General features: G+C 65.2%; 50 protein-coding genes (1 of these 50 cut by a window edge). 29 read left to right on the forward strand and 21 right to left on the reverse strand.

All coding sequences use genetic code 11. The features are described from left to right. Positions 1-184: 184 nt before the first annotated feature. Entirely contained in the window at positions 185-1,132 is a 948-nt protein-coding gene (locus EYW47_RS35500) for a DUF6708 domain-containing protein (RefSeq protein ID WP_133199480.1), read from the forward strand. A gap of 15 nt (positions 1,133-1,147) precedes the next feature. Here the strand turns inward: EYW47_RS35500 and EYW47_RS41150 are convergent, their stop codons facing one another. Further along, complete coding sequence (locus EYW47_RS41150; protein WP_165976770.1) at positions 1,148-1,312, reverse strand: hypothetical protein; 165 nt, start codon at positions 1,310-1,312, stop codon at positions 1,148-1,150. A gap of 268 nt (positions 1,313-1,580) precedes the next feature. Between EYW47_RS41150 and EYW47_RS35505 the strand changes: the two genes are divergently transcribed. The 5 genes from EYW47_RS35505 to EYW47_RS35525 all read left to right on the forward strand — a co-directional run bounded on the left by EYW47_RS35505 (position 1,581) and on the right by EYW47_RS35525 (position 8,238). Further along, the gene (locus EYW47_RS35505) at positions 1,581-3,548 is read left to right on the forward strand and encodes an arylsulfatase (RefSeq protein WP_133199481.1); all 1,968 of its coding nucleotides are present in this window, start codon (positions 1,581-1,583) and stop codon (positions 3,546-3,548) included. A 10-nt stretch (positions 3,549-3,558) separates the two neighbouring features. Further along, entirely contained in the window at positions 3,559-4,611 is a 1,053-nt protein-coding gene (locus EYW47_RS35510) for a formylglycine-generating enzyme family protein (protein WP_133199482.1), read from the forward strand. Further along, on the forward strand, positions 4,608-5,417 hold the full coding sequence (locus EYW47_RS35515; protein WP_133199483.1) for a MetQ/NlpA family ABC transporter substrate-binding protein: 810 nt from the start codon (positions 4,608-4,610) through the stop codon (positions 5,415-5,417). The genes EYW47_RS35510 and EYW47_RS35515 overlap by 4 nt, the downstream gene beginning before the upstream one ends. 268 nt (positions 5,418-5,685) lie before the next feature. Further along, positions 5,686-6,888, forward strand: a complete 1,203-nt coding sequence (locus tag EYW47_RS35520; protein WP_133199484.1) for an FAD-binding oxidoreductase — start codon at positions 5,686-5,688, stop codon at positions 6,886-6,888. Between the two features lie 324 nt (positions 6,889-7,212). Further along, the gene (locus EYW47_RS35525; RefSeq protein ID WP_165976772.1) at positions 7,213-8,238 is read left to right on the forward strand and encodes a peptidoglycan DD-metalloendopeptidase family protein; all 1,026 of its coding nucleotides are present in this window, start codon (positions 7,213-7,215) and stop codon (positions 8,236-8,238) included. A gap of 45 nt (positions 8,239-8,283) precedes the next feature. Here the strand turns inward: EYW47_RS35525 and EYW47_RS35530 are convergent, their stop codons facing one another. Then, positions 8,284-9,216 (reverse strand): LysR family transcriptional regulator, encoded by a 933-nt coding sequence (locus tag EYW47_RS35530; protein WP_133199485.1) that lies wholly within the window; start codon positions 9,214-9,216, stop codon positions 8,284-8,286. Between the two features lie 96 nt (positions 9,217-9,312). On the opposite strand from EYW47_RS35530, the gene EYW47_RS35535 reads away from it, so the two are divergent. From EYW47_RS35535 to EYW47_RS35545, 3 genes are all read left to right on the forward strand, one after another. Continuing rightward, on the forward strand, positions 9,313-10,581 hold the full coding sequence (locus tag EYW47_RS35535; RefSeq protein ID WP_133199529.1) for an MFS transporter: 1,269 nt from the start codon (positions 9,313-9,315) through the stop codon (positions 10,579-10,581). Positions 10,582-11,057: 476 nt separating this feature from the next. Further along, on the forward strand, positions 11,058-12,227 hold the full coding sequence (locus EYW47_RS35540) for a hypothetical protein (RefSeq protein ID WP_133199486.1): 1,170 nt from the start codon (positions 11,058-11,060) through the stop codon (positions 12,225-12,227). Between the two features lie 251 nt (positions 12,228-12,478). Next, the gene (locus EYW47_RS35545; protein ID WP_133199487.1) at positions 12,479-12,883 is read left to right on the forward strand and encodes a DUF302 domain-containing protein; all 405 of its coding nucleotides are present in this window, start codon (positions 12,479-12,481) and stop codon (positions 12,881-12,883) included. Positions 12,884-13,024: 141 nt separating this feature from the next. Here the strand turns inward: EYW47_RS35545 and EYW47_RS35550 are convergent, their stop codons facing one another. Further along, positions 13,025-13,282, reverse strand: coding sequence for a hypothetical protein (locus tag EYW47_RS35550; RefSeq protein WP_133199488.1), 258 nt, complete (start codon positions 13,280-13,282; stop codon positions 13,025-13,027). 492 nt (positions 13,283-13,774) lie between these two features. Between EYW47_RS35550 and EYW47_RS35555 the strand changes: the two genes are divergently transcribed. Further along, positions 13,775-15,457 carry a phospholipase C gene (locus tag EYW47_RS35555; protein WP_133199530.1) on the forward strand — a complete coding sequence of 561 codons (1,683 nt, stop codon included), beginning with the start codon at positions 13,775-13,777 and terminating at the stop codon, positions 15,455-15,457. Between the two features lie 91 nt (positions 15,458-15,548). Continuing rightward, a complete protein-coding gene (locus EYW47_RS35560; protein WP_133199489.1) occupies positions 15,549-16,964 on the forward strand; it encodes a cytochrome-c peroxidase in 1,416 nt (471 codons plus the stop codon). Here the strand turns inward: EYW47_RS35560 and EYW47_RS35565 are convergent. The 7 genes from EYW47_RS35565 to EYW47_RS35595 form a co-directional block, all read right to left on the reverse strand. Beyond that, complete coding sequence (locus EYW47_RS35565; RefSeq protein ID WP_133199490.1) at positions 16,933-18,564, reverse strand: GGDEF domain-containing protein; 1,632 nt, start codon at positions 18,562-18,564, stop codon at positions 16,933-16,935. The genes EYW47_RS35560 and EYW47_RS35565 overlap by 32 nt on opposite strands. Before the next feature lie 141 nt (positions 18,565-18,705). Next, positions 18,706-19,491, reverse strand: a complete 786-nt coding sequence (locus tag EYW47_RS35570) for a c-type cytochrome (protein ID WP_133199491.1) — start codon at positions 19,489-19,491, stop codon at positions 18,706-18,708. Continuing rightward, positions 19,488-21,113, reverse strand: coding sequence for a cbb3-type cytochrome c oxidase subunit I (locus EYW47_RS35575; protein WP_133199492.1), 1,626 nt, complete (start codon positions 21,111-21,113; stop codon positions 19,488-19,490). The genes EYW47_RS35570 and EYW47_RS35575 overlap by 4 nt, the downstream gene beginning before the upstream one ends. Continuing rightward, positions 21,103-21,681: a cupredoxin domain-containing protein gene (locus EYW47_RS35580; RefSeq protein ID WP_133199493.1), complete on the reverse strand. Its 579-nt coding sequence runs from the start codon at positions 21,679-21,681 to the stop codon at positions 21,103-21,105. Before EYW47_RS35580 ends, EYW47_RS35575 begins: the two co-directional genes overlap by 11 nt. 48 nt (positions 21,682-21,729) lie before the next feature. Further along, positions 21,730-21,912: a hypothetical protein gene (locus tag EYW47_RS35585; RefSeq protein WP_133199494.1), complete on the reverse strand. Its 183-nt coding sequence runs from the start codon at positions 21,910-21,912 to the stop codon at positions 21,730-21,732. A 46-nt stretch (positions 21,913-21,958) separates the two neighbouring features. Next, a complete protein-coding gene (locus tag EYW47_RS35590; protein WP_133199531.1) occupies positions 21,959-23,320 on the reverse strand; it encodes a c-type cytochrome in 1,362 nt (453 codons plus the stop codon). A 43-nt stretch (positions 23,321-23,363) separates the two neighbouring features. Next, positions 23,364-23,969 carry a c-type cytochrome gene (locus EYW47_RS35595; protein WP_133199532.1) on the reverse strand — a complete coding sequence of 202 codons (606 nt, stop codon included), beginning with the start codon at positions 23,967-23,969 and terminating at the stop codon, positions 23,364-23,366. A gap of 622 nt (positions 23,970-24,591) precedes the next feature. Between EYW47_RS35595 and EYW47_RS35600 the strand changes: the two genes are divergently transcribed. Beyond that, entirely contained in the window at positions 24,592-25,329 is a 738-nt protein-coding gene (locus EYW47_RS35600; RefSeq protein WP_133199495.1) for a FadR/GntR family transcriptional regulator, read from the forward strand. A gap of 78 nt (positions 25,330-25,407) precedes the next feature. Here EYW47_RS35600 and EYW47_RS35605 read toward each other — a convergent pair whose 3' ends face one another. Then, positions 25,408-26,991, reverse strand: a complete 1,584-nt coding sequence (locus tag EYW47_RS35605; protein WP_133199496.1) for an aldehyde dehydrogenase (NADP(+)) — start codon at positions 26,989-26,991, stop codon at positions 25,408-25,410. Between the two features lie 254 nt (positions 26,992-27,245). On the opposite strand from EYW47_RS35605, the gene EYW47_RS35610 reads away from it, so the two are divergent. The 4 genes from EYW47_RS35610 (at position 27,246) to kdgD (ending at position 31,163) form a co-directional block, all read left to right on the forward strand. Then, on the forward strand, positions 27,246-28,577 hold the full coding sequence (locus EYW47_RS35610; RefSeq protein WP_133199497.1) for an MFS transporter: 1,332 nt from the start codon (positions 27,246-27,248) through the stop codon (positions 28,575-28,577). Continuing rightward, positions 28,574-28,756: a hypothetical protein gene (locus EYW47_RS35615; RefSeq protein WP_133199498.1), complete on the forward strand. Its 183-nt coding sequence runs from the start codon at positions 28,574-28,576 to the stop codon at positions 28,754-28,756. Before EYW47_RS35610 ends, EYW47_RS35615 begins: the two co-directional genes overlap by 4 nt. Before the next feature lie 51 nt (positions 28,757-28,807). Continuing rightward, positions 28,808-30,181 (forward strand): glucarate dehydratase, encoded by a 1,374-nt coding sequence (gudD, locus tag EYW47_RS35620; RefSeq protein WP_133199499.1) that lies wholly within the window; start codon positions 28,808-28,810, stop codon positions 30,179-30,181. A 64-nt stretch (positions 30,182-30,245) separates the two neighbouring features. Continuing rightward, positions 30,246-31,163, forward strand: a complete 918-nt coding sequence (gene kdgD / locus EYW47_RS35625; protein ID WP_133199500.1) for a 5-dehydro-4-deoxyglucarate dehydratase — start codon at positions 30,246-30,248, stop codon at positions 31,161-31,163. Positions 31,164-31,174: 11 nt separating this feature from the next. Here the strand turns inward: kdgD and EYW47_RS35630 are convergent, their stop codons facing one another. Together EYW47_RS35630 and EYW47_RS35635 are read right to left on the reverse strand one after the other, a co-directional pair. Further along, the gene (locus EYW47_RS35630; RefSeq protein WP_133199501.1) at positions 31,175-31,438 is read right to left on the reverse strand and encodes an H-NS family nucleoid-associated regulatory protein; all 264 of its coding nucleotides are present in this window, start codon (positions 31,436-31,438) and stop codon (positions 31,175-31,177) included. Positions 31,439-31,543: 105 nt separating this feature from the next. Next, the gene (locus EYW47_RS35635) at positions 31,544-32,239 is read right to left on the reverse strand and encodes a cytochrome b/b6 domain-containing protein (RefSeq protein ID WP_133199502.1); all 696 of its coding nucleotides are present in this window, start codon (positions 32,237-32,239) and stop codon (positions 31,544-31,546) included. Between the two features lie 166 nt (positions 32,240-32,405). Between EYW47_RS35635 and EYW47_RS35640 the strand changes: the two genes are divergently transcribed. Continuing rightward, positions 32,406-33,005: a TMEM175 family protein gene (locus EYW47_RS35640; protein ID WP_133199503.1), complete on the forward strand. Its 600-nt coding sequence runs from the start codon at positions 32,406-32,408 to the stop codon at positions 33,003-33,005. A 69-nt stretch (positions 33,006-33,074) separates the two neighbouring features. Here EYW47_RS35640 and EYW47_RS35645 read toward each other — a convergent pair whose 3' ends face one another. Then, complete coding sequence (locus EYW47_RS35645; RefSeq protein ID WP_133199504.1) at positions 33,075-33,683, reverse strand: DUF4142 domain-containing protein; 609 nt, start codon at positions 33,681-33,683, stop codon at positions 33,075-33,077. A gap of 495 nt (positions 33,684-34,178) precedes the next feature. Here EYW47_RS35645 and EYW47_RS35650 point away from each other — a divergent pair, with 495 nt between their 5' ends. Then, positions 34,179-35,240, forward strand: coding sequence for a diguanylate cyclase (locus EYW47_RS35650; RefSeq protein ID WP_240764059.1), 1,062 nt, complete (start codon positions 34,179-34,181; stop codon positions 35,238-35,240). 96 nt (positions 35,241-35,336) lie between these two features. Here EYW47_RS35650 and icmH read toward each other — a convergent pair whose 3' ends face one another. The 3 genes from icmH to tssJ form a co-directional block, all read right to left on the reverse strand. Beyond that, positions 35,337-36,128, reverse strand: coding sequence for a type IVB secretion system protein IcmH/DotU (gene icmH, locus EYW47_RS35655; protein WP_133199505.1), 792 nt, complete (start codon positions 36,126-36,128; stop codon positions 35,337-35,339). Then, positions 36,125-37,471, reverse strand: a complete 1,347-nt coding sequence (gene tssK / locus EYW47_RS35660) for a type VI secretion system baseplate subunit TssK (protein WP_133199506.1) — start codon at positions 37,469-37,471, stop codon at positions 36,125-36,127. The genes icmH and tssK overlap by 4 nt, the downstream gene beginning before the upstream one ends. A 151-nt stretch (positions 37,472-37,622) precedes the next feature. Then, the gene (tssJ, locus tag EYW47_RS35665) at positions 37,623-38,249 is read right to left on the reverse strand and encodes a type VI secretion system lipoprotein TssJ (RefSeq protein WP_133199507.1); all 627 of its coding nucleotides are present in this window, start codon (positions 38,247-38,249) and stop codon (positions 37,623-37,625) included. A gap of 116 nt (positions 38,250-38,365) precedes the next feature. Here tssJ and EYW47_RS35670 point away from each other — a divergent pair, with 116 nt between their 5' ends. From EYW47_RS35670 to tssA, 10 genes are all read left to right on the forward strand, one after another. After that, complete coding sequence (locus EYW47_RS35670) at positions 38,366-38,593, forward strand: hypothetical protein (protein WP_133199508.1); 228 nt, start codon at positions 38,366-38,368, stop codon at positions 38,591-38,593. A 25-nt stretch (positions 38,594-38,618) separates the two neighbouring features. Further along, positions 38,619-39,293, forward strand: a complete 675-nt coding sequence (locus EYW47_RS35675) for a tetratricopeptide repeat protein (protein ID WP_165976771.1) — start codon at positions 38,619-38,621, stop codon at positions 39,291-39,293. 90 nt (positions 39,294-39,383) lie between these two features. Further along, positions 39,384-39,914 (forward strand): type VI secretion system contractile sheath small subunit, encoded by a 531-nt coding sequence (gene tssB / locus EYW47_RS35680; RefSeq protein ID WP_133199509.1) that lies wholly within the window; start codon positions 39,384-39,386, stop codon positions 39,912-39,914. Between the two features lie 14 nt (positions 39,915-39,928). Further along, positions 39,929-41,425 (forward strand): type VI secretion system contractile sheath large subunit, encoded by a 1,497-nt coding sequence (gene tssC / locus EYW47_RS35685; RefSeq protein WP_133199510.1) that lies wholly within the window; start codon positions 39,929-39,931, stop codon positions 41,423-41,425. 174 nt (positions 41,426-41,599) lie between these two features. Next, positions 41,600-42,103, forward strand: coding sequence for an Hcp family type VI secretion system effector (locus tag EYW47_RS35690; protein WP_028220896.1), 504 nt, complete (start codon positions 41,600-41,602; stop codon positions 42,101-42,103). Between the two features lie 67 nt (positions 42,104-42,170). Continuing rightward, on the forward strand, positions 42,171-42,650 hold the full coding sequence (gene tssE, locus EYW47_RS35695; RefSeq protein ID WP_133199511.1) for a type VI secretion system baseplate subunit TssE: 480 nt from the start codon (positions 42,171-42,173) through the stop codon (positions 42,648-42,650). A gap of 81 nt (positions 42,651-42,731) precedes the next feature. Next, positions 42,732-44,570 carry a type VI secretion system baseplate subunit TssF gene (gene tssF, locus EYW47_RS35700; protein ID WP_133199512.1) on the forward strand — a complete coding sequence of 613 codons (1,839 nt, stop codon included), beginning with the start codon at positions 42,732-42,734 and terminating at the stop codon, positions 44,568-44,570. Continuing rightward, positions 44,534-45,619: a type VI secretion system baseplate subunit TssG gene (gene tssG, locus EYW47_RS35705; protein ID WP_133199513.1), complete on the forward strand. Its 1,086-nt coding sequence runs from the start codon at positions 44,534-44,536 to the stop codon at positions 45,617-45,619. Before tssF ends, tssG begins: the two co-directional genes overlap by 37 nt. Before the next feature lie 37 nt (positions 45,620-45,656). Beyond that, positions 45,657-48,368 (forward strand): type VI secretion system ATPase TssH, encoded by a 2,712-nt coding sequence (tssH, locus tag EYW47_RS35710; protein ID WP_133199514.1) that lies wholly within the window; start codon positions 45,657-45,659, stop codon positions 48,366-48,368. 14 nt (positions 48,369-48,382) lie between these two features. Beyond that, on the forward strand, positions 48,383-49,519 hold the full coding sequence (gene tssA, locus EYW47_RS35715; RefSeq protein WP_133199515.1) for a type VI secretion system protein TssA: 1,137 nt from the start codon (positions 48,383-48,385) through the stop codon (positions 49,517-49,519). Between the two features lie 706 nt (positions 49,520-50,225). Here the strand turns inward: tssA and EYW47_RS35720 are convergent. The 4 genes from EYW47_RS35720 to EYW47_RS35735 all read right to left on the reverse strand — a co-directional run bounded on the left by EYW47_RS35720 (position 50,226) and on the right by EYW47_RS35735 (position 57,083). Beyond that, positions 50,226-51,203 (reverse strand): OmpA family protein, encoded by a 978-nt coding sequence (locus EYW47_RS35720; protein WP_133199516.1) that lies wholly within the window; start codon positions 51,201-51,203, stop codon positions 50,226-50,228. Continuing rightward, positions 51,187-52,197: a type VI secretion system-associated protein TagF gene (gene tagF, locus EYW47_RS35725; RefSeq protein ID WP_133199517.1), complete on the reverse strand. Its 1,011-nt coding sequence runs from the start codon at positions 52,195-52,197 to the stop codon at positions 51,187-51,189. The genes EYW47_RS35720 and tagF overlap by 17 nt, the downstream gene beginning before the upstream one ends. Next, positions 52,194-56,105, reverse strand: a complete 3,912-nt coding sequence (gene tssM / locus EYW47_RS35730; RefSeq protein ID WP_133199518.1) for a type VI secretion system membrane subunit TssM — start codon at positions 56,103-56,105, stop codon at positions 52,194-52,196. The genes tagF and tssM overlap by 4 nt, the downstream gene beginning before the upstream one ends. A gap of 111 nt (positions 56,106-56,216) precedes the next feature. Beyond that, positions 56,217-57,083: a M15 family metallopeptidase gene (locus EYW47_RS35735; RefSeq protein ID WP_133199519.1), complete on the reverse strand. Its 867-nt coding sequence runs from the start codon at positions 57,081-57,083 to the stop codon at positions 56,217-56,219. Between the two features lie 137 nt (positions 57,084-57,220). Here EYW47_RS35735 and EYW47_RS35740 point away from each other — a divergent pair, with 137 nt between their 5' ends. Then, positions 57,221-57,325, forward strand: the 5' end (the start) of a protein-coding gene (locus EYW47_RS35740; protein ID WP_133199520.1) for a hypothetical protein. Its footprint extends 828 nt past the window's final position; only the first 105 of its 933 coding nucleotides appear in the window; its start codon is at positions 57,221-57,223; the stop codon falls past the right edge of the window.

The raw sequence follows: 57,325 nt of genomic DNA on the forward strand, positions 1-57,325 counted from the left end.
CGGTATGGCCGAAGCATATCGAAGAGGCTTGCGCAATCGATGCTGGCGATCCGTTTGCAAGGGACGCCAGTTCGAATCCTAAGAAACTCTGGAGGGTAATGTGAGATGCCGGGCGGTGGCCGGGGCATTCAGCTTCGGTTGTGGAGCAGGTCGGGCAGAACGGACTGACACCCAAGGCTGAACGATGGAATACACAGGTCTTGTCAACAAGTTCAAGGTCAATCGTCCACTTACGGACGAAGAGCGCCGGAACCGGCTCGATCCCGCCAAGCGGCTGGAGGTTTCACCGAATTACTTCAGTTCGACGATCAGAATGAATAGCCGTTACCTGGAAGTCGTGGACAAGTACTACGGCTGGAAAGGGGCACTGACGTTCGTGACAGGCGCTCTGCTGGTCGTTTGCCTGGGTATGGTGTGGATCGCCGCCAATATTTTCTTCGTTGATGGATTAATGGGCAACCCCGACGATCGAACGGCCAATATGCTTCTCGGAATCGGGCCGTTGTTGTTGAGCGTCACTGTGAGTTCCGCCCTCATCTGGCTCATCTTCAGGGAGTGCTTTCGCCTGACTCACTATCCGATTCGCCTGCAACGGGATCTGCGGATGGTGCATGTCTTCCGGCTGGACGGAACGGTATTTTCCGTCCCGTGGGATAAGGTCTTCTTCACGCTTGGCAGGGGCAATCGGGCCTTCGGTGTTCAAACGTGGGATGTGCGCGGACACGTGCTCGCCGACGATGGCGTAACCGTCGTCGAGACGTTCTGTTTTGCACTGGCCTGGCCGGAGATTAAAGGACTTCACGAGTATTGGGAATATGTCCGGCGGTATATGGAGGAAGGCCCGGAGGCGATCGCGCCTGATACGCTTGCGTATCTACCTATTGCCGATCGGCGTGAAACCTGGGGCTTCGGCCTGTTGCGGCTCGCGTTGAATCTGCCAGGTCTGACCTTTGCGCAATTGATTATGGCGCCGGCCTTTTTGCTGTTCTCGATCGGCCGATGGTTTGCGATGCGAACCTGCCGGATTCCGGTTTGGCCGAAGCATATCGAGGAGGCATGCGTAGTCGAAGCCGGCGATCCGTTTGCAAAAGATGCCAGCTCGAATCCCAAGAACCTCTGGAAGGTGATGTGAGACTCGGCTCGGCGATCAGCGATCGGAGTGAATCGTCGAGTTCGACTCGTACACGTTAGTGCAAAGCACGCCCGAAACGGGCTTGCCGGTGGCGTCGTCGATGCCGCTATAGTGCACGCCGGTTTTCTCATTCCATTGGCATACGCCGGGGGCGGGGCCGCCGAGTTTAACGTCATGCATGGGGTATCGGTTCATTGCGGCCTGCGCGCCATCGCGGGAGATACACGCGGACAACAATAAGGCACCGCAGGCAATCACGAGAGTCGATTTAAACAGCATAGCGTCCGTTAGGCGTTAATGACAGGACGACCGTGATTCAGAACCGGTCGATCATGTTAAATGCGAGTTGATTATAAGGCGGGCGAGTAAGCAAGTGACGAATTCGAATTTGGGCATGGGGCGCACGACGTTAAGATCGTCGCTCCCGTAGATCGAGCGACACACAACAATGAAAACATACGCTTTGCCCTTGCATGCCTTTCGTTTCCGGATCATCTGCGCGGCGACCGCCGGCGCGCTGTCGCTTGTCTCGTGCGGCGGCGCCAGCAGCGACGCGCCAGCGCAAGCCAGCGCCACGCCACAAGCCGATGCAACGCTGAGCGCGAAGCACCCGAACATCCTGTACATCATGGCCGACGATCTCGGCTATTCCGACATTCATGCGTTCGGCGGCGAGATCAGCACGCCTAACCTTGACGCGCTGGTCGCGTCGGGCCGCATCCTGTCGAACCACCATACGGGCACGGTTTGCGCGATTACCCGCGCGATGCTGATATCCGGCACCGATCACCATCTCGTCGGCGAGGGCACGATGGGCGTGCCGACCGACGAGCGGCGCGGACTGCCAGGCTACGAGGGCTATCTGAACGATCGCGCATTGTCGATCGCACAACTACTGAAGGACGCCGGCTACCACACCTATATCGCAGGTAAGTGGCACCTCGGTTCGGGCATCGTCGGCAGCGCGACGGGCAGTGGGCAGACGCCTGACCAATGGGGCTTCGAGCGCAGCTACGTCCTGCTCACCGGCGCGGCGACGAACCACTTCGCTCACGAGCCTGCGGGCTCGTCGAACTACACCGAGGACGGCCGCTATGTGCAGCCGGGTCAGCCCGGGCAGCCGGGCGGCACGGGCGGCAGCCCGGCCGTGTTCTATTCGACGAACTTCTATACGCAAAAGCTGATTGAATACATCGACTCGAACAAGAAGGACGGCAAGCCGTTCTTCGCCTATGCGGCATATACGTCGCCGCACTGGCCGCTGCAGGTCCCCGATCCTTGGCTGCATAAGTATGCGGGTGTCTACGACGCGGGTTATGACGCCATCCGCAACGCACGGATCGCGCGGCAAAAAGCGCTTGGGCTGATCCCCGCCGACTTCAAGCCGTTCGACGGTCTGCCCGAGACGCTCACTGCCTCGCCCGCGACGCCGAACAACGGCAACGCGAATGCGAAGTACGTGAGCGCCGTGCATTCGGCCGCCGACGGCTATGGCGACTACGGCCCCGGCAAGGTGGACAAGCTGTGGTCGAGCCTGTCGCCGGCCGAACGCAAGGCGCAGGCGCGCTACATGGAAATCTACGCGGGCATGGTCGAGAACCTCGACTACAACGTCGGCCTGCTGATCCAGCACCTGAAGGACATCGGCGAGTACGACAACACGTTCATCATGTTCCAGTCGGACAACGGCGCGGAAGGCTGGCCGATCGATTCGGGCGCGGACCCGACGGCGACCGACACCGCGAACGCGCAGGAGCCAACGTATTCTGCGCTTGGCAGCGACAACGGCCAGCAGAATGCGCAGCGTCTGCAGTATGGGCTGCGCTGGGCCGAGGTGAGCGCGACGCCGTTCCGGCTCACGAAGGGCTATTCGGCCGAAGGCGGCGTGTCTACGCCGACCATCGTTCATCTGCCAGGCCAGACGCAGTCTTTGCCGACGCTGCGCGCGTTCACGCACGTGACCGACAACACTGCGACGTTTCTTGCGGTCGCGGGCGTCACGCCGCCGTCGCAGCCCGCGCCGCCGCTCGTCAACACGCTGACTGGCGTCGATCAGAACAAGGACAAGGTCGTCTACAACAACCGCTACGTGTATCCGGTTACGGGCCAGTCGCTGTTGCCGGTGCTCACGGGATCCGCGACGGGCGAGGTCCATACGGTGCCGTTCGGCGACGAGGCGTACGGCCGCGCGTACCTGCGCAGCGCCGACGGCCGCTGGAAGGCGTTGTGGACGGAGCCGCCGCTCGGTCCGCTCGACGGTCACTGGCAGCTGTACGACCTGGCGTCGGATCGCGGCGAGACGACCGATGTGTCGGCGCAGAATCCTTCGGTGATCCAGACGCTCGTCGAGCAGTGGAAGCAATACATGGGCAACGTCGGCGGCGTCGAGCCGCTGCGTCCGCGCGGCTACTACTGAGGATGACGAAATGCGGATCTGGAAGACCGGCGCTGCAGTGGCCGCGGGCGCTGTCGCGTTGTTCGCCGCGGCGTTCGCGGTGGGCTATGCGAATCCGGCAACATCGGCGGACGGCGCTTTCGACGGTGCGAATCGTGACCGTCCGCTCGCGCCGCTCGGATCGGAGCGGCAGTGCGAGCGCTATTCGGGGCTGCCCGCGAACTGGCGCGACGACCCTAAAGCCGGCATGGTGCATCTGAGCGGCGGCGCGTTTGTATTGGGCAGCACGCAAGGCTATGCGGACGAGCGCCCGGCCGGTGGCGGCAAGACACGCGTCGGCGGCTTCTGGATCGACCAGACCGATGTGACGGTCGCGCAGTTCGCCGCGTTCGTGCAATCGACCGGCTACGTGACCGAGGCCGAGCAGCAGGGTGGCGCAGCAGTCTTTCACGTGCCCACGCGCGACGAGTTGAATGCACGAGACCTCGCGTGGTGGGCGTGGGTGAAAGGCGCGTCGTGGCGTCATCCGCTCGGCCCGGGCAGCAACGTGGACGGGCTCGGCAACCTGCCCGTCACGCTCGTCACTCAGCGCGATGCGCTCGCGTACGTGCGCTGGCTCGGCCGCGACTTGCCGACCGAGGCCGAATGGGAATACGCGGGCAAGGCCGGCCGCGACGACGCCTCGCTCGATGCAGCGCCGCGCGATGCGCGGGGCAAGCCAGCAGCGAATTACTGGCAGGGCCCGTTTCCCGTGCTCGACACGGCCGAGGACGGTCACGCTGGGCTCGCACCCGTCGGCTGCTATGCGGCGAACGGCTTCCGCCTTTACGACATGATCGGCAACGCATGGGAATGGACCAAGGACGTGTACACGGGCCCGCATCAGCCGCATGTGAACGGCGACACGGCAGCCGTTGCGCCGCCCACGCGGCGGCACGATACGCCGATGGTCATCAAAGGCGGCTCGTTCCTGTGCTCGCGCGACTATTGCGTGCGCTATCGCGCATCGTCGCGCGAACAGCAGGAAGCCGATCTGGGCGCATCGCATATCGGCTTTCGCACGATCCTGAGGGACGCGTCATGAAGCGTGCCGTGCATTTTGCCGCCGCATGGCTGCTGGCCGTAGCCGGCGCCGTTCATCCGGGATCGGCTGGCGCGGCCGGATCCGCCGTGCCGGTGGTGCGCGTCGGCGTGACGTGTGGCGTGCATGCGGAGATTCTCGACGAGGTGAAACGCGTCGCGGCCGCGCGCGGGCTGGACGTCGACGTCGTCGTATTCGACGACGCCTCGCGCATCGACACCGCGCTCGCTCGTGGCCGGATCGACGCGGCGAGCTTCGAGGACGCGCAACAACTCGCCGCGACGCGCACCGCGAAGGGCTATGCATTGGCGGAAGTCGCGCCGACCGTCACGCTGCCGATGGCGTTTTATTCCAGAAAGATGAGGAGTCTGAACGAATTGAGGCCTGGCATGGCGGTCGCGATTCCGGCCGACCCGCGCGGGATGTCGCGTGCACTCGTGCTTTTGCAGAACGAGACGCTGCTGACGCTGCGCGAACGAGCCGGCCTGCATGCGGCGCTGCGCGATGTGACGGGCAACCGGCTCGGGCTGAAGCTTGTCGCGCTACCTCGCGACCGGCTTTTTGCGGCGCTCGATACGGCCGCGTTTGTTGCGATCGGCAGCGAGGACGCCGCGCACATGGGGCTGCAGCCTTCGCGCGACAGTATCGGCATCGAGGATGCGCGCTCGCCGTATGCAAACGTGCTGACCGTGCGCGACGCGGATCGCGCGCAACCGTGGGTCGCGCAACTCGCCGCCGCGTATCACTCGGACGACGTCGCACGTTTCATCCTCGTGCGCTATCAGGATTCGGTGCGGCGGCCATGGTAGGAGGTCATCCGCAGACCGGGAAAACCCTACAATCAACTTTCTGTTGCTTTACTGTATTTACGGTGGTGAGCCAGCCGGCAACCGGAAAATGCGCTTTTTCGTCATAACAATCAACGCGTCCATTTCCCATTGAGTCCATTCAGCCCAGTGAGCTTTGAAACACCGGGCAACGATTGTAGGACTACTGAGCGCTGTCATGGTGAAGGGTGCTTTGCCGTGAGCATCCGTTCGTCCTGCTGGTTCACGCCAGATAACAGGAGTGAGTCCGATGGCGACTGATCGAGCGAGCGCGTGTAGTGGCACGGGCGCGGCGCAACCCGTGCTGGAGGGTGTCGACCGGCTTCGGCAAAGCCTTCGTGGCCAGATTGTCGTACCCAGCGATGCCGGCTACGAGCAAGCGCGCAAAGTCTGGAACGGCGCCATCGACCGCCGCCCCGCGCTGATCGTCTATTGCTCCTGCTCCAGCGATGTGGTCAAGGCCGTCAATTTCGCTAGAGGAGGTCATCACGCGGTGGCTGTGCGCAGTGGTGGACATAACCTGGCAGGACTATCGGTCTGCGACGCGGGCGTGGTGATAGACCTGTCGCGGATGAAGCAGATCGATGTGGACCCCGTACGCCGTATCGCGCGCGCGCAAGCAGGGCTGACGCTGCATGAGTTCGACGAGGCGACCCAGGCTCACGGCCTCGCGACGACGATGGGCGTCAACGGCGACACAGGCATTGCCGGACTGACGCTCGGCGGCGGGTTCGGCAAGCTCGGCCGCAAATATGGGCTGGCTTGCGACAACCTGGCGGCGGTGGAGATGGTGACCGCCGACGGTGAATGTCGCCGCGCGAGCGCGACCGAAAACCCGGATCTTTTCTGGGCCGTGCGCGGAGGTGGCGGCAACTTTGGCATCGTGACCACGTTTGAATACGTGCTCCATCCCATTGGCACGCATCTTCTTGCCGGCTCGCTGGCGTACCGCTATGGCGATGCGCGGGACGCGATGCGGTTTTACGCTGCGTTTGCGCGCAGTGCGCCCGATGAGCTCAGCCTCGATCTGACCGGCCGCGTCAAGGATATCTTCAAGACTGCGAAGGGAAAATACGTCGCGCCGCTGCCGCTCGAGCAGAAGCTGCTCGAGCATCGGCACATCGAGGCAGCCTGTGTTGCCGGTGCGGGCCTCGCGATGCCGTTCGCGCTGTTGCAGCTTGCGGCCGAGGTTCGCGACGCCCTGGCCAACGGCACGTGTGACCGAGCTGCATTGACGGACGAACTCGCGGCCTTGCGCGCGCGGATCAACGCAGCCGCCGAACGCCATGAGCAGTTGCAGTACGTTGTCGTGGTCAAGGATGTCTGGAGCGCCGAGAACGCGATGCTGACGCCGACACTGAAAATTCGCCGCGCTGCGATCGAAGCCCGCTACCTGCGCGATGCGCAAGCGTGGTCGAAGCTGGGCAGGGCGGTGGTCTGGGAGGCGCGCTGACGATTTCAGCGCAGGCACGGAAGAATCCCGCATCGCGACCGCGGGCGCGCCGCCGAGCGGCACGGGCTATCGCCCGCAATCCCGTCGAACTACCGCGAATGGGGCATCAAAAAGAGGGAATTAACGTTATTGACCATTTTTAAGATTCACTTAAGAAATCTTCCTTAGCCTCGAGCCTTTCGCCCATCGGCGCTGCAATGGCGCCGGTGTCTCTACGAAAGCGGCGTGTTGCGCGCGGCTTTCTGCCAGCCAGCCGTACCCGATCCGTATCAGTAGATGCCCAAATTCGTATCGACGACCTCACAGGGAGTCGCGGGTAGAGCGATGCTCGTTGCCGCACTCAGCACCGCCTGCACGGCGTGGCTCTCGCACGAGATGCCCAGACCCGGCGCCGAGATTTCGCTGCACGCTTCCGAAGATATCCCCGAGCGCGGCGCGCGCGACAGCGCCCCCAGCATCGTCACGCCTGCCTCCGCGCGCGCTGTTGCGGCGATTCCCGCTTATCGCGTCGAGACCGCTCAGGTCACGCAGAGCTTTTCGGCCACGGCAAGCCAGTTGGGCGTGGACGCCGCCGCGACCGCGAAGCTCGCCCGCGCGCTCGCGGGGCGGCTCAACATGCGGCGCGATCTGCAGCCCGGCAGCGAGGTGCGCCTCGTGTTCCGCAACGGCGCGGCGAACGCCGCCGGCACGCAGGCCAGCGCGCCTGCCGGGCCGGCTGGCGCCTCGGGAACTGCCGCCCTTGCCGCAACGTCCGCTTCCTCCAACGCGCCCGTCGCGATGCGAATTTCCACCGGCAACGATTCGCACGACCTGTTCCTCTACCGCAATCTCGACGGCAAGGCGTTCTACTACAGCGCCGACGGCCAGCCCGCGGCGCCGTCTTTCCTCCGTTATCCGCTCGACTACACACGCGTTTCCTCGGACTTCTCGCCGAACCGGTTCGACCCCGTCACGCACCGCTGGGCCGCGCACGAGGGCGTCGATTTCGCCGCGCCCGTGGGCACGCCCGTGCACGCGACCGCGCAGGGCACGGTGACGTTCGCGGGCTGGCAGACGGGCTATGGCCGCGTCGTCAAGATCAAGAATTTCGGCGAATTTTCCACGACCTTCGCGCATCTCTCGCGGTTCGCGAAGACGCTGCGCGTGGGCAGCGAGGTGCGCCAGGGGCAGGTGATCGGGTATGTGGGCAAGACGGGCTGGGCGACCGGGCCGCATCTACACTACGAGGTGCATGTGGACCACGTGCCGGAGGATCCGCTCACGGTCGAGCTGCCGATCCGCACGGCCTTGAACGGCGCGGACATGGAGCGTTTCGCGCAACAGGTCCAGCAGATCACGCCGATGCTGTGAGCGCCGGGCGAACGCGATGCGTGCGCGTAGTGGAGTAGCGCAACGCTATTTCGCCACCTGCGTGTCGCCATACGTCGCCAGGCCGCTCTCAGCCAGCACCTCGGTCAACGCACGGCGCAGCAGTTCGACGGGCCGCATCAGCCGGCCCGGCAGCGAGCCGTGCATGAACCACACGTCGACGCCAGTGCGGAAATCGACGGCATCGATCACCTGCAGCGCGTCGCGGTGAGCCGAACGCTCCAGCACGTCCGGCGTGGCGACGCCGATGCCGAGCCCCCGCGCCACCAGCGATAGTTGGAGGTCCGAACCAAATGCCTCGACCGCCACGTTGAATGGCAGGCCAGCCATTTCCAGTGCACGGCTCAACGCAGAGCGCATCCCGCAGCCGTTTTGGTTGAGCACCCACGCGTGACTGGCCAGATCGGCGAGCGTCACGGGCGTAGCGGGCAGGCCCAGTGAGCGCGGCGCGACGATCACGGTCGGCTGGAACGCGAGGGCGGTCGCGCGCACGGTCTCGGGTGGCATGAAGTTCGAAGGCATCAGGACCACCGCCGCATCCAGTGCCGCCCGTTCGACGCTTTGCACGAGGCCCGGCGACCAGCCCGCCGTGATCCGCAGGGTGAGCCGCGCAAACGCGCTGCGCAACTGGTCGACCGGTTTTTCCAGCGCGATGTCGGCCAGAAACGGCGGCATGCCGATTCTCAGTTCGCCGGCCGGCTCGCTGTCCGCGGAGGCCACCGACAGCAGATCGTCCACCGCGCCCAGCACGGTGCGCGCGAGCGCATAGACCTCATGGCCCGTGGCGGTCGGCTTGAGCGGTTTGCTCTGGCGATCGAGCAGTTCGGCGCCGAGCGTGGTTTCGAGGCTCTGCACGCGCCGCGTCAGACCGGGCTGCGTCAGATGAAGGCGCTCGGCGGCGCGCACCATCGAACCGCTCTCGACGACCGCAACGAACGCCTGCAGATCACGTGTGTTCAAAACAAACTCGCATAATAGATATGCACATGTTTCAATTGTAGCATGTTAGAAGAGGGGCCAGGATGGGTCATGTCCCTTCCCAGGAGCGCCACCCTGATGAATCCCTCTGCTCAAACGCGCGCCGAAACTGCCGCCACGATCGGCGCCGCAAGCCCGCAGGCGCATACCCTCACGCCGCTGCTCACCGTCTTCTTCGCCATGGCAGTCGGCGTGATCGTGATGAACCTGTTTGCGGCGCAACCGTTGACCGGCGCGATCAGCCGGAGCCTGCATCTTGCGCCGCAGTTCGCGGGATTGGCCGCGATGCTGCCGCAACTCGGGTACGCCGCCGGTCTGGTGCTGCTCGTGCCGCTCTGCGATCTCCTCGAAAACCGCCGCCTGATCGTGCACACGCTGGCATGCTGTGCCGTCTCGCTCGCCATCGCGATGCTCAGTGCTTCACGCGGGGTATTTCTTGCCGCCGTGTTCGCAGCCGGCGCCACATCGAGCGTGATTCAGATGCTGGTGCCGATGGCCGCGTCGATGGCGCCAGAGAGCCACCGCGGACGCGCGGTCGGCAACGTGATGAGCGGCCTGATGCTCGGCATCCTGCTCTCGCGTCCCGCCGCGAGCCTGGTTGCCGGAACGATCGGCTGGCGCGCGTTCTACGGCATGGCGGGGGTGATCGATGCGCTGCTCGCCGTCGTGCTTTACGTGCAGTTGCCGATTCGCGCACCGTCGATCTCGACGCGCTATTGGACGCTGCTGGGCTCGCTATGGGCGCTGCTGCGCCACGAGCGCGTGCTGCAACGCAACGCCGCCTCGGCGGCGCTCGTGATGGGCGCATTCAGCGCGTTCTGGACCGCGATCGGCCTGCGGCTCGTGCAGCCGCCGTTCAACTTCGGGATGAACGGGATTGCACTGTTCGCGCTGGCCGGCACGGCGGGCGCGATCGTCACGCCGCTGGCAGGGCGCGCGGGCGATCGCGGCTGGGGCCGCAGGACGGTGTTTGCGGGGCACATGACGATGCTGGTGGCGCTCGTCGCAATCGGTGTCGCGGGCTCCGGCTGGGGAGGATTTTCAGCGCGCGCGCATCCACTGCTGGCGGTGGCGATGCTGGTGGCCGGCGCAGCCGCGCTGGACGCTGGCGTGGTCACCGATCAGACGCTGGGCCGCAGGGCAATCAACCTGATGAACCCGGCCGCGCGCGGCCGGCTCAATGGGCTGTTCGTCGGCGTGTTCTTCATAGGCGGCGCGCTGGGCACGGTGCTGGCAGGCGCGATGTGGGCGTGGGCCGGTTGGGACGGCGTATGTGCGCTGGGCTTTGGCTTCACCGGCCTCGCATGCGTGCTCAGGTTGGCGGGCGCAGTCGCCAGGGAGGTTTGAAGACCTGGGCACCGCCAACGACTCCACCACACTTTCGTAACACTTCCGCCCTGGAGCATGCCAGTCGAATTGCGCTGATTAACGACAAAGACACATAGGAATTTGTTCGATATAAGGAGCGGCGGCGCGGATTCGTTATCGCAGTAATTAATTGGAGATCGGATCGAGAAGCCGCCGTTTTTGCGGCTTCGTCTCCAACGGTATTTTCAACAGAGGTTATCTTGTTCAAGAAGACGGTCAGTTCGTGGGATGTTTTCGATACGCTGGTTGGACGGTTCCGTATCACACCGGACAGCATCTTCGATCTGATGGAGCGCAAAACGGCCATGCCGGGCTTCAAGGCCGCTCGCGGCCAGGCGCAGCGCGATCTGGATGCGCTCGGGAAGCCGTATGATCTGCGAGCCGTATATCGACGCTTCTGCGAGTTGACTGGCGAGGACGCGCGCTCGAAGGTGCCGTCACTCTTCGCACTGGAAGTGGCGACCGAACTGGACCAACTGATCCCGGTTCGCGCGCAGGTATCGCAGGTTGCGCGCGGCGACCTCATCGTCTCGGATATGTACATGCCGGAAGACGTGATCGTCGACATCCTGCAGCGCACGTGCGGCTTTCGACAGAACAGCTATCCACCCGTAGTCGGCAACTGGGGCAAGGCGCGCGGCAGCATCTGGCCGCTCATCCAGCAACATTTCATCGTGCGTTGCCATCACGGGGACAACCGGCATGCCGACATTGCGGTGCCGCAGCGCTTCGGGATCCCGGTAAAGCATGTTACCGACACCGGCGTCACACCGTGGGAAAACACCTTGCTGCAAGCCGGCTTGCAAGACGTCGCGCTGATTCTGCGCGAAGTGCGCCTGCGTTGCTTGCCCGCCGACGCGGGCGCATTCGAGTACAAGGTTGTCGGTGAATATCTCGGGATGCTTTTGCTGTACTCGCTGTTCCTGCGCACCTACGCACACGAGCGTGCCATCGAACATTACCTGTTTGCCGCAAGGGAAGGCATCCATCTTTCCGCTGTGTTCAGGGCGTTGATGCCGGGCTTTCACAGCGAAACGATCGACTTCAATCGCCGTCTGCTCCACAACGGGCATGCGGATGACTGGTTCGGCTCGCGCCTGACGCCTCGGAGTGCGGTCGTCGACATCGTGAGCTCAGGGCGCAGTCTCTCGGCGTTTTGCTCGCGGCTGGGCGTCAGCGTGCCCCTGGTGACGCTCATTGACGTGGGCGTGCGATTGACGCATGAGCAGGTTCAGGCACGTGAGCGTAACGGCTTTCATGCAATCTTCCGGCACGATGCGATGCCGATGATGCCGCACTCCATCGAGGCGCTGTCCGATCCCGGCTACCCGTCGGTTCACGACATCGTGATCGATACGGACTCGCGCGCGGTTATCCGCCTGCTGACCCCAGACGATCAAACCGCCCGGGAACGCGAGTGTGCGGAGTTCGTTGGCCATGCGGTCATCGAACTGGTCGAAGCGATCCATCGGCGAGCGTTGTCCTTTGACGTCGCGGACAAGTCGAAACTCGAAACGTTGCTACGGGAAGCTGTGCTCGCGTTGACGCAACTCGGCCATCACGCCAAATCGCCCAGCTACATGGCGAAGAATCGCGTTCCTCAAGAAAGCCGTGACGCGGAGTAAGGCGTCGACGCGCGAGTAGATGATTTCGCTCATGTGTGTTGCCCCGTAGAAGTTTCGCGGTGCCTGCCGGCACGCTTGCGCGCGCGATCGCACATCGCGCGGCGCGCGGTATTTGCCGGGCCGGCGCTGCCTTCAGGGCGCGCGTTTTATGTATGGACTAAAGTGCGATAGCACGCCGGACCGGGGCCTGCTATTCGCGTGAACAGGCCCTCGATGCCGGCACGCGGTTTCGTCCACCCAGGAGCCTTGCCATGATCGAGCACGAGCAGCACCCCACATCCATTCTGACGTTCAAGAGCGCATACGACTTCGATACGACGATCGCGCGCCTCAAAGCGGCGCTCGAGGGCGTGGGCGCCGTCGTGTTCGCCGACGTGGACCAGCGCGAGGCGGCGGCGCTCGTGGGCCTCGAGTTGCGGCGCACAAGGCTCATCATGTTCGGCAACCCGAAGGCGGGCACGCCGGTCATGGTGGCCAATCCGCACGCGGCGCTCGAATTGCCGCTGCGGCTCGTGGTGTGGGAGGACGACGAAGGGCGCACGCACGTGGACTATCGCGACGTGGCGCAAACGCTCGGGCCGCTCTATGCCATCGCGCCCGATTTGCTCGTGCCTTTGCAGCGCGTGGCGGGGCTCTTGCAGGCCACGGTGCAGTAAGGTGCGCGGCTCACGTGCCGGCGCCCGAAATCACGACGCGCGCGGTGCGCGCGAATCGCGCCGCAACGGCGCGGCCGGCGCTGCGCTAGCCGGGCCAGCGCAGCTGGCGCGCCGCGCGCGCACGCGGCTCCACCTGGCCGCTTACTGCCCGAAAAATATATCGCACTGCGAACGAGGCCAGCAAGCCTTGCCCGTGCGCTGGCCCGCGACGCTGCGCGTGTCGGGCATGCCGCCGTACGACATGTCGGTGGCGGCCTGGGCGGAAGCATCCGCGTCATCGGTCATCGTCTGATGCGCGCGCTGCTGGGGGACCGGCTCGTCCTTCGACTGTGCCGTGGCCGGCGCACCGGCTGCCAGCGCCGCCACGCAGCCGGCGATCAACGCCAATCGGATCTTCATCTCAACACTCCTTCCGTAACACAACGCAAAGCCAACCCGGCGCGCGCACGGCAGTTCAAAGCGCGTGCGCACTCGGGTGGAAGGCCGGATGCCGGACGTGTTAGTTAGGGTCTGTTCACCAATCCATCACGCCTCCGCCGGTTCGGGAGGCGGCGCAGCGTGGCGCGGCGCAAAAAGAAGGTGAAAAGCGGGCGCGCAGAGAACATCCGCGCTGCACTTTCGTTATAGCTCGCGCGCGCAAGAGTGCAACGCAACCGCGCGCCGATTGCTGCACGTTTCTTTCCGAAATGAAATGAAGCGAAAGCTTAAGGAAATGAGATGGTCGCCATGTAGTCATGTTCAGGTGTTGTAATGCGCTCGCCCTGATGTCTGGCAAATCGCACTGCATGAACCTGCATGGCGCGGCGGCAAGCCCACACGCATGTGACGCGCCGGCGGGACTCTAAAAAAATCGCTCGAAAAAAATCGATGGAGCCTGGAAATATGTCTCGTTTGAATCGCCGCGCATTGCTCGCCGTGCCATGCGTGGGCCTCGCCGCTGCCCTGTTCGCATGCGGCAGCAGCAATTCGAGTTCGAATTCGAATGCGCCGTCCCAGTCCGTGCAGGATGCGCTCGCGACGGCCACGCCGATCAAGCACCTCGTGGTGATCTACGGCGAGAACGTCTCGTTCGACCATTACTTCGCGACCTATCCGAATGCCACGAACCCGTCGGGCGAGCCGGGCTTCACGTCCGCCGCGGGCACGCCGGCCGTCAACGGCCTCACGGGCGCGCTGCTCACGGCCAACCCGAACTTCACGAACACCGCCAACGGCGCGGGCGCCGCAAACCCGTTCCGCCTCGACCGCACCCAGGCGGCCACCGCCGACCAGAACCACGCCTACACGGCCGAGCAGCAGGCCGGCGACAACGGCGCGCTCGACCTGTTCCCGAAGTACACCGGCAACGGCACGAGCGGCGGCGCGGGCGCCTTCGGCACGAAGGGCCAGGTGATGGGCTACTTCGACGGCAACACGGTCACGGCGCTGTGGAACTACGCGCAGAAGTTCGCGATGAGCGACAACGCATGGACTGCGACCTACGGCCCGTCCACGCCGGGCGCGCTCGAAGTGGTAGGGGGGCAGACCAACGGCTTCCAGATCGTGCTCTCGTCGAAGCAGCCGGCCACGGCGACTACTTCGTCGTACTACATTAACGACGGCGCGGGCGGCCTCACGCTGATCAACGACGTCGATCCTGGCTTCGACGTGTGCTCGAGCACGACCGACACGGGCATGATCAACGCGAAGAACATTGGCGACCTGCTGAACGCGCAGAACATCACGTGGGGCGGCTTCATGGGCGGCTTCAACCTGCAGACGACCAACGCGAACGGCACGACGGGCTGCAAGCGCAGCACGATCGCGACGGCGGTGAACTCGGCCACGGCCGATTACATCCCGCACCACAACTGGTTCCAGTACTTCAAGTCGACCTCGAACCCGCAGCACACGCGCCCGAGCGCGACGGCCGCGATTGGCTCGAGCCTCGAGACGGACGGCAAGACGGCCGAGCCCGCGAATCACCAGTACGACACCGACGACTTCTTCGCCGCCGTGCAGGCGGGCAATTACCCGTCGGTGAGCTTCCTGAAGGCGCCGGCCGCGCAGGACGCGCACGCGGGCTACTCGGACCCGCTCGACGAGCAGCAGTTCGTCACGAAGGTCGTGAACTTCCTGATGCAGCAGCCCGACTGGAAGAACACCGCCGTGGTCGTGACCTATGACGACTCGGACGGCTGGTACGACCACCAGTACATGCCGCCGGTGCGTTCGTCGATGGCCTCGGCCGACCAGCTCAACGGCAACGGCGTGTGCGGCAGCGGCACGCAGCCGGTGGGCGTCGCAGGCGCTCCGGTCAACGGCCGCTGCGGTCCGGGCACGCGCATTCCGTTCATGGTCATTTCGCCGTGGGCGAAGGCGAACTACGTGGACCACACCTTCATCGACCAGGCCTCGGTGGTGCGCTTCATCGAAGACAACTGGCTTGGCAGTGCGCGTCTGGGCGGCGGCTCGTTCGACGCCTCGGCAGGCGACCTGCGCGGCCTGTTCAACTTCAGCGGCCAGGGCAACCTGCCGGTCCTGTATCTCGACGGCACGCAAGGCACGCAGCTGAGCTCCGCGCCCGCGCTGTGATCGATGCCCGGCGCGGGGCTGCGCTCCCGCGCCGGGTGCCGTGCCGGTTTTGATGCCGGCGGCTTTTTTGTTCCGCCAGGAACAACGCAATATGTCCGAGCTCTCTTCTTCGCCTTCTCCTGCTGCCAGCGCCAAGCCCGCGCGTCTCGCGCTGCGTGCCGGCGCGGCCGTCGCGATCGCCGCGCTTGGCTTCAGTGCTTATGCCGTGGCCTTTCCCGCTGATGTGCCCGAGTCCGTGGGCGCCCTCGTCGAGAACCTCACGGGCGCGAATCCTCATCCTGTGGTGCTGCAACGACCTCACGTGGCGCCGCTTTCGGCCATGGCCCAGCTCGGCAAGCAGCTCTTCTTCGACCCCGCGCTCTCGGCTTCGGGGCGGCAGTCGTGCGCGTCGTGTCATAGCCCCGAGCATGCCTATGGGCCGCCCAACGGGCTCGACGTGCAACGGGGCGGTCTCGCGATGACGCAGCAGGGCTATCGTCCGCCGCCGTCGCTCATGTATCTGTATCGCCAGCCGAATTTCAGCATCGGCCCCGATGCGGGCGAAAACGACGACGCGCCCACGGTCGCGCAGCAGGCCACGGCCGCAGCCGGCGTGGTGAAATCGCAGAAGACCGCGGGCGGTCCGTCGACCTCGGTGGAGATGGTGCCGCAAGGCGGGCTGTTCTGGGACGGCCGCGCCGACACCTTGCAGCAGCAGGCCTACGGCCCGCTGCTCAATCCGGTGGAGATGGCGAACGCGAGCGTCGATACCGTGGCCGTGAAGCTTCAGCACGCGTCGTACGCGAAGCGCTTCACGGAATTGTTCGGATCACGAATCTTTGACGACCACAAACTGCTCGTCTCCGAAGCGATGTTCGCGATCTCGCGCTATCAGGTGGAAGACCCGTCGTTCCATCCGTACAACAGCAAGTACGACCGCTGGCTGGAAGGGCACGCGCGCCTGACCCAGGCCGAGCTGCGCGGCCTGCGCCTGTTCAACGACGACAAGAAGGCGAACTGCGCGGGCTGCCACCTTTCGAAGCCGGGCAAGGACGGCCTGCCGCCGATGTTCACCGACTACCAGTACGAGGCGCTCGGCGTGCCGCGCAACCACAAGCTCGCGCAGAACCGGGACCCGCGCTTCTTCGATCTGGGCGTATGCGGGCCATTCCGTGCCGACATGAAGGACCAGACGCAGTATTGCGGCATGTTCCTCACGCCCACGCTGCGCAATTCGGCCACGCGCACAGTGTTCTTTCACAACGGCATCTATCACAACCTCGATCAGGTGATGGCGTTCTACAACGAGCGCAACACCGACCCCGGCAAGTTCTATCCGCACGATGCCCACGGCAAGATCGAGAAGTACGACGACATCCCGCCGCAATACCGGAACAACGTGGATGTGACGGACGCGCCGTTCGACCGCAAGTTCGGCGACAAGCCCGCGATGACCGACGACGAGATCCGCGACATCGTCGCGTTTCTGAAGACGCTCAACGACGATCCGGCGCCGTCGTCGAATTAGCCTCCGGCGGTTGCGCTGGCGGCCCGCCATCGACCAGCGCGTTGCGCGGGTCGGGCGGGGGGCCGTCGAATGCCGTCGCCTTGACCTGGTTGCGGCCGGCCTGCTTCGCGGCGTAGAGCGCCTCGTCCGCGGCGCGCAAGAGCGCATGCGCGCCCGTGCTTTCGCGCGGCATGCAGGTCGCGCAGCCCACGCTCACCGTCACCGAGCCGTGCTCGCTGTGCCCGTGCACGATGCCAAGGCGCTGCACGTTCGCGCGGATCTGCTCCGCGATGTTCAACGCGCCATCGGGCGGCGTGTTCGAGAGGATCACCGCGAACTCCTCGCCGCCGTAGCGCGCCGCCATGTCCGTCGCGCGATGGACGGTGGCCTCTATGGCGTGCGCCACGGCGGCGAGCACCTCGTCGCCTACCGCGTGCCCGTAGAAGTCGTTGAAGAGCTTGAAGCGGTCGATGTCGATGAAGAGGATCGAGATCGGCTCTGCCGCGCGGCGCGCGCGGTTCCACTCGCTCACGAGACGCAGATCGAGCGCGCGGCGGTTCGCGAGGCTGGTGAGGGCGTCCGTGACCGAAAGCCGGTGCAGCTCGGATTCCGCGCGCAGGCGCGCACGCAGACCGAATGCGAGCAGCCACGAGGAGAGCGCGACCACCACGCCGAATACGAGCGACATCGGCCCGTTGATCGCGACGCGCTGGTGCCACGCCGCGAGCGTGTCGTCGAGCGCGGGCGCGACCGCCACGATCAGCGAAGTGTGCGGCACGCGCCGCCAGGTGTAGATGCGCGTCGTGCCGTCCTCGTCGTCGCGCGCGATGAACGAGCCCGCGCTCGCCTTGAGCATCGGCGCGACCTGCTGCTGCGAGGCGAGATTGGTGCCCACGTCGTAATCGGAGAACGGCTGGCGGGCGAGCAGCGTGCCGTCGTCTAGCATGATGAAGACGGTGCCGCGGCGGCCCACGTCGATACGGTCGAACAACTGCTGGAAATACGCGAGCCGCAGCGTGAGCACCACCACGCCGCCGAACGCGCCGTCGTAGGCGTTCGCGCGGCGCGAGAGCCCGATGGCGAATTGGCCTTCGTTCACGCGCGAGCGGAACGGATCGGAGATATACATGCCCACCGAGCGGCTGCGCTCCTGGGCGCGGAAATAATCGCGGTCGGCGAGATTGACGCTCGGGTAGTCGTGGCCGTCCGCCGATTCGACGATCTTGCCGTGCGCATCGACATAGAGGGCGCCGTCGAGATAAGCCGTGCCCGCCACCTTGCCGAAAATGAGCTTGCGGCGCAGGTCGCGCGGCAGCGCGGCCGTGCGCGGGTCGCGGATCGAATCGAGCGCGTCGGTCAGGATCAGGTCGTAGACACCGAAATTGGATTCGAGGTGCGCGGACATCAGCGAGACCAGCGTCCTGGAAGTCTGCCGCGCGTTCGCGAGCGCCTGCTCGCGCTGTTGCGCGAAGCCCGTGAACGCCAGCGCGACGATCGCGACGCCTACGAGCGTGCCCACGCAGCCCGGCACGAACGGATGGCGTCCAAGCCAGCGGAACTGCGCCGCGAACGCATTGCGCACGGCACGGGTCAAGCGTGCGTGCAACGGCCTGGACGCCATGATCGGGGCTCTCCACGGGAGGGGGGCCAAGCGCGGGGCGCGCAAGCGGCGTGTCCTGCCCCCGCGCTGCTCGAGTCGATTGAATTGAGCGTGCCGCCACGGGCACGTGCTGCCAGGGCCCGTTATTGGCGTGAACAGGCCCTAGTGCGCGCCGCCCGCGTACCAGGCCGCCGCCGCGTCGATTTCCTCAGGGGTCATGTTGCGCGCGATATTGCGCATCTGCTCGGAAATGTCGTTGTGACGCGTGCCGTCCGCGAAGGCCGCGAGCTGGGCCCTGGTGTAGGCCGCCGGCAAGCCGTCGAGCCACGGGCTGCCCACCTTGTGATCGACGCCGCCGTGGCACGCGGCGCACGCCGGGATATTGCGCAGCGGCGCGCCTTCCGAGACGATCGCGGGCGCATCGCCACGCACGCGCGCCGCGCTCGGCAGCGAGGCGTAGTAGGCCGCGAGGTCGCGCATGTCCTGGTCCGAGAGATTCTGCGCCATCGGCGACATGACCGCGCTCTGGCGCGCGCCGCTCTGGAAGTCGAGCAGCTCCTTGTACACCACGCTCGCGAACTGCCCCGCGAGATTCGGCGAATTGGCCTCGCTCATGCCGCGCGGGCCGTGGCACATCGTGCAGCGCAGCGAGAGCGTGGCGCCGCGCCCGATCGAGAGGCTCGTGGCGTCGTCGAGCATGTGCGGCGTGAGCTCGACCGTGCTGACCTTGTAGCCGGGTGTGATCGGTGTGCCCACCTGGTACCACTGGCGCGGCACGCCGGCTGCGCTGCAGATGGCGTTCCAGATGCCCTGGAAGTGCGGATCGCTTTGCGCCGAGGGCAGCCAGACGAAGCCGATCAGCGCCGAGACCACGAGCACGAGGATCGTCGCGCCCACGCTCGCGCGAAACCACACATTGCGTAACGTGAACAGGCGTTCGTCGCTCATCGCGGCGCTCCAATCGGAATCGCGGGCACGGCCGTGTTGGGTGTCGCGAGCAGTTGGGCGATGGGGTAGCCGTAGTTGGTGATCGTGAGGGCGATCATCAGCACGATCCACAGCGCGAAGCTGTTCAGCGCGGCGGGCAGCACGGGCGACTCATGCACCGGCGCGCTGAAGCGGTATTCCTCGCTCGTCTGCGTGGCGCCGCGATGGCCCTGCAGCAGCACCACGAAGAACAGGATTGCGGAGATCACGAGTATCAGCCCGCCCACGGCCGAGATCGTCACGAGGCTCGCCTGCGCGGCGAGCGCGGGGTCGCTGTAATCGAAATAGGCCATGCGGCGCGGCATGCCGAGAATGCCGACCAGGTGCCACGGAAACGTCGTCACGATCATGCCGATGAACCACAGCCACAGCTGCCAGCGCATGAGCCGCCAGTTGGTGAGCGCGCGGCCCGTGAGCTGCGGCCATAAATCGTAGGCGATGGCGAAGTACATGATGACGATCGCGCCGCCGTAGATCAGGTGAAAGTGGCCCGTGACCCATTGCGTGTTGTGGATGGGCTGATCGAGCTGGTAGCTCATGTTGATGAGCCCGCCCGCGCCGCCGAAGCCGAGCATCACGAATGAGAACGCCACGGCGAGCATCTGCGGGTTGTGCCACGGCAGCTTCGCGATCCAGCCGAACGTGCCCTTGCCGCCGCGCAGCCGCCCCGCGATCTCGACCGAGGCGCAGATCGTGAAGACCGTGAGCAGCGTGGGCACGGCCACGAGCGCCGTGAACACCGACTGCAGGAACTTGAAGCCCGAGCCTACTTGCGGGTCGGTGAAGAGGTGGTGCAGGCCGATGGGCATCGCCACCACGAGGAACAAGATGAAGGAGATGCGCGCCATCGCGTCGCTATAAAGACGCCCGCCGATCGCGCGTGGAATGATCGTGTAATAGGCGATGTAGGCGGGCATGAGCCAGAAGTAGACGATGGCGTGCAGCGTCCACGAGAAAAACACGCGCGCGAGGCCCGCGTCGATGGTGTTACGCAAGCCGAGCGCGACGGGCAGGATCTGGAACAGCACCTCGATGGCTGCGCCCACTGCGGTCCAGCCCCACAGATACGCGCCCGCCGTGGTCGCGAACATCGCGAGCGGCACCGGCTTGCCGCGGTTCTCGCGCCGCCATGCCGCGAGATTCACGCTCATCAGCGCGACCCAGACCCACGAGCCCACCACCACGAGCACGACGCCGACGTAATAGAACACGTTGCCGATCATCGGCGGATAGAAGGTATAGAGCACCGAGGCACGGCCGAGCGCGACGGGAACGGAAGCGGTCACCGCGCCGAGCGCGAGCAGGATGAAGCCGAGCCATGCCCAGCGCACGCCCACGAGCGGCCGCTTGAGCGCGAGCTCGCTGACTGCGTAGCCGAAGCCCATGGCGATGAGCGTGGGGAACGCGTAGCCCATCACGGTGCCGTGCTCGGTCACCGAGCGGTAGTAGAGCTCGGGGTCGTGCAGCCACGGATGCAGCGGGCTGCGCACGAGCATCTGCCACGCGCCGAGCAGCAGCGCGACCCCGAACAGGATGAACGCGAGCCAGAAGTGGGCGAGCACGAGGCGCTTGTTATTTAACACAGCTCAGTCTCCGCGAAGGGTTCTCCGCAAGGGCCGCCATCTGCATGAAGGCGTCGCGCTCGACAACCTTCACGTGTGCCCACATGCCCTGGTGACCCGTGCCGCAATACTCGTGGCACGGCATGAGGTGATCGCCGGGCTTCTCGAAGGTCGTGCGGAAGGTGGAGACATAGCCCGGCTCGACCATCGAATTGAGGTTCGTGTCGGTCACGAGAAAGCCGTGCACGACGTCGGCGCTGGTGGCGCGGAAGGTGATGGGCACGCCCGCCGGCACCACGATGCATTGCGGCGTGAACGAGTACTGTTGTGCGAGCACGCGCACCGTGACGGAGCCGTCCGGCTCGAGCGCGCTGCCCAGATTCGTTTCGACGAATTCGCCGGAGACGTGCAGCGTTTGCGGGTCGATGGTCTCGACGCGCGAAGGCGGCATCATCGACCAGTGCAGGCCGGTGAAGATCACCATCGCCACCAGCACGAGAACGAGCGCCACCATCAGCGTGGCCCAGCGGCGCTCCACGCGCGCGGCAACTTCGGCGCTGGCATGGGGATCGGTTGGATGCGTGGACATGAGGGCGGTTGGCGCGAGGATGGAGTGAGGAGGTGATGGCCGGCTCAGTTATTGAATGACGCCGCGAGGCAGGAACACCCAGAAATAGAACGCAAACCAGATCGCGGCCACGATGGCCGTGGCAATGCCGGCGAGCGCGAGCGCGCCGCCTGGGCCACGACGCACGATCTCGTCGACCTGCTCGTGCTGCGGGGGCTCACCGGGCTGTTGCGGAACGGGAGTCTCGATCATCGCGGCCTCGGGTTGAAACGCAGTTTAAAAACCTCGCAACCACCGCTCAGAAAAGCGGCGCCGAGCGCAGCGCATTCACTTCCTGCGCGGAAACCGGCGTGCCGTGGTTGCCCCATGCCGTGCGGATATAGGTGACCACGGCGGCGACTTCCTCGTCGGAGAGCAATTGCGCGAACGGCGGCATGCCGTACGGCATCGGGTTCTTCTTGGTGCCCGGCGCGTAGCCGCCGTTGAGCACCATGCGGATGGGGTTCACCGCCGAATTCATCTGGATCGACTGGTTGTTCGCGAGCGGCGGGAAATGCGGCAGCTTCCCCTGGCCTTCGGTGGCGTGGCATTCCGCGCACTGCGCCTCGTAGATCTTCTTGCCGAGCGGCGCGAGACGGTTGGCTTCCTCGGTCACGAACGGGCTCTTGGGCGACTTGTCGACCTCATTGGTGTGGCCCGGCAGCGACTTCAGATAGACGGCCACGGCGCGCACGTCGTCTTCGGTGAGGTACTGGAAGCTGTCGTAGACCACTTCGGCCATCGGCCCGTACACGGCACCGCGGTTGGACACGCCGGCGTGCAGCAGATCGACGATATCGTCGATGCTCCAGTCGCCGAGGCCCGCCTCCTTGTTCGAGGTGAGCGAAGGCGCGTACCAGTTCTGCAGCGGGATCAGGCCACCCTGGAATTCCTTGGAGGCCGTGTTGCCGCCGAGCGCGTTGATCTCCGTGTGGCACATCGTGCAGTGCCCGAGACCCTCGACCAGATACGCGCCGCGATTCCACTCCACCGACTGCTTCGGATCGGGCTTGAACTCGCCCGCGCGGAAGAACAGCGCGCGCCAGCCGAGCAGGAGCTGGCGCTGGTTATAGGGAAAGCGCAGCGTATGCGCGCGATTGGGCTGATGCACGGGCGGCGTGGAAAGCAGATACGCGTAGATCGCGTCGGAGTCGGCGCGCGTGACTTTGGTGTACGAAGCGAACGGCATCGCGGGGTAGAGCAGCGTGCCGTCGCGCGATTTGCCTTCGTGCAGCATGCGGTAGAACTCGTCGGCGCTCCACGCGCCGATGCCGTATTCCTTGTCCGACGAGATATTCGGCGTGTAGAGCGTGCCGAACGGCGTTTCCATCGGGCGGCCGCCGCCGAACATCGGCTGCGAAGGCACGGTATGGCAGGCGATGCAGTCGCCCGCGCGCGAGAGATACTCGCCGCGCACGAGCAGCTCTGCATTGCTCGCCACGGGCTTGGCGTTGGCCGATGCCGCCGCTGCTGCTGCGGCGGCCGCATCCGCGGCATTGGCGGTGGGCGCGCCGGTTTGCGCGTGCGTGAGCGCAGTGCCCGTGCACCAGAGCGCGGCGCTCAGCGTCAGGGCGCGCGCGAAGCTTTTCGCGCGTGCTCGCGCCAACGCGGGGGCCGGCATCGTCGGGATGAGGGATCGAAGTTTGCGCACGTCGAGGCCTCGGCTAGTGGGGGACGCTGCCGCACGCGAGCGGCAAGGGCGAGGGCGCTGCGGGCATCGGGTTAGCCGGCGCGGGCTGCGCGGCGAGCCAGGCGGCGATGGCCGTGATGTCGCGCTCGGAGAGCAGCGAGGCGATGTCGTGCATGCAGTCCGGGCTGGCGGCGCGGCGCGCGCCGTAGCGGAACGCGCCCAGTTGTGCGCTGATGTAGTCGGCATGCAGGCCCACGAGGCCCGGAATGGCGGGCTGCATGCCGGTGAGCGAGGCGCCGTGGCAGGCCGCGCACGCTGGCACCTTGCGGCTGGCCTCGCCGTTCATGACGAGCGACTTGCCGAGCGCGAGCATGGCCGCATCCACCTTGGGCGTGGCGGGCGGCGGATACGGCGGATGCTCTTGCGCGAAGAACTCGGCGATCTGCTTCAAATAGGCATCGGGCAGATACGCGAGCAGATAGTTCATCGGCGGGTAACTGCGGCCGCCGTCGCGAAACGCGATGAGCTGGTTGTAGAGATAGCCGGCGGGCTTGCCGGCGAGGCGCGGGAAGTAGTCGTTGTCGGTGCCTTCGCCGTGTGCGCCGTGACACGCGGCGCAGCCCATCACGCGGGCCTGCATGGTGTCAGGCGCGCGCTCCGCGGGTGGCGCCGCGAAGGGCGCGGCGCACGGCAGCGCGAGCGCAAGGGCACAGAGGACAACGCGGACGATGCGGTTTCTCAATGATTCCCTCGTTGCGGATTGTGGACGGCAGGGACGGCACAAGCGCGATGCGATTCGGTATCAGTTGAGGCGTCGTCCGGCACGGTGATGGGCTCGCTCTTGTGCTGCGCCTTGAAGGCGCAGCGTGGCGACCGCGTTCCGGCACGCATCTTCTGGAGCACATTATCGTGGAAAAACGTGCGCTGTCGAGTTGAACGTGTACAAATTATCGACGACGGCTTTTTCGATTCGGCCTTTAAATAAGGACGTTTGCTAACGCATCCATATTGAGGATCAAACGCGGCTTGCATCGATAACTACGGAATCCGAATCAATTGATGCGGCCATGCGACTTTGTCCGGCGACGATTGCGCCCATCGTGCGCGGGCCGTCAATCATGCTGGCCGACCTAGTTGTCCGATGTCTTCGGTCTTGCGCCGGAGTCATGCGAAGCGGCGCTGGCGCGAGCGATGCGACGGCGGGGCGTGCGGTTGTCCGACGACGTATAATGAAACGAAACTCGCATCCCAAGGAGAGGACGATGGCCGATTCGAGCGCCGCGCCCATACCCACCCGCACCCGCAATCTTGCCGAACAGGCCGTCAATTACATCAACGAGCAGATCGCTTCGCGCATGCTCAAGCCCGGCGACAAGCTGCCGACCGAAAGCAGTCTCATGGGCACGCTAGGCGTGAGCCGCACCGTGGTGCGCGAGGCCATCTCGCGGCTGCAGGCCATGTCGGTGATCGAGACGCGTCACGGCATCGGCAGCTTCGTGCTGGAGCCGCGCCGCGAGCCGCTCGATCTCGAGGTCGTGCCGGCGAGCACGCTCAACGACCTGCTCTCGGTGCTCGAGCTGCGCATCAGCCTCGAAACGGAATGCGCCGGGCTCGCCGCGCAGCGCGCGAGCGAGCGCGATCTCGCGAATATCCGCACGGCGCTCGACGCGATTTCGGCCGCCACGCGCTCGGGCGGTGACAGCGCCAACGCCGACCTGCAGTTCCATGTCTCAGTGGCGCGCGCCACCGGCAACCGCTATTTCGTCGACATCCTCACGCAGATGGGCGCGGCGCTCATTCCGCGTCATCGCATCGATTCGGCCGGTATCGCGCACAGCGATCCCAAGGCCTATGCCGAACTCGTGAACCGCGAGCACGAGAGCATTTTCGAAGCCATCGCCAGGCACGATTCCGAAAGCGCGCGCGCGGCGATGCGCATGCATCTGTCGAGCAGCAGGGAGCGGTTGAGGCGGGCGGCGGCAGCGGGGGAGGGGGCTTGATAAGAGAAGAGCGATATTGTTTCGCTCGCGGTGACAAACGACGCGCCGGACGACATAGCCGGTCAGCGCGCCGATCGATCACCCCCGCACAACCTCCCCATCCCTGCGCCGCCAGAGCCCAAGCGGATTGGCATCCGCTAGCGCTTCGGGCAGCAGCTCAGCCGGAAAGTCCTGATAGCAGACCGGGCGCAGGAAGCGCTCGATCGCGCTCGTGCCCACCGAGGTCGCGCGGCTATCGGAGGTGGCCGGGAACGGTCCGCCATGGACCATCGCGTGGGCCACTTCCACGCCGGTCGGGAAGCCGTTCACGAGCAGGCGGCCCGCCTTGCGCTCGAGGATAGTCACGAGGCGCTTCGCGGCGGGCAGGTCGTCGCGCTCCATCTGGATCGTGGCGGTGAGCTGGCCCGCGAAGTGCTCCGCCACCGCAAACAGTTCCGCCACGTGCGCGCAGCGCACCAGGGTCGAAGCCGGACCGAACACTTCGTCTTCGAGTGCGTGCTGCGCGAGGAAGGTCTTCGCGTCGGTCACGAAGAGCGCGGCGCATGCCTCGTTCGGGCCGCGCTCCGGCTGGCCTTGCGCGCATGCCAGCACGCCCGGTGTTTCAGCGAGTCGTCGCACACCCTGTTCGTAAGCGGCGTGAATGCCAGCCGTCAGCATGGTTTGCGCGGGCTTGCCGGCGAGCGCCGCCTGGGCGGCCGCGACGAACTGTGCGAGCGCGGGGCTTTCCACGGCGATCACGAGCCCCGGGTTCGTACAGAACTGGCCCGCGCCGAGCATGAGCGAATCGACGAAACCCTGGGCGATGGCCGCGCCGCGCGTGGCGAGCGCCTCCTGCAACAGGAACACCGGATTGATACTGCTCATTTCCGCGTAGACGGGAATCGGCTCGGGTCGCTGCGCGGCGATCTGCATGAGCGCGGTGCCGCCCGCGCGCGAGCCGGTGAAGCCCACGGCCTTGATGGCCGGATGCGCGACGAGCGCCTCGCCCACGGTGCGCCCCGCGCCGACGATCAGCGAGAACACGCCTTCGGGCAGCCCCATGTCCTTGACGGCCTGCTGGATCACGCGGCCCACCATCTCCGAGGTGCCCAGGTGCGCGCCATGCGCCTTCACGACCACCGGGCAGCCGGCAGCGAGTGCGGCCGCCGTGTCGCCGCCCGCCACTGAGAAGGCGAGCGGGAAGTTGCTCGCGCCGAACACGGCGACCGGACCGACCGCGATCTTCTGCAGGCGCAGATCGGCGCGTGGCAGCGGCTTGCGCTCGGGCAGGGCGGAGTCGAGCGTCGCGCCAAGCCACAGGCCCTGGCGCACTTCCTGCGCGAACAGGCGCAACTGGCCCACGGTGCGGGCGCGCTCGCCTTCGAGGCGCGCCTTCGGCAGGCCCGTTTCCGCATGTGCGCGCTCCGTGAGCGCGTCGCCGAGCGCCGCGATGCCGTCGGCGATGCGCTCGAGGAACGACGCACGCACGGGCAGCGGCAGGCCGCGATAAGCGTCGAAGGCCGCGGCGGCCAGCGCGCAGGCCTGCACCACGTCTCCGACGGTGCCGCTGCCGAACACCGGGGCAGGGATGTCCGCGCCAGTCGATGGGTTGCAGGCCAGCAGCGGCTGGTCCGAGCCGCGCACCGCGCGGCCCCCGATCAGCATTTCGCCGGTGATTTGCATGTCGCCTCCTGATGTCGTTGCTAGATATATGTCATCGTACAACATAAGATCGGCAAGAGCCAATCCCGGCATGATGCGAGGCGCTTCCAGGCCCATAATTTGCGCTAGTCAGGCACTTTTCTGGCGCGCTGAAAGGGTAAACGCTATGTTGAAGTGATCGTACAACATCGCTAGAATGTCATCAGACAACGTACCACGATGCGACTTGTCGATGCCGAGCCACCGGCCAGGGCGCCAAATTGGAGACAACCCCGATGTCCACTTCCGCCACCCGCTACGAAGACCTGCTGGATTCGGCCAGCGCCAAGGTCAAGCGGCATGTCTTGCCGCTGTTCCTGATCATGTTCATCGCGAACTACATCGACCGCGTGAACGTCGGTTTCGCCGGCGCGCACATGAAGGCCGATATCGGTCTTTCGGCGGCGGCGTACGGCCTGGGCGCGGGGCTGTTCTTCGTCGGCTACGCGATCTTCGAAGTCCCGTCCAACATCCTGATGCAGAAGTTCGGCGCGCGCGCCTGGCTCACGCGCATCATGGGCACGTGGGGCATCGTCGCGGCGAGCATGGCCTTCGTGCACAACGAGACGTCGTTCTACGTGCTGCGTTTCTTGCTCGGCATCGCGGAAGCGGGCTTCTTCCCGGGCGTCGTCTATTACTTCGCGCAGTGGCTGCCGCAAAAGGAGCGCGGCAAGGCCGTGGCGATCTTCCTCGCGGGTTCGGCGTTCGCCTCGGTGCTCTCCGGCCCGGTCACGGGCGCGCTGCTTTCGGTGCACGGCTTGGGCCTCTCGGGCTGGCAGTGGATGTTCCTGATCGAAGGCGCGTTCTCCGTTGCGCTGTGCGGCGCGAGCTGGCTCATGCTGAAGTCGCGCATCCGCGACGCGCACTGGCTCTCCGGCGCCGAGCAGACCGCGCTCGAAACCTGCATGGCGAGCGAGCAGGCCGAGCGCGAAGCCGCGACGGGCGCGTATGTGCCGGTCACGCGGCTGTTGCGCGACCCGCAGATCGTGCTGTTCTGCTTCCTCTATTTCGCGATCCAGTTGACGATCTACGCGGCCACCTTCTGGCTGCCCACCATCATCCGCAAGATGGGCGGCCTCACCGACTTCCAGGTGGGCCTGTACAACACGATTCCGTGGATGATCGCCATCGTCGCGATGTACTGCTTCGCGCTGCTCTCGGCGAAATACCGCTTCCAGCAAGCCTGGCTCGCCGTTGCGCTCGTGATTGCCGCGTGCGGCCTGTTTGCCTCGACCTCGGCGGATCCGGTGTTCTCGTTCGTTGCGATCTGCTTCTCGGCCATCGGCTTCAAGGCGGCTTCGTCGCTGTTCTGGCCGATCCCGCAGGGCTATCTCGACACCCGCGTGGCCGCCGCGGTGATCGCGCTCATCAATTCGCTCGGCAACCTGGGCGGCTTCTTTGCCCCGGCCACCTTCGGCTACTTGCAGCAGCACACGGGCTCGATCACGGGCGGGCTTTACGGCCTTGGCGTGACGTCGCTGATCGCCGCCGCCGTCGCGTTCCTCGCGCGCAACAAGCCTGCGCGCCGCGCCTTTGCCGAGGCGCCGGTGCAGGGCAGCGCGCAGTGAACGCACGCGAATTTGCGCGCGGAGAGAAGTCGCCGCGCGTCTCGCTCTATCGCGTCGGTGCGCAAAGCGGCGCGCTCACGCTTGCTTTGCGCCGCACGGGCGGGCAGGGCGCGAACCGGGTCGAAATCGTCGCCGCGCAAGATGGCGCGGATGCAGCGGATGCTCATCAGGTATCCTGATTATTGGAATCGTCAGGCGCAGCGCGCCGCATTTATTGAGGTCATGCTTCCATGTCTACACAGAACGTCCAGCCATACGGCGAGCCGAAAGTCACGTCGAGTGCCACGCCCGTCGTGACCGAACTGCGCGTCGTGCCCGTTGCGGGCCGCGACAGCATGCTGATGAATCTCTCCGGCGCACACGGCCCGTTCTTCACGCGCAACGTCGTGCTGCTGCGCGACAGCGCGGGCAACACGGGCGTGGGCGAAGTGCCGGGCGGCGAGTCGATCCGCAAGACGCTCGACGACGCGCGCGCCTTCGTGGTCGGCCAGTCGATCGGCAATCTGCAGGCGGTGCTCAACACGGTGCGCAAGCAGTTCGCCGATCGCGACGCGCTCGGCCGCGGCCTGCAGACCTTCGACCTGCGCACGACCATCCACGCCGTGACCGCGCTCGAGGCCGCGCTGCTCGACCTGCTCGGCCAGCATCTGAACGTGCCCGTTGCTGCACTGCTGGGCGAAGGGCAGCAGCGCAGCGAAGTGGAGATGCTTGGCTATCTGTTCTTCATCGGCGATCGCAACAAGACCGATCTGCCGTACGCGAGCGGCGCCGATGGCCGCGACGACTGGGAGCGCCTGCGCACCGAAGCAGCGATGACGCCCGAAGCCGTCGTGCGCCTGGCCGAGGCCGCGCAACAGCGTTACGGCTTCAACGACTTCAAGCTCAAGGGCGGGGTGCTGGCGGGCGACGCGGAAATGGAGGCCGTCACGGCGCTGGCCGAGCGCTTCCCGCGAGCGCGCGTGACGCTCGACCCGAACGGCGCGTGGTCGCTCGCCGAGGCCATCCGCCTGTGCCGCGACAAGCACGGCGTGCTCGCTTACGCGGAAGACCCCTGCGGCGCGGAAAACGGCTACTCGGGCCGCGAAGTGATGGCCGAGTTCCGCCGCGCGACGGGCCTGCCCACGGCCACCAACATGATCGCCACCGACTGGCGCCAGATGGGCCACGCGATCCAGCTGCAATCGGTGGACATTCCGCTCGCGGACCCGCATTTCTGGACCATGCAGGGCTCGGTGCGCGTGGCGCAGATGTGCAACGACTGGGGGCTCACGTGGGGCTCGCACTCGAATAACCACTTCGACATTTCGCTCGCGATGTTCACGCATGTGGCCGCCGCGGCGCCCGGCAAGATCACTGCGATCGACACGCACTGGATCTGGCAGGACGGCCAGCGCCTCACGCGCGAGCCGCTGCAAATCGCAGGCGGCAAGGTGCAGGTGCCGCACAAGCCGGGCCTCGGCATCGAGATCGACCTGGACGCGCTGGAGCAAGCGCACGCGCTCTATCAGCAGCACGGCCTGGGCGCACGCGACGACGCGATCGCCATGCAGTACCTCATTCCCAACTGGAAGTTCGACAACAAGCGCTCGTGCCTCGTGCGCTGAGCGCGGCCCGAACGCCACGCCATCGACTGAACACCTTTACCGACTTCATCACAGGATCAAGACCATGACCACGCCGCAAGAGCTCAAGCAAATCGTTTCCGACGGCCTGCTTTCGTTCCCCGTCACCGACTTCGACGCAGAGGGCAACTTCCGCGCCGGCACCTATGCCGAGCGCCTCGAATGGCTCGCCCCCTACGGCGCGAGCGCTTTGTTTGCGGCGGGCGGCACGGGCGAATTCTTCTCGCTCACGAAAAGCGAGTACTCCCAGGTGATCAAGACCGCCACTGAAACCTGCAAGGGCAAGGTGCCGATTCTCGCGGGCGCGGGCGGCCCGACGCGCGTGGCCATCGAGTACGCGCAGGAAGCGGAGCGCAACGGCGCGCAAGGCATACTGCTGATGCCGCATTACCTCACGGAAGCCTCGCAGGAAGGTATTGCGGCTCACGTCGAGCAGGTCTGCAAGGCCGTTCCCAGGATGGGCGTGATCGTCTACAACCGCGCGAATTCGAAGCTCGGCGCCGACATGCTCGAACTGCTGGCGCAGCGCTGCGAGAACCTCATCGGCTTCAAGGACGGCGTGGGCGATATCGAGTCGATGGTGACGATCCGCCGGCGCCTGGGCGAGCGCTTCTCGTACCTCGGCGGCCTGCCCACGGCGGAAGTCTACGCGGCGGCCTACAAGGCGCTGGGCGTGCCCGTGTACTCGTCGGCGGTGTTCAACTTCATTCCGAAGACGGCGATGGACTTCTACCGCGCGATTGCCGCGGACGATCACGCCACCGTCGGCAAGCTCATCGACGAGTTCTTCCTGCCGTACCTGAAGATCCGCAATCGCCGCGCCGGCTACGCGGTGAGCATTGTGAAGGGGGGCGCGAAGCTCGTCGGCCACGACGCGGGCCCGGTGCGCGCGCCGCTCACCGACCTCAACGAAGAGGAAATGGCGCAGCTCGACGCGCTCATCAAGAAGCTGGGTGCGCAGTAATTCCGCGCAGCTCAATGCCCGGCGGCGTCGCCGAACAGATCGAAGTTGGCCTGATCGGCGGCTGGCGCTGCGGCGCTGTCTTGCGCGTTCGTGCGCTTGCGCCGCTGGCCCTTTTGCTGGCGCGGCTTGCCGAACAGATCCTCCGCGGTAAAGCCGAATTCGGCGATGGCGGCACGGGCGGCCGCAAGCGCGTCTTGAGCCGCCTCGGCGCGCAACGCTTCGATGCGCGCGTCCAGGGCGCGTTTTTCGGCGAGCAATTCGAGGTAGGTAGCCATCTGCTGTCTGGTCGGTTGGGGTGGTGGGAGCGGTAGATTTTACGTCAAGCGCTGCGCGCCGTGCGTGACATGGCGCTCATCATCGAGGCGAACCGGCGCCCACGCTCACAGATACGCGGCAAGCAGCGTCGTCACGAGCGCCGAAAGCGCCAGCAGCAGCGCAGCGAGCCAGAGCGAGGCGCGCCGCGGCGCGCGCACGGCAGCGGGCAGGCGCTTGGCGCCCGTCACCATCGGGCCGAGCAGATTGTGGCCCTTGAGGAGCGCATAGACCGCGATCGCGCATACATGCAGCACGACGGCTGCGGCCAGCAGGTCCCACCCCCAGGCGTGGATGGCCGCGATCGCATTCGCGACGGCGGCCGGGACGATCTCGGAGAGCGGGCCTTCGTCGGCGATATCGTTGTTGTCGTAGAGGCCAGAGAGCGTTTCGACGAGCAGCAGCGCGAGCAGAAACAGCACCATCCACCCGCCCGCCGCGTTGTGGCCGACCTGCACGTCGGGCTCGCGCCGCGCCAGATGGCGCAAATGCCGCCACGCCGCAGCGGGCGTCGCGACGAAGCGCGTGAAGCGCGCGGTCTCGCTGCCGAAGCAGCCCCACAGCAGACGGAACAGCACGAGCGCGAGCAGCGTCTCGCCCGCGCGCACGTGCAGATGCATCCAGTTCAAGCGTTGCGAGACATAGGCGAGCGCCACGAGCACAACGGCGAGCCAGTGAAACAGCCGCACGGGCAGATCCCAGACACGCACACGGCGCGTGAGCGCGGCACTGGGCGAGGGCGAGGCGTCAGGTCCGGTATCCATGGCAATCCTCTATATTGCGGCGAGTGTGGGCGAGCGGGCGCGTTGGCGCGGCGCTGATTGCACTGTAACGCTGCCATGCGCGGCGCGCTCGTGCCCGGCATGGCGTCGGCTCGCGCTTTCGGCCATACTTGCGCCAGTTTTACACGACCCGCGAACAACGAAGCCGATGAACAAGAACCGACTCGAAGCGTTCAGCGATGGCGTGCTCGCCATCATCATCACCATCATGGTGCTGGAACTCAAAGTGCCGCACGGCGAGGATATCGCGGCGCTCCTGCCGTTGTGGCCCACGGTGCTCAGCTACATCCTGAGCTTCGTGTATGTCGGCATTTACTGGAACAACCATCATCACATGCTGCACGCTTCCAGCAGCGTGAACGGCACCGTGCTATGGGCGAACCTGCATCTATTATTCTGGCTTTCGCTGCTGCCGTTCACCACGGGATGGATGGGCGAGAACCACTTCGGGCGCTGGCCTACCGTGCTTTACGGCCTGAATCTGCTGTTCTGCGCGATCGCCTACGTCGCGCTGCAAGGGACGCTGGTACGCCATCACGGCGCGCAAAGCGCGCTCGCGCGTGCGCTGGCACACGATATGAAGGGCAAGGCTTCGGTGGTGGGGTACGTGCTGGGAATGGGGCTGGCGGCGGCGGGGTGGCCGCATTTCGGCGCGCTGTTCTTCGTGGCGGTGGCGCTGCTGTGGCTCGTGCCGGACCGCCGGATGGAGCGCCTCGTGGCGGCCGCGCACGAGCCGCCGCAAGAATAAATCAGGCGGGCGCGGTCTGCCTGTGGCGATGGAGACCGCGCCCGCTTCCGTCTACGTGGTCTCGACGGATTAGCTGGCCATATGCTTGCGCTGCGCCAGCTCCTTCGCCTTGGCGATGTCCGCCTGGATCACCGGCAGTCCTTCGCTTGCGGCCTTCTTCAGCCCCGCATCGCGGCCCGAGGCGATTTCCGCCTGGAAGGCCGAAAGCGTCTTTTGCTGGCCGGCCAGCGCCACCTGCTCGATATAGGCCTTGTCGAAATCGGCGCCGCGCAGATTCTTGATGCTGTCGATCGTGGCCATGTCCGGGTCGTTGCGCGGCACGTCCACGCCGCGCGGGCTCGCGGCGCGCATCGAGTTGGAGAGCTTCGTGTAGTCGGAGACGATCTGCTCCGCGAAGGCCTTCACTTCGCGGTCGGAAGAGCGCGAATCGGCAATGCGCGCGGCGTCGCGTTGCGTGGCGACGGTCTGCGTGCCGTCTGCGATGAAGCTCTTGTCGGCTTCATGCAGCTTGTCTGCGGCACCGGCGGCGGCCGCATTGGTCGTGGCAGCCGTGGTCGCATTGGCGGTGGCGGGGTTGGTGCCGGCAGGCGCCGCGGTCTGGGCGTGAGCGCCCAGCGAGAGCACGAGAAGGCCGGCGGCGGATGCAGTGGCGAGCGAAGCAAGCGAGAGGCGGGGCATAGGAACTCCTTTCTACGTGATTTATCGATTGCACAAACGAGGCCCTGGCGGGATGCGATACGCATGTGTTGCGCGGGCTTCGTTTGCGACCGCTGTGCGAGCTTGTCGCGCAACGGTCTGATGAATTCTAGGAAGGCTTGGCGCGTAGAGGTGAAACCATGGCGTCGCTTCTGTAACGGTTGGTAAGAACGCTGGGCGGCGCAAGAGAGCCGCTCGCGATTCATCGCGATGTCATCGGCATCGTGCAAGACGTGAGACGCCGCTCGATCTGCGCATATGCACTGTTGCGGCGTGCGTGGGCCAATAGTGCATATGCATCGATTGCGGCGCTGCTCATCCCCAGGCGTGCGTCGATCGTGTTGCGGCACATCTGCAGCGATACGGTACGCCAATGTGCCTGGCAGATGGCACAATGGTCCCATTCGTTCACGTCTGATTTCACGTATTCGTCACTTCGATCCCGTATAGAGCGGCGGGACTCGCGAGACCAACAGGATGGCATCCAGCACGAACCCGATGACCGGCAAGGGCAGACGTTTCGTCGAGCGCATCTGGCGATTGCGCATGGCGGGGCTGGGGCTCGGGTTCTTCTGCGTGGCTTCGGTGTTCGTGCAGCAGGGGCGCGGTCCGTTGCTCTGGGCACTGCTCGTATTCCATGGCTTCATCTGGCCACACGTGGCGCGCCGTGCCGCGCACGCATGTGCTGTGCCGTATCGCGGCGAGCGCCTCAATCTGATGGTCGACTCGGCAATGGGCGGCCTGTGGGTGGTCGCAATGCGCTTCAACTTGCTGCCGAGCGTGCTGATCCTCGTGATGCTCAGCATGGACAACATCGCGGCGGGCGGCGTCAGGCTCTTCATGCGCGGCGCCGCCGCGCATCTCGTGGGATTCGCGCTCGGGCTGCTGTTGCCCGGTTTTGCGTTCGAGCCGGACACGCGCATGCCCACGATTCTCGCCTGCCTGCCGTTTCTCATCGTCTATCCGCTCGTGCTCGGCTGGAGCACGTATCGCATTTCGAAGAAGCTCGCCGAGCAGACGCGCACGCTAGAACGCTTGAGCCGCACCGACGGTCTCACGGGCCTGCTCAATCGCCGCCACTGGGAAGAGCTGCTCGCCGAGGAATTCGAGCGGTGCTGCTCGGCGCACTATGCGTCGTCGCTGCTGCTCATCGATCTCGATCACTTCAAGAGCGTCAACGACACGCGCGGCCACCCGGCCGGCGACGCGGTGCTGCAGGCCTTCGCGGCGCTGCTGCGCGAGCACTTTCGCGTGGGCGGCAGCATCGGGCGTTACGGCGGCGAGGAATTCGGCATCGTGTTGCCGGGCGCGACGCTGGCTGAGGCGCGCGCGGTGGCCGAGCGCTTTGCGGCGTCGGTGCGGATGAAGGCGCGGGAAGCGGGCACGGCGTGCCCATGCACGGTAAGCATCGGCGTCGCGCAATGCGACGAGACGATGAACGATTACACCGAATGGCTCAAGCAAGCGGACGCGAGTCTTTATCGCGCGAAAGTGGCGGGCCGCGACCGCGTGGTGGCGGCACACGTCGATGCGGCGTGAGCGCGAGCCTGCGCGCTCAAGCCTGGATGCGAAGACGCAACGGCCGAAACGCGCCAGCCTTGCAGGCATGGCGCGTCCGGCAACGCATCCGGATCATCAGGGCAGTGAAATCGTGAGATTGGCCGATTGCGGCCCGAGCTTGACGATGTTCGTATAAGGCGCGAGCGTGCGCACGGTGCTGTCACGCAGCCAGGTGTTGAGGCCGAGCCACGCGAGAACGCCGACCAGCGCGAACACGGCGCCAATGGTCCAGAGCGGCACTTCGCGCTTGAGGCGGTGCACGACGAGATCGGGCAGCGACCAGTGCGGCGCGAACGCCGCGCGCTTGCCCTTCATGTGGGCGATTTCGTCGCCGATGCGCGCCGTGAGATACGCAAGCTTCTCGGGCCCCTCGAGCATGTACTTGCCCTGGAAGCCCAGCAGCAGGCACATGTGAAAGACCTCGAGCGACTGCAGCCGCGCCGCGCCCTGCGCGCGGCATTCCTCCAGATACTGGAAGAACTTCTCGCCAGCGAGCTGCTCGCCGAACAGCGTGAGCTGCAACGGCCGGCGCTCCCAGTCCGAGCGGATCTTGAACGGCGAGGAGAGCACCGACTCGTCGATGGCCGCGCAGAACGCGAACTTCGCGGCATAGACGTCTTCAGCCGCGATATTGAGCTTCTTCGCGCCGCGCTCGAAATCGCCGAGAAACTGCTGCACGCGCGCGCCGAATTCCTTCGCGTCGCCGGGCTCGCGGCCGTTCTTCAACAGGAACAGCATGAAGAAACCGTCGTACAGCAAGTCGAGCAACGAGCGGACCTGGTACGCGGGCTCGCTTGACGGCATGGCCGGCGTGGGCGACGCGGAAGGCGGCGGTGTCACGCCGAACAGGGAAGGCGCGTTCGTCATGACGTCACCGCGATGAGTTCGAGTTTGAGATCGTTGATGCCCGAGGGCGTGTAGACCATGGTCGACTGCGCCTGGATCATGCGCTCATAGAGCGCGCTGCGCGACTCCAGCGCGAAGTAGCACGCGCCCGGGCGCACCGGAATGGCCGGCGGCACCTGCGGCGTGTAGACGAGGCGCACGCCGGGCATGGCGGAGAGCACGAGCTTGTCGACGTCGTCGGGGGCGCCCACCTTGAAGCGCGCGGGCACGGCCTCGACCAGATCGACCGCGGGCATGTCGGCGGAAACGGCCAGATAGAACGTGGTCTTGTCGTCGATTTTGCCGGAATCGAGGCGCCCGATATGGAACGACGCCCGCACTTCCTCGAGCGCGATCGCGAAGTACTGCGTGGAGATCACCGTCTCGAGCAGGTCGCGCAGGATGGTGTCGAGGCGCGCGAAGCCGGGGCCCGGTTCGTCGTGGCGATAGGCGGGCAGGTCGGCGAGCGTATGGTTCTTCGAGAACGTGAGCAACTGGCCGGCGAGGCGCAACTGCTCCTGGAAGAGCCGCTCGGGATGCAGCGCCGCGTGCTGGTACAGATGCGCGAGCGTCGCGAACGCGCCGCTTGCCGTGTGCAGCAGCCAGAACGAGGCGATGTCGCCCGAACGGAATTCGATGATGTTCTTGGTGGGCTCGCGATGGAAGCCATAGAGCGCGTTGACCTTGGCCTGCAAGGCATCGATCAGCCGGCGCAGACGCTGATGCAGGAGCGGCGACGCCTCGATCGCAAGACTGGGCGGCACGAAGCTCTCGTCGGCCTCGAAGCCCGAGGACGCGGTGCGCCGCACGCGCACGACCGGCACCGCGAGCAGCTGGTCGCGCGGCTCGGTGTGGGCGACGAGCTTCACGTTGCTCTTGAGGAACGTGACGTCGGCCAGCGCGGCGTCCGTATAGTGGTCGGACACGCTGGCCTGATCGCTCACGTAGCGCGCGACGAAGCCGGCGTCGCGATCGCTCGAGTAGTTCGAGCCGTTTTCGCGCACCTGGTGCAGCGCAAGATAGAACGTGAATTCGTTGATACCTTCAGGCAGCGCATCGAGCGCGACAGGCGGCGGCAGGTCGTCGGCCTGCGGCGCGGAGTACAGCGTGCCGTCGGGAAACACGAGCGAGAGCTCGTTCAGGCGCAGGATGTTGCTGCCGAGCGAATCGTGATCGACGCGGATCGAGCGCACGCCCCAGTTATATGGCTGGATGGCCTGGATCGACTCGAAGAGCCGCGCTTCGTGATAGGCGTCTTGCCGCTGGAAGTGCTGAGGCCTGAGAAAGAGGCCTTCCCCCCATAGCACTTTCGAGGAATAGCTCATGTTGATTCAGCGTTATGCGTCGATCGGGCCTGCGCGTGCCGACGGACTGGATTGGTTAAAGTGCTTCGCTTCTATCACGGTTCAATTGCACCGCTATTGCAGCTGCATTCCCGTTGCTTCTGGCCCGCTTTAAATCGCCGCTCGCGGCGATTTATCCACAAGTTACCGACGAGAGCAGATTGAGCGCTTGCGCCGACTGCCCCGCACCGGACGGAATTACCGTGCCGCTCGTAACGGTCATGGCGCAGTTGTGCAGGCCGACCATTATGCCGGATTTCTCCGATTTCGCCGGGTCAAATGCGAACTTCCAACGCTCCATTGCCGGGTCCCGAAAGAGTGCGACGATCCCGAACGCCTGCGCTTCGCGCGAGACCTTCTCGGTCGCGTTATAGCGCTGCCCCGGGATCAGCGTGATTTCGCGCACACTCAGCAAGTCGCCGCCCAGCGTGCTTTTTTCCTTCGCGGGGTCGGTAAAGGTATCAAAAGGCGCCTGCTCGAACGAGGTCGGGTCTTTCAGCGTGTAGAGGCGCACCACTAATGCGAGCGGCTTGTTGTCGTTCGCCGCGTTCAGGTTGCGCGCCGCATAAAGCGTGATGCCCAGATCGCGCGGTGGCTTCTGGCTGTCCGGCACGTCGGGCTTGCCGATGCCGGCGAACTGCAGGGCGGCCGACGCCGCGCTCCCAATCGCGGGCACCGCCGCCGCACAGCCGCCCAGCAAGGCGGCAGCGGCACACAGCGCAACCGCATTCGATGCGAATTGAATAATGCGCACAGTCATTTTTATCGCGGGCGCTCGGACCCGTGCTCTCCAGCTACGTTAATATGTCTTGGCGCGGGTAATGCACGGCGCATTGCGCGGGCATTAACCCTCCCCGTGGTGCCTTCATTTATTTAATGGAGCAGGAAATTTTTCCTTCCCGCGCCGCCGCTTTCAATGGTCATATCGGTATTTTTTCCTTGGTCCACTCGCCGTTTATTCGCGGGTTCAGTGCTTTTAGCCCGCATGCTATTTCTGGCGCTTTTAAAACAAGGTTAAGTCATCTTGAAATTAAGAAAATTGGCCTGTACTATACGGCGCGCTGGGGGATAAGTAAAACTCCTGCCTCTGAATTAAAAAATTAACCGGTCTAACGGCGGTGAAAGAACGATGAAAAAGCGGGTTTTTTCGAAGCTAACGGGGGTTGTGATCGCTTGCGGTGTAATCGTCGCCGGCTGCGCTTCCCAGAGCAACACTCTCTCGACATCGCCCGAGGCCTTCAACAAGGCGCTCGCGGACGCGGACACGCTTTCGAAGGGCGGCAACCAGGACCAGGCCATTGCGGCTTATCAGAAGCTCGCCGCCGCCGATCCCACGCGTGAGGAGCCGTGGTCGCGCATCGCGCAGATCCAGTTCCAGCAACAGCATTACGGCCAGGCGATCGTCGCCGCGCAGGAAGCCCTGCAGCGCGACCAGACCGATCGCGCCGCGAAGAGCGTGCTCGCCGTGGCGGGCCTGCGCGTGGCCACGCAGTCGCTCGGCGAGCTGCGCCAGGACGCGTCGCTGCAAGGCGATGCGAAGACAGACGCCCAGGCGCTCGCCAAGGAGCTGCGCGACACGCTCGGCGAAGACGCGCTGTTCCCGCCCGATCAGAGCGCGAAGACGGCCGCGAAGAAGAAGCGCTACGTGCGCCACGTCGTGAAGGCGGCGCCCAAGGCCACCGAGGCGGCCGATGGCGCGACCGCGCCGGCGCAGACTCCGCCCACGTCTGCCGTTGCGCCCACGGCAACGGCGCCTGGCAAGGCGGCCGGCAACGGCGCGGACCCGTTTAGCGCGCTGCGCTAGGCGGCAGCGGCGGTGAGCGGCAACACCACTGGCTAGCAAGGCCACAACGAAGGCCATAACGAAGGTCAAAACGGAAGCAGGGAGCCGTCGATGGCAAAGAAAGAAAGCATTCAGAAGCGCTTGGGGAAGGTGCGGCCGCCGCGCGTCCAGCTGACCTACGAGGTCGAGCGTGGCGACGCGATCGAAGTGAAAGAGCTGCCGTTCGTTGTCGGCGTGATGGGCGATCTGGCCGGTCAATCGGAAATCGAGCAACCCAAGCTGCGCGAGCGCAAGTTCATCAATATCGACCGCGATAATTTCGACGACGTGATGAAGGGCATCGAGCCGCGCGCCGTGTATCAGGTGGAAAACCGCCTGAGCGGCGAGGGCGGCAAGTTCGCCGTCGATCTGCACTTCAAGTCGATGGCCGATTTCAACCCGGACGAGGTCGTCGCCCAGGTCGAGCCGCTGCGGCGCCTGCTCGAGGCGCGCTCGAAGCTCGCGGACCTGCGCAACAAGCTTGCCGGCAACGACAAGCTCGAAGACCTGCTGAGCGAAGTGCTCTCCAACACGCAGCAATTGCAGGCGCTGGCGGAGAACGCGGGCAAGCGCTCGTCGGACGACGAGCCCAAGGGCGAATGAGGCGGGGGTAAGACATGAACCAGCAAAGCGCAGCCGCTCAACAGTTGCAAGAAGCGGCGCAGGGCGAATCCTCGCCGTCGTTGCTCGACGACATCGTCGAGAAGAGCAAGGTCGCCAAGTCCGATTCGGAGCACGCACGCGCGAAGGATCTGATCGGCGAGCTCGTGCACCAGGTGCTCGACGGCACGGTGGTCGTCTCCAACAATCTTTCGGCGACCATCGACGCCCGCGTGGCCGAGCTCGACCGCCTCATTTCGGACCAGCTCTCCGCCGTGATGCACGCACCGGAGTTCCAGCGCCTCGAAAGCACGTGGCGCGGCCTCGAATACCTGTGCAAGGAAAGCAACACCGGCCAGACCATCAAGATCAAGGCGCTGCACGCGCCCAAGCGCGACGTCGTGCGCGACTTCAAGACGGCCGTCGAATTCGACCAGAGCGCGCTCTTCAAGAAGGTCTATGAAGAAGAGTTCGGCACCTTCGGCGGCGCGCCGTTCGGCACGCTGATCGGCGACTACGAAATCACGCGCCAGCCCGAGGACATGTACTTCATCGAGCAGATGTCGCATGTCGCGGCGGCCGCGCACGCGCCGTTCATCGCATCGGCCTCGCCCGAGTTGATGGGCCTCGAATCGTTTGCCGACCTCGGCAAGCCGCGCGATCTCGGCAAGGTGTTCGACACCGTCGAGTACGCGAAGTGGAAGTCGTTCCGCGACTCCGAGGATTCGCGCTACGTGGGCCTCACGCTGCCGCGCTTTCTCGGCCGCCTGCCGTTCAATCCGAAGGACGGCGCCACGGCGGAAGGCTTCAACTTCGTCGAGGACGTGGACGGCACCGATCACGGCAAGTACCTCTGGTGCAACGCTGCGTGGGCTTTTGCGGCGCGCCTGACGCACGCGTTCGACGAGTATGGCTGGTGCGCCGCGATTCGCGGCGTGGAAGGCGGCGGCCTCGTGGAGAACCTGCCCACCCACACGTTCAAGACCGACGACGGCGAGGTCGCGCTCAAGTGCCCGACCGAGATCGCGGTGACCGACCGCCGCGAGAAGGAACTGAGCGACCTCGGCTTCATCCCGCTCGTGCACTGCAAGAATTCCGACTACGCCGCGTTTTTTGCCGCGCAATCGACCCAGAAGGCGAAGAAGTACAGCACCGACAGCGCCAATGCGAACGCCGTGCTCTCCGCCCAGCTTCAGTACATTTTCTCGGTGTCGCGCGTGGCGCACTACCTGAAGGCGATGATGCGCGACAAGATCGGCAGCTTCGCTTCGGCGCAGAACGTCGAGGTGTTCCTGAACCGCTGGATTTCGCAGTACGTGCTGCTCGACGACAACGCCTCGCAGGAGCAGAAGGCCCAGTTCCCGCTGCGCGAAGCCTCGATCCAGGTTGCGGAGATTCCGGGCCGCCCGGGTTCATACCGTTCGGTCGCGTTCCTGCGCCCGCACTTCCAGCTCGACGAGCTTTCTATCTCGCTGCGGCTCGTGGCGGATCTGCCGAAGCCGGCCAATTCGTAAGCTCGCGTAGAACCCGCGAGTCACAGTGGCATCCGGCTGTGCGGGCAGCATGAAGCATCGGGAGCCTGACCCTTGCGTTTGCGGGGCCAGGCGCCAGAGACTGCGGTACAACAGGCGGACTGGCAGCGCGTCTGCCGCCGTCGTACAAACCACCTCTATGGGGAGCGATACGTTATGAAGGACATCTATCTAAAGTTCGGCAATCCGGCGATCAAGGGCGAATCGCAGGACAAGGACCACGCGAACTGGGTCGAGATCGATTCGTGGAATCACTCGATCCTGCAGCCGCGCTCGGCCACGGCGTCGACGGCGGGCGGCCACACGGCAGGGCGCTGCGAGCATGCCGACATGCGCTTCACGAAGGACATCGACGTCGTCAGCCCGCTGCTGTATCAGCACGCTTCGGGCGGCACGACGTTCGACGAAGTCACGATCGACTTCATGCGCTCGGACGGCGAAGGCAACCGCATCAAGTACCTCGAGATCAAGCTCAAGTACGTGATCATTTCGAGCGTCACGCCGTCGGTCGTCGGCGAGGGCCTGCCGAGCGAAGAGTTCTCGCTCAAGTACGCTGCCGTGCAGTGGAAGTACACGCAGCAGAAGATCGGCGGCAACCAGGGCGGCAACGCCCAGGGTGCATGGAGCCTGACGAAGAACGACAAGACCTACGCGGTCTGATTCGATGTCTGATTAGCCCGGGCGATGCGCGCCGTGCGCGCCGCCCGGGCATTGCCATTCTGGTTTGATGAAGCGCTTCGAACCCAGTTTCTTCGACAAGCTGTTCGACGACGAACCGCATTTGCCGGCACCCGCCGCCATGCGGCAATTGTCGCTGGAAGAGCTCAAGGCGACCGTCGCACGCGATCTCGAGTCGATCCTGAATACGCGCATCGCGTATACGGAGGCGATGCTCGCGCACCTGCCGGAGTGCCGGAAGTCCTTGCTGACCTATGGCCTGAACGACTTCGCCGGGATGAGTCTCGCGAGCCACAACGACCGCACGTTCATCTGCAATTCGATCCAGCAGGCTATTACGCGGCACGAGCCGCGTCTGCAGGGGGTCAGCGTGACGCTCGAACTGAATTCCCGCTCGACCAGCGTGCTGAATTTCGTTATTCAGGCGTTACTGGTGGTCCATCCGGCCGAAGAGCCGGTAAACTTCGACGCTATGCTGCAGCCTTCCACGCTGCAGTATTCGGTGACGCGCGCACGCGCGAAGACATAAGAACGCACCGCCCGGTGCCGCGTGGCCACGCGGCATGGACTGGCGGGGCGCGAAGCAGGACTTTGGGGGGCGCGAGCCGCGATGGAAGAGTTGTTGCCATATTACGAGCGCGAGCTGTCGTTCCTGCGACGCTATTCGGGCGAATTCGCCCAGCGCTATCCGAAGATCGCAGCGCGGCTTGCGATGACGGGCGAGCAATGCGAAGACCCGCACGTCGAACGCATGATCGAGTCGTTCGCGCTGTTGGGCGCGCGCATCAACAAGCGTCTCGACGACGACTACCCGGAATTCACCGAAGCGCTGCTCGAAGTCCTCTATCCGCACTATCTGCGGCCTTTTCCCTCGTGCTCGATCGCGCAGCTCGGCACGAGCGCATCGTTCGTCAATCTCAGCGCGCCCGCGGTGATCGAGCGCGGCACGCAGCTCCGGTCGCGGCCCTTGCGCGGCGTGCAGTGCCGCTTTCGCACGGCCTATGACGTCACGCTCGCGCCCGTGCGCATCTCCGAGGCGCGCTACATGCCCGTGGCGATGGCGCCGAGCTCGATCGTGCTGCCGGCGGACGCCACCGGCGTGATTTCGATCACGTTCGAATCGATCTCTGCGCAACTGGATCTGGCCGCGCTGAAAGTGCCGCAATTGCGCGCCTACCTGCACGGCGAGCAATCGTTCATTGCGGCGCTCGGCGACTGTCTGTTCGTGAATGCGCTCGGCGCATGGGTCGAACCCGAGCGCAACGGGCGCTGGAAGGCGCTGCGCGAGCTGCCGTTTGCGCAGGTGGGCTTCGCCGATGACGATGCGCTCATCGACTTTCCCGCAAGATCGCATCCCGCCTACCGTCTGCTCACTGAATACTTCGCGTTTCCGGCCAAATTCGATTTCGTCGATTTCGACCTCGCGGCCATGAGCGCCGCCACGGGCCGCTGCCAGCGGCTCACGCTGCACATCGTGCTCAAGGAAGTGCGCGGCGACTCGCACGAGGCGCGCCTGCTCGACACGCTCGCGGCGCATCATCTGCGGCTTTTCTGCACGCCGGTCGTGAATCTCTTCAAGCAGCCCGGCGAGCCGATCCGCCTGAACCATCAGGCCATTGCGTATCCGGTGATTGGCGAGGCGCGCCGCGCGTTCGCCTACGAGGTCTATTCGATCGATTCCGTGAAACTCGTCCAGCAGCGGGCCAATGAAGAATCGGTCGTGGAATTCCGGCCGTTCTATTCGCTGCGCCACGGCGAGTCCGCGCGCGCCGGCCATTACTGGTTTGCGCGCCGCGACGAATGGGTCGCGCAAAAGAGCCCCGGCTACGAAACCGAAATATCGATTGTCGACATCGACTTCGATCCCTCGGCGGAGCAGACCGATACGCTGAGCCTGGAGCTCACCTGCACGAACCGCGATCTGCCTGCGGGGCTCGCCGTGGGGCTCGAAGGCGGCGACCTGTTTCAAGAGGGCGGTTCGCTCACGAACCAGATCACACTGCTCGCGCGGCCCACGCCGTGCGTGCGCTTCGAGCGCCGCCAGGCTGCGCACTGGCGCCTGATCTCGCATCTGTCGCTCAGCCACGTCTCGCTCACGAGCGGCGGCGCGACGACGCTCAAGGAAATGCTCACGCTCTACGACATGCGCCGCTCGGCGGTCTCGTCGCGGCACATCGACGGCATTGTGAACGTGGAGCAGCGCCCGGCCGTGCAATGGCTGCCCGGCAAGCCGTTCGCCACGTTCGTGCGCGGCGTGGAGATTCGCGTGACCGTGGACGCAGACCACTTCGTCGGCACGAGCCTCGGCACTTTCGCGCGCGTGCTCGACGTGTTCTTCGGTCTGTATGTGCATATCAACAGCTTTATTGAACTGGTGGTGATTTCGCAACTCACCGGCGAGGAGATCCTGCGATGCAAGCCCCGCAGCGGCGAATCGATCCTGGTGTAATCGAGCGCCTGCTCGACGAGCCGCACCGCTTCGAATTTTTTCAGGCGGTGCGCCTGCTCGAGCGCTGGTTCGTCGACAAGGCACAGGAGCGCCAGCGCGACGTGCTCGCGCAACGCGTGACGTTTCGCAACACGCTCTCGCTCGGCTTTCCGCCCAGCGAAATCGAGCGCGCCGTGCCATACGATGAAGCCGGCCAGCCGCTCGCGGAAAAAGCCGCGCGCACCGCGGCGATCGACGAAGGCAAGCTGGGCGAGGTGGCCATCACGCCCGCGTTCTTTGGCTTGCTGGGCGCGCAAGGTGCGCTGCCGCTGCACTATACGGAGCAGCTGATCGCGCGCGAGCAGCTCAAGCGCGACCGCGCGGCGCGCGAGTTTTTCGACGTCTTTTCCAACCGCGCGACGGCGCTCTTTTACGCCGCGTGGAAGAAGTACCGCCTGCCGTTTCACTACGAGCTCGATCGCGACGAACGCTATTTGCCGTTGTTGCTCGCGCTCGCGGGCGTGGCCAACGACGACTCGCGCGGCAGTCTGCACGGCGGGCCTGGCGCGCTGTTCGACGAAGCCATTGCCGGCCACGCCATTGCCGCGCGCCATCGGCCCGTTTCGGCGGCGTATCTGCAGAACACGCTCTCCGACTATTTCAATGTGCCCGTGCGTGTCGAGCAATTCGTCGGCAAGTGGTACGACGTGCCGCCCGAGCAGCTTTCCATGCTCGGCACGCGCAACGTCGTGCTGGGCGCGACCGCGCTCGCGGGCGAGCGCGTCTGGCAGCGCGACATGCGTGCGCGCCTCGTGATCGGGCCGCTCTCGAAAGAGGACTACGAAGCATTTCTGCCCGGCGGCGAGCGCGCGCTGGCGCTCGATCGCATGCTCACGCTGCTCGGGCGCGTGACCCTCGAATACGAAGTGCGGCTCGTGCTGCGCCGCGCGGACGTGGGGCCGAGCCAGCTCGGCGCCGGCTCGCGGCTAGGCTGGGACGCCTTCCTCTGCACGCACGAAGCCGATAGCGACCGTAGCGACGCACACTACGAACTGCATGCCACCCACTGACGACTGACTGGAACCTCGCCCGGACCGACCTCACGACATGAGCACGCCTCTGAAGACCCTGATTACGAAGCTCAACACGACCAGCCGCCTCGCGGCCGAACGGGCGGCCAGCTCGTGCCTGTCGCGCGGACATTACGAAGTCGATCTCGAACACCTGTTTCTCGCGCTGCTCGAAGAGCCGGCGTCCGATCTCGTGTGCGCGCTGCGCGCCTCGCGCGTCGATCCCCATGCGGTGCGCGCCGACTTCGAGCGCGAATTGCAGCACTTCAAGACGGGCAACACGCGCACGCCAGTGTTTTCGCCGCATCTCATCGCGCTGTTCGAGCAGGCGTGGCTGATCGCTTCGCTCGACACGCAGATCGGCCGCATCCGCTCGGGCCATCTGCTGCTCGCGCTGCTGGGCGCGCCCGATCTCGCGCAGTTTGCGCAGCGCATGTCGGCGCGTCTCGCCGAGGTGCCGGTGGCCGAGCTCAAGCATCGTTTCGACAAACTGACCGAAGGCTCGGTGGAAGGCGTGCCGCGCGACGCCGAGCGCAACGCGGCGCAACACGCCACCGCGTCCGGTGAAACCGCAGCGGAGCCGGGCGCAAGCGCCGGCCCCTCGAAGACGCCCGCGCTCGACACTTATACGACCGATCTCACGCAGCGCGCGAGAGAGGGCAGCGTGGACCCGGTGATCGGCCGCGAAGGCGAGATCCGCCAGACCATCGACATCCTGATGCGGCGCCGCCAGAACAACCCGATCCTCACGGGCGAGCCTGGCGTCGGCAAGACGGCGGTGGTGGAAGGGCTTGCGCTGCGCATCGCCGAAGGCGACGTGCCCGAGCCATTGCGCAACGTCGCGCTGCGCGTGCTCGACATGGGCCTGCTGCAGGCGGGCGCGAGCGTGAAGGGCGAGTTCGAGAACCGCCTGAAAAGCGTGATCGATGAGGTGAAGAAGAGCCCGCAGCCCATTGTGCTGTTCATCGACGAGGCGCACACGATCATCGGCGCGGGCGGCCAGGCGGGCCAGAACGATGCCGCCAACCTGCTCAAGCCGGCGCTCGCGCGCGGCGAGCTGCGCACGATCGCGGCCACGACCTGGAGCGAGTACAAGAAGTACTTCGAGAAGGATGCCGCGCTCGCGCGGCGCTTCCAGGTGGTGAAGATCGAAGAGCCTGGCGAAGCGCTCGCGGCGGCCATGCTGCGCGGCATGACGGGCCTCATGGAGCGCCACTTCAACGTGCGCATTCTCGACGAGGCGATCACCGAAGCCGTGCGCCTCTCGCATCGCTATATCAGCGCGCGCCAACTGCCCGACAAGGCGGTGAGCGTGCTCGACACCGCGTGCGCGAAGGTCGCGCTCGCGCATAGCTCGACGCCCGGTACGATCGACGACGGCAAGCGCCGCATCGAGCGCATCGAGGCCGAGATTGCGGCGCTCGAGCGCGAAGCGGCAAACGGCGCCGCACACGACGAACGCCTCGCCGAGTTGCGCGCGCAGCGCGACGAAGCCGCGGCCGCCGTTGCCGAAGACGAAGTGCGCTACGCCAGGGAGCGCGAGCTCGTCGCGCAAATCGCGGCGCTGCGCAGCCGTATCGACACGGCGCGCGAAACGCGGGAAGAGGGCGAAAAGGGCGCGACGGACAACGCGGCCGAGCTCGCCCGCGACGCCGAAGCCGCGCGCGCGGCGCTGCCCGCGCTCATCGAGCAGTTGCATGCGTTGCAGGGCGACGGCCCGATGGTGCCGCTGCAAGTGGACGCGCACGTGGTGGCCGAAGTGGTCGCGTCATGGACCGGCATTCCGCTGGGCCGCATGGTGAAGGACGAGATCAAGACCGTGCTCAACCTGAACCCGCTGCTCGGCGAGCGCGTGATCGGCCAGGACCATGCGCTCGAGGCCATCGCCCAGCGCGTGCGCACGGCGAACGCGAACCTCGAGGACCCGAACAAGCCGCGCGGCGTGTTCATGTTCGTGGGCCCCTCGGGCGTGGGCAAGACCGAAACGGCGCTCGCGCTCGCCGATATCCTCTATGGCGGCGAACGCAAGCTCGTGACCATCAACATGAGCGAGTACCAGGAGGCGCATAGCGTCTCGGGCCTGAAGGGCTCGCCGCCGGGCTACGTGGGCTACGGCGAAGGCGGCGTGCTGACCGAGGCGGTGCGCCGCAACCCGTATTCGGTCGTGCTGCTCGACGAGGTCGAAAAGGCCCACCCCGACGTGCTGGAAATGTTCTTCCAGATCTTCGACAAGGGCACGATGGACGACGCCGAAGGACGCGCCATCGATTTCCGCAACACGCTGATCATCCTGACCTCGAACGTGGGCTCGGCCGCGGTAATGCAGGCGTGCCTGAACAAGCCCGCCGAAGAGCTGCCGGACGCGGATGCGCTTGCCGAACTGTTGCGCCCGCAACTTTACAAGACCTTCAAGCCCGCCTTCCTCGGGCGCATGAAGGTCGTTCCGTACTATCCGATCTCCGACGACGTGCTTGCCGAGATCATCGAACTCAAGCTCGAACGCATCCGCCGGCGCATCGAGGCGAACCACGGCGCCGCCTTCGAGTGGGACGACTCGCTCGTGGAAGCCGTGCTGGCCCGCTGCACCGAAGTGGACTCGGGCGCGCGCAACGTCGACCACATTCTGAACGGCACGCTGCTGCCCGAGCTTGCGCAGCAGGTGCTCGAACGCATCGCGCAGGGCACCGCGCTCGCGAGCGTGGCGGTGCGAGCGAATGAGGCCGGCGAGTTCGAATACACCGTGAATTGACCATGCCGACCGCCATGTCCACCGATACCACCGCGCTCTTTGCGCCCATCACCGAAAGCTCGCCGTGCGGCGAAGATCTGCTGTTTTCCGCGGATTTCGACGCCATCGCTCACGCGCGCCGCTTCGACGATCCTTCGCTCGATCAGGGCGAGTGGGTCACGGAAATCAAGGAAGCGGACTGGGCTTTCGTGGCCGAACGCTGCACTGCGCTGCTCGCCACACAGACCAAGGACCTGCGCGTGGCCGTGTGGCTCACCGAGGCGCTGGCGATCCAGGACGGCATGCCCGGCCTCACGCAAGGCTTTGCCGTTCTCACGGGGCTCGTGGAGCGCTTCTGGGATCATCTGCATCCGCTGCCCGAGGGCGACGACGTGGAGTCGCGCCTCGGTAATGTCGCGTGGCTTGCGGGGCGATCGGCTGAGCTGCTGCGCGCCGTGCCGCTCACGCAGTCGGGCGCGCCGTTTAGCGCGCTTGACTGGGAAGTCGCGCAGCATGTTGCGCAGGCCATCAAGCGCGATCCCGAGAACGCGGCCGACATTGCGCGTGGGAAGCCTTCGGTTGAGCAGATCGATGCTTCGCGGCGGGCTACGGCGCCCGCGTTTTATGAGGCGCTGCTCGCGCAATTCAAGGCTTTCGAAGTGGCGCTCGCAGCGCTCGACGATGAGCTGGAGCGCCGTGCGGGCGACGCCGCGCCGAGCTTTCGGCAAACGCGTGATACTTTCGAGACGGTTTACGGCCTGGTCGCGCGCTTTGCTCGTGACGTGGGCGTCGATCCGGATGCGGCTGCGAAAGCGCTGCAAGCGGCGCACGATCAGCATGATTCACAAGCAGTCCAGAGCGAATCGGATTTCGTGGCGCAGCGCGCGGAGCCGAGCTTCAAGTCTTTGCCCTATGAGGAACCCGTGCAGACTCCGACTCGCGTTCATGGTAGCGTGCATGGCGGTATTCAGAGCCGCGCGGATGCGGTGGCGCAGTTGCGCGCCGTGGCTGATTATTTTCGTGCTACTGAGCCGCATAGTCCGGTGGCTTATCTTGCTGATAAGGCGGCCGAGTGGGCCGGCATGCCGCTGCATGAGTGGCTTGCCACGGTGGTGAAGGACGATGGCACGCTCTCGCACATTCGGGAGATGCTGGGCGTAAAGGCTGAGTGAGTGTTTTTTGATTGATGAAGTTGCTGGATTCTGTGGGGGCGCTTGGGGCTTTTCGCGTTTCCTTGTTTTCATGTCGGTATATTAGTGTTGCCCCTGTGCGGGGCGGCACCTACTTTTCTTTGCAGCCGCAAAGAAAAGTAGGCAAAAGAAAGCGGCTCAAACCGCCAGTGTGACGCAGTCCACCACTGCCCTGTAAATCGGAGCGGCTCCGGGGCATCCGTCACCTCGCGCACTCCGCCTTAGTGACAAAGGGCTCATCCTTCCCGCCTCGCGCTGCGTGCGGGCGGAAGGGTCTGCAAGGAAAACCGGGCGTGTTGCCAGCGAATGCGCGATAGTACTGCCGATCAAATACACTGGAGTACTACGAAACCGCGTGCGTCCCACTGGTTTTGGTTATGCCCCACGGCGCGCGTAGCGCCGCCGGATGGATGAGCCCTTAGTCACTCCGGGTGACGGCGCGTGGTGACAGACGCCCCGGAGCCACTCCGATTAAAGGTTAGTGGTCCACTGCGTCACACTGGCGGTTTGAGCGGCTTTCTTTTGCCTACTTTTCTTTGCCGCTGCAAAGAAAAGTAGGTGCCGCCCCGCACAGGGGTAACACCAATATACCGACACGAAAACAAGGAAACGCGACGGAAACGCGAGGGAAACGCGACGGAATCACACAAAACCCCCATCGCGACAGCAGAAACCGCAAATCAAAAAATCAGAGTCCCGCCCGAAACTCAATACGCCGGTTACGCGCGCGCCCATCCGCGCTATCATTCGAAGCCACCGGCTGATCGGGCCCAACACCATCGGTCGTGAGCTGCTGCGGCGAGATCCCCTTCCCAACGAGATACCCCTTCACGGCATCCGCACGCGCCTGGCTCAGCGCGATATTCGACGCGCGATTGCCCGAGTTATCGGTGTGACCGATGATCTCCACCGTACGCGTGTTCATTTTCACCAACACGGCCGCCATCTGATCGAGAATCGCGCGCCCCTGGGGCGCGAGCGTGGCGCTGCCCGTTTCGAATTCGATCGTGCGGTTCGCGAGCGTCTGGTCGAGCAGCCCTTGTTCGGACGCGCTCACCCGCAGGCCGTTGCGAATGGTGTAGGTGGGATTGAGCGCATTGGCCATGTCGCTGGCGATCTGCTGGCGTTGCGCTTCGTTGCCCACTTCGCCGCGCACGTCAATCTGCGTGCCGTCGATCTTCAGTTGTCCTTTGCGGATCTGCTTCAGCCCAGGGTTGATCAGCTTCTGCACGTTCGTCGACCAGTTGGGCGGCGTGGCCACGTCGCCGACCTCGATCTGATCGACCACGTTCGCCGCGCCATAGGTGTCGCGCAGGCGCTGCAGCACGGCGGCGTGAGTCGCCTCGTCGGGCACCTTGCCACCCACCACGACCTGGCCCGGCGCCGTGTTCGCCGGAGCGGGCGTCGTGCTCGCGGTGCTGCGCGTGCCGGAAGCGGAGGGCGCGGCGTTGGCCGTGCCGGGTTGGTTGACCTGACCGTTCGAGGACGCCGCGTCGGGCAGCACCGTGGTGCGGATCTGCCCGCCGCTCGTATCCACAGGCGTGACGCGCGCGGGGCTGGCGTCGTCGGCAAATGCAGGGGCGCAGAACGCGCCAAACGCACCAAACATCAGCGCCGCCGCGGCGGCGAGGGCGCCGCGCTTATGCAGCTCAAGCACGGCGGCCATTGACCAGCTCCCCGATGAACGCCTCGCGGAACGTGTCGATCGAGACACGCAGCGACAGTTGCGGTTGATCGAGGTAGCTGACGAGTTTGCTGATGCCATGGTCGTTCTGTGCATGTTCGTCGACCCACTCGGGATCGTCGATATCGATGTTATGGGCCGAGTAGGTTTGCGGATCGACCACGCTATGCAAGGTCTTCGCCGAGGCGCCGTTGAAGCCGATGATGAGCCGCTCGCGCTGCGCGATGGTGCCCATGAAGATGGCTAGTTCGAAGTCGGCCTTCGAGACGAATGGCGCGATCAACTCGAGCCAGAATGCGGCCACGAGGCTGCGGTAGAACGGGTCGGTCGGCAGCGGCAGCGTGAGGCCGCGCTCGAGATGCGCCGCGCCGCTCGTCATCACGGGGCGCAAAAGCGAGCCGAGCGCGAGCATCGCGCCGCGCAGGCGCACCGGATGGCCGCTTGCGAGCAGCATCTGCTCGAGTCCCGAGAGCGTCTGATGCTCGATGAAGTCGGCGAAGGTGCCGTCGTGCGGATTGCCCGCGCCGCCCACGTCCACCGGCACGAAGGTCTCGCCGAGCGCCTGCAGTGCGCCGGCCGGCTCGCTCGGGCCCAAGAGCGGCTGCATCTGCGCGGCGACGCGCGACCACAGGCGCGCGAGCGCGAGCGGGCTGCGCGCGAGAAACGCGAGCGGCTGCTCGACTTCGAGCGCCGTGGCCGCGAGAAAGGGAAAGCGCCGCGATGACTGGTCGCGGCTCGCCACCATGTGCCCCGCGATCGCGAGCTTGCTCTGCGAGCCGAGAAACGCGAAGTGCATCGGCTGCGCTTCTTCGTAGACGATCTTCCAGCGCGGATCGTCGGTGAGCATGTCCATCGCTTCGGCAATCCAGCGGTCGAGCGTCTGCAGCAGTTGCGGATTGTGCGCGCTCTTCACGAAGTCGCCGCGCGACGGGATCTTGCCGAAGTAGGCGATCTGCGCCTGAACGGTTTGCGTCATTGCGCGTCTCCCGCGTTGTTGTTGGCGCCCGTGGCGTTGGCCGTCGTCACCGCGCCGGCGGGCGCGTTGACGGGGGCGTTGTTGTTCTGCGCGTTGCCCGCTGCCGGCGCTGCGTTCGGCGCACCGGGCGCGTTGGGCGCATTGGGACTACCCGCCGCCGCCGGGCCCACGTTCGCGACGGAAGACGGCAGCTGCACGCCGCTCAGCCCCTGCTGTTGCGGAGCATTGCTGCTCGAAGCCGTAGGCTGCGAGGTGCTGATGATGCGCATGCTCACCGAAACCGTCACGCTGCCCTGCGTCCAGGTGAGGTCGAAGGTGCCGTCCGGACGGCGGCTGCGCTGCGCCGAGTTAATCAGCTTCTCGAGTCCGTAGCGCCCCGGCTCGTTGACGAGCTGGATCGTGCGGCCGTCGAAGGTGGTCGCGGAGAGCGTCGCGCCCGGCGCGCCCGACGGATTCGGCCACACGAAGTTGGTCCACTGCGGCGGCGTGTTCCGATAGCGCAGTTGCTGGCCGTCGATCGCGATCGTGTACTCGGTCGTGCCGGTCGAAGGCTGCGGTAGGATCTGGAACACGGTCTGCGGTTCGCTCGAGCCCGCGCTCGCACCCGCCGCGCCGCCCGCGAGCGGCGCCACCCAGCGTGCGAAGCCGGTGGTGAAGTCGGGCGTGAGCGAGAGGCCCATGTCGCCCCAGGTGCGCGCGGTGAGCGTGTCGCCGCGGCGCACCGCGAGGGGCCCGAGCGTGGTGCTCACGAACTTCGAGATCGCGCCGTCGGGGCCGAAGGTCTGGGCGATTTCACTCGAGCCCGCCTCGATCTTCGCCGTGCTCGAGAACGGATACTTGTTCGCGAGCGACGCCTGGAAGGGCTGGTACACCTGCGCGTTCCACACCTTGTTCACTTCCGCGCTGGCCGGCTGGATCACCACTGCATAGGCCTGCATGAGCGGGCGCACGAGCAGGGGCCGCAGCGCCTTGCGCTGGTCGTCGGTGAGGCCGGTGAGCATCTGCTCGTCGACGAACTTCAGCGAATCGGAAAGCTCCGAGCCGTTGCCGTCGAGCGTTTGCTGCATCAGCTGGCGTGCGCCCGGTCCCGGATCGCCCTGGTTCTTGATGGTGTTAAAGCGCGTGCGCACCTTCGAGAGCGAGTCCATATAGCCCTTCAGGAGCGAGCCGTTGTCGTGCGTGACAACGATGCGCCCAAGCCCCGCGAACGCCTGGCCGACCGGACCCATCGGCATCTCGACCGGATTGCCGTTGATGTCGATGTTCGCCTGGATCGGGCCGCTCGTTGCGCGCGAGAACAGGTTCTTGAACCAGCCCGTGACGCCGCTTTGCGCCTGCTTGATCGTGGCGTTGACGAGCGACGGGTTATCCCACGAGGTCTGGTCGTACGCGGTTTCGATGATCTTGCGGATCGGCGAATCGTGCGGGTCGCCGAGGCGGTTCATCGCGTCGACGGCCTGGCCGAAGCTGCCGAAATCCTGCACGGCGATGCCCTGCATGAACTTCTGCCAGTGCTGCGCGTACTCGGCCTTGTACATGCCCACCAGGGTCTTCTGGATCTGCTCGGGGCTGCCCTCGAGCGTGAGGTCGTCGCTGGCCGAGGTGTTGAGCACCCAGTCCTTCGCCTGCAGCTCCTTCGTGGCGGCTTCGCGGATCGCGGGCTGCACGTACTGGAACCACGCTTCGCGCGTGAAGGTGCCCGGAATCGCGTAGCTGCCCGCCACCAGCGACGAGTTGCCGTCGCCGACGATGCGCGCGACCGTCATCGGCGCAAAACGCGTGGAGGCGCGCGCCTTGATTTCTTCGTAGACGCGCTGGCGTGCCGGCATGCCGCGCACCACGTGGCGCAGGTCTTCGCGCGTCTGGTCGACGAGCGCGAGGTTCGCGTCGATCATCGGCCAGTCGTCGTCGGACACGCGCGAGAGGTAGAAGGTGATCATGCGCTCGGCGCTCTTGATCATCTCGTCGCGAGGCATGTTGCCGCGATTCGTTTCCAGCCAGCCGCGCCAGAAGCGGGCGATCTGGTCGGTGAGGTGGGCGGTTTCCACATGACGCTTGTCCGAGAGCATCAGGTAGGTTTTCAGCGCGTTGTACGCGTCCTCGACGCTGGTGGGCGACGCGTCGCTATAGAGGCCGCCCTGGCTCGGGCTCGCCATGGCCGCGTGCGCGGATACCGGCACGGCGCCCGAATCGGGCGCGCGCGTCATGGGCGCGAGCTGGTCCGGATGCGCGTCGACTTCCTTGAGGAACGCTTCGACATTCTGCGAGACCGGCGTGAGCATGATCTGGCGCACGCCGTTGTAATACTCCTGAAGCAAGTGCTGCTCGACGCGGTCGCCCTGATAGAGGCCCAGCGACACCGCGAGCGGCTTGTCGCGGCGGAACTGCTCGAGCTGCTCGATGCGGTCCTCCAGAATGTCCATGGCCTGCAGGCGCGACTGCAGGTCGTTGCGGTTCTGCTGCAGCTTTTCCACGTTGTCGAGGTCGGCCTGCACGTTCGCCACGAGCTGCTGGTTGTTGATCGCCGACCACGTCCAGCCGCCGAGCGCAAGCGCGAGCGCGGCCACCACGCCGAAGAACGTGGCGTAGCGCAGGCGCGTCTTGGCGGGGCTCGCGAATTGGCGGACCGTTTGCTTGTCGGCGAAAATCACCTTGGAAAACAGGTCTTTCAGGAAGAAGCCGTTCTTCGAGAACGCCGCTTGCGGCTTGGGCAAGCTGTCGGTCGAGAGCGAGAAGCGGTTGGCGATGCGTTGCGCGGCGGCGCTGTTGGTTTCGCCTTCCTGCAAGGCGCTCGTAAAGTAAAAGCCGCGCAAAATCGGCTTGTACTGGAACGGATTGTTCTCGAACAGCGTGGCGAGGAACGCGCGCAGCGCAGGCTTGATGGTCGAAAACTCGAGCGGGAAGCTCAACTGCCCCGGCGTGAGCGCATTGCCGCGGCTGATTGACATCTGCGCGATGCTGATTTCCTTGAGGCCGTCATAGAGCTCTTCAAAGCGCTCGTCGAACAGCGTGACCACGTCACGCTTCTCGTCGGGTTCGTAGGGCAGGGTGGCGCCCCAGACGCGGTCGTATTCGTTGCGCTCGCTACCACTGAAGAATTCGGTGAAGCCCGTGATGAGGTCGACCTTCGTGAACATCACGTAGACCGGCGCGAACACTTCGAGCTTTTCAGTGAGTTCCTGCACGCGCTGGCGCAGGTTCTTGGCGAGATTGATCGCGAACTCGGGGCGGTTACCGGTGAGCTCGGCAATGCTCGCAGTCACGATGATGCCGTTGATGGGCGCCTTGGGCCGGAAGCGCTTGAGCAGCCCCAGAAAGCCGAGCCATTCGCCGCGGTCTTCCTCGTGCACCGAATAGCGGCCTGCCGTGTCGAGCAGAATGCCTTCGGTCGTGAAGAACCAGTCGCAATTGCGCGTGCCGCCAATGCCGTGCACGATGGCGTCTTTTTTGTCGGCGAAAGGAAATTGCAGGCCCGAATTGAGCACGGCGCTGCTCTTGCCCGCCGCCGGATTGCCGATGACGATGTACCACGGCAGCTCGTAGAGCGCCGAGCCGCCCGAAAGCTGGCCGATCTTCGAGGTCTTGATGGTCTTGACCGCGTCCGTGAGGCGCGTGCGCAGCGCGTCGAGCTCGGCCTGCGTGCCGCGCGTGGCAGCGGCACTGGGGCTCTCGACCTGGGCCTGCTGTTCGAGCATCTCGCCGAGCTTGTTGTTGCCGCGGCGCACGCGAATGCGGCGCACGAACCAGACGCAGAGCCATAGCGCGAGCAGCACGCCGAGTGCGAGCGCGGCCCACACGAGCGTGACTTGCCCCGCTCCGACGAGAGCGAACAGCGCCGCCGCCACTACGATGAAGCCGATGATGGAAATCGTGCGCCTGTGGGTCAGCACGTTGAGGATGCGTTGCATAAGCCGGTCAGGTCCTGGTGCTTTGAATGCTGTTCTGATTGTGCGTAGCGTGGGCCACGGCGGGCCGCTCGAGCTTATAGGCGTCTGATTGCGAAACCATGTCGGCGCGAATTATTGGACTTTTTGAAGAGCAGTAGCTCTGCGCCCGAGCACGAAACCGGGCTTGTGATATTCGACGTGCCCGAGATCCATCAATTTCCACCGGCCACCCCACGTTAGCCCGACCTGTTCGGCCACCTGCCCATATAACTGATAGCCGCGCATGGCCCAAGGGTCTTTTTCTGAAATGACGAGCTTGCCGTCACGTAAAAACGCGTTATCCGCCGCGAGTCCGTATTGGTGGTAGCTCTGAAACGCCGCGGCATTGGTCACGCTGCCCCCCATTTTCGCCAGCCGGTCCTGCCGTTCGGGGCTCCGATAACCTTCCAGCAACGCCATTTGATAACCGTATTGCTCGTGCATGATTTTATAAACGAGCAATAGACGCGTACGGAAATCCGGATCGAGCAGATTCCAGTCGCGGCTCGCGTCCACCAGCGCGGGGCGAAGCTGTTCGACCTCCTGCGTGGCGAACACCTCGGGCGGTAATGGCGGCGGCGGGACGAGCTGCTCGCCACTGAGCAACGCCGAGATTTTTTCATCGGGCGCCCGAAGCGTGTCATCGTATTGGAATAACTGGTGGCCGCGAAGCGCAATGGCAATCAACGGCGGCGTCGCAAGAATACCTGTCGTCGACAAAATCAGCAAGCGTCGTTTAATCAGCAAATTTTGCATACCCGTCATGCTTGATTGGGAATATTTTGCCGATCTGGAAATGCCTTTACGCGCTTGGGTGGCGCTAGCCGAAATGCGCCGTGTGACGAGGTTATGCAAACTGGATACGACGTCGAAAAACACCGCCCGCACGCCCGGAAGTAGCAGTATTGCTGCTAACGGGACGGTAATGGCGAAATAGACTACGAGTGCAATGGCAACCAAAAGCAACCTCGTGAACTGGAGGCAATTGTTTTTTGTAATGCTTGATTTTAGAATCAGGCCTGCCCGAAGCCGGGCCGACCCGTATTATTACGGCGAAACAGGCCCGATTCAATGTGCACGATTCGAATGAGACTCTAATGAGTGTGCCGGACAACTCCCGCCCTAAAGCTCCACCCAGCCTGCTTGCTGATGGCCCCGGCAAAGCGGCCAGCGCGCCCGCCAATGGCGGCGCGCCCAATGGC

The organism is Paraburkholderia silviterrae, from assembly GCF_004353915.1.
GTDB classification, from domain to species: Bacteria; Pseudomonadota; Gammaproteobacteria; order Burkholderiales; family Burkholderiaceae; genus Paraburkholderia; species Paraburkholderia silviterrae.

Excerpts from the sequence above, each read along its gene's own strand:
- EYW47_RS35500 (WP_133199480.1), top strand. The coding sequence starts at position 185 with ATGGAATACACAGGTCTTGTCAACAAGTTCAAGGTCAATCGTCCACTT.
- EYW47_RS41150 (WP_165976770.1), bottom strand. The coding sequence starts at position 1,312 with ATGCATGACGTTAAACTCGGCGGCCCCGCCCCCGGCGTATGCCAATGG.
- EYW47_RS35505 (WP_133199481.1), top strand. The coding sequence starts at position 1,581 with ATGAAAACATACGCTTTGCCCTTGCATGCCTTTCGTTTCCGGATCATC.
- EYW47_RS35510 (WP_133199482.1), top strand. The coding sequence starts at position 3,559 with ATGCGGATCTGGAAGACCGGCGCTGCAGTGGCCGCGGGCGCTGTCGCG.
- EYW47_RS35515 (WP_133199483.1), top strand. The coding sequence starts at position 4,608 with ATGAAGCGTGCCGTGCATTTTGCCGCCGCATGGCTGCTGGCCGTAGCC.
- EYW47_RS35520 (WP_133199484.1), top strand. The coding sequence starts at position 5,686 with ATGGCGACTGATCGAGCGAGCGCGTGTAGTGGCACGGGCGCGGCGCAA.
- EYW47_RS35525 (WP_165976772.1), top strand. The coding sequence starts at position 7,213 with ATGCTCGTTGCCGCACTCAGCACCGCCTGCACGGCGTGGCTCTCGCAC.
- EYW47_RS35535 (WP_133199529.1), top strand. The coding sequence starts at position 9,313 with ATGAATCCCTCTGCTCAAACGCGCGCCGAAACTGCCGCCACGATCGGC.
- EYW47_RS35545 (WP_133199487.1), top strand. The coding sequence starts at position 12,479 with ATGATCGAGCACGAGCAGCACCCCACATCCATTCTGACGTTCAAGAGC.
- EYW47_RS35550 (WP_133199488.1), bottom strand. The coding sequence starts at position 13,282 with ATGAAGATCCGATTGGCGTTGATCGCCGGCTGCGTGGCGGCGCTGGCA.
- EYW47_RS35560 (WP_133199489.1), top strand. The coding sequence starts at position 15,549 with ATGTCCGAGCTCTCTTCTTCGCCTTCTCCTGCTGCCAGCGCCAAGCCC.
- EYW47_RS35565 (WP_133199490.1), bottom strand. The coding sequence starts at position 18,564 with ATGGCGTCCAGGCCGTTGCACGCACGCTTGACCCGTGCCGTGCGCAAT.
- EYW47_RS35570 (WP_133199491.1), bottom strand. The coding sequence starts at position 19,491 with ATGAGCGACGAACGCCTGTTCACGTTACGCAATGTGTGGTTTCGCGCG.
- EYW47_RS35580 (WP_133199493.1), bottom strand. The coding sequence starts at position 21,681 with ATGTCCACGCATCCAACCGATCCCCATGCCAGCGCCGAAGTTGCCGCG.
- EYW47_RS35585 (WP_133199494.1), bottom strand. The coding sequence starts at position 21,912 with ATGATCGAGACTCCCGTTCCGCAACAGCCCGGTGAGCCCCCGCAGCAC.
- EYW47_RS35590 (WP_133199531.1), bottom strand. The coding sequence starts at position 23,320 with ATGCCGGCCCCCGCGTTGGCGCGAGCACGCGCGAAAAGCTTCGCGCGC.
- EYW47_RS35595 (WP_133199532.1), bottom strand. The coding sequence starts at position 23,969 with ATGCAGGCCCGCGTGATGGGCTGCGCCGCGTGTCACGGCGCACACGGC.
- EYW47_RS35600 (WP_133199495.1), top strand. The coding sequence starts at position 24,592 with ATGGCCGATTCGAGCGCCGCGCCCATACCCACCCGCACCCGCAATCTT.
- EYW47_RS35605 (WP_133199496.1), bottom strand. The coding sequence starts at position 26,991 with ATGCAAATCACCGGCGAAATGCTGATCGGGGGCCGCGCGGTGCGCGGC.
- EYW47_RS35610 (WP_133199497.1), top strand. The coding sequence starts at position 27,246 with ATGTCCACTTCCGCCACCCGCTACGAAGACCTGCTGGATTCGGCCAGC.
- gudD (WP_133199499.1), top strand. The coding sequence starts at position 28,808 with ATGTCTACACAGAACGTCCAGCCATACGGCGAGCCGAAAGTCACGTCG.
- kdgD (WP_133199500.1), top strand. The coding sequence starts at position 30,246 with ATGACCACGCCGCAAGAGCTCAAGCAAATCGTTTCCGACGGCCTGCTT.
- EYW47_RS35630 (WP_133199501.1), bottom strand. The coding sequence starts at position 31,438 with ATGGCTACCTACCTCGAATTGCTCGCCGAAAAACGCGCCCTGGACGCG.
- EYW47_RS35635 (WP_133199502.1), bottom strand. The coding sequence starts at position 32,239 with ATGGATACCGGACCTGACGCCTCGCCCTCGCCCAGTGCCGCGCTCACG.
- EYW47_RS35640 (WP_133199503.1), top strand. The coding sequence starts at position 32,406 with ATGAACAAGAACCGACTCGAAGCGTTCAGCGATGGCGTGCTCGCCATC.
- EYW47_RS35645 (WP_133199504.1), bottom strand. The coding sequence starts at position 33,683 with ATGCCCCGCCTCTCGCTTGCTTCGCTCGCCACTGCATCCGCCGCCGGC.
- EYW47_RS35650 (WP_240764059.1), top strand. The coding sequence starts at position 34,179 with ATGGCATCCAGCACGAACCCGATGACCGGCAAGGGCAGACGTTTCGTC.
- icmH (WP_133199505.1), bottom strand. The coding sequence starts at position 36,128 with ATGACGAACGCGCCTTCCCTGTTCGGCGTGACACCGCCGCCTTCCGCG.
- tssK (WP_133199506.1), bottom strand. The coding sequence starts at position 37,471 with ATGAGCTATTCCTCGAAAGTGCTATGGGGGGAAGGCCTCTTTCTCAGG.
- tssJ (WP_133199507.1), bottom strand. The coding sequence starts at position 38,249 with ATGACTGTGCGCATTATTCAATTCGCATCGAATGCGGTTGCGCTGTGT.
- EYW47_RS35670 (WP_133199508.1), top strand. The coding sequence starts at position 38,366 with ATGGAGCAGGAAATTTTTCCTTCCCGCGCCGCCGCTTTCAATGGTCAT.
- EYW47_RS35675 (WP_165976771.1), top strand. The coding sequence starts at position 38,619 with ATGAAAAAGCGGGTTTTTTCGAAGCTAACGGGGGTTGTGATCGCTTGC.
- tssB (WP_133199509.1), top strand. The coding sequence starts at position 39,384 with ATGGCAAAGAAAGAAAGCATTCAGAAGCGCTTGGGGAAGGTGCGGCCG.
- tssC (WP_133199510.1), top strand. The coding sequence starts at position 39,929 with ATGAACCAGCAAAGCGCAGCCGCTCAACAGTTGCAAGAAGCGGCGCAG.
- EYW47_RS35690 (WP_028220896.1), top strand. The coding sequence starts at position 41,600 with ATGAAGGACATCTATCTAAAGTTCGGCAATCCGGCGATCAAGGGCGAA.
- tssE (WP_133199511.1), top strand. The coding sequence starts at position 42,171 with ATGAAGCGCTTCGAACCCAGTTTCTTCGACAAGCTGTTCGACGACGAA.
- tssF (WP_133199512.1), top strand. The coding sequence starts at position 42,732 with ATGGAAGAGTTGTTGCCATATTACGAGCGCGAGCTGTCGTTCCTGCGA.
- tssG (WP_133199513.1), top strand. The coding sequence starts at position 44,534 with ATGCAAGCCCCGCAGCGGCGAATCGATCCTGGTGTAATCGAGCGCCTG.
- tssH (WP_133199514.1), top strand. The coding sequence starts at position 45,657 with ATGAGCACGCCTCTGAAGACCCTGATTACGAAGCTCAACACGACCAGC.
- tssA (WP_133199515.1), top strand. The coding sequence starts at position 48,383 with ATGTCCACCGATACCACCGCGCTCTTTGCGCCCATCACCGAAAGCTCG.
- EYW47_RS35720 (WP_133199516.1), bottom strand. The coding sequence starts at position 51,203 with ATGGCCGCCGTGCTTGAGCTGCATAAGCGCGGCGCCCTCGCCGCCGCG.
- tagF (WP_133199517.1), bottom strand. The coding sequence starts at position 52,197 with ATGACGCAAACCGTTCAGGCGCAGATCGCCTACTTCGGCAAGATCCCG.
- tssM (WP_133199518.1), bottom strand. The coding sequence starts at position 56,105 with ATGCAACGCATCCTCAACGTGCTGACCCACAGGCGCACGATTTCCATC.